The organism is Haliea salexigens DSM 19537 (assembly GCF_000423125.1).
GTDB classification, from domain to species: domain Bacteria; phylum Pseudomonadota; class Gammaproteobacteria; order Pseudomonadales; family Halieaceae; genus Haliea; species Haliea salexigens.
The window spans coordinates 173,015-230,685 of sequence record NZ_AUHJ01000006.1 but is presented as its reverse complement, the minus strand read 5'-3'; the positions used below and the strand labels follow the sequence as shown (position 1 = coordinate 230,685).

The 57,671-nt window shown below is 62.6% G+C and carries 55 protein-coding genes (2 of these 55 running past the window's edge); 7 read left to right on the top strand and 48 right to left on the bottom strand.

What is annotated here, in order from left to right:
• On the bottom strand, positions 1-72 hold the start of the coding sequence (gene rluD, locus G533_RS0109140) for a 23S rRNA pseudouridine(1911/1915/1917) synthase RluD (RefSeq protein WP_027949698.1). 903 nt of this gene lie to the left of the window's left edge; only the first 72 of its 975 coding nucleotides appear in the window; it begins with the start codon at positions 70-72; its stop codon lies beyond the left edge, outside the window.
• A gap of 89 nt (positions 73-161) precedes the next feature.
• Here rluD and G533_RS0109135 point away from each other — a divergent pair, with 89 nt between their 5' ends.
• A complete protein-coding gene (locus tag G533_RS0109135) occupies positions 162-1,046 on the top strand; it encodes an outer membrane protein assembly factor BamD (RefSeq protein ID WP_035527374.1) in 885 nt (294 codons plus the stop codon).
• 9 nt (positions 1,047-1,055) lie between these two features.
• Here the strand turns inward: G533_RS0109135 and G533_RS0109130 are convergent, their stop codons facing one another.
• Positions 1,056-2,687, bottom strand: a complete 1,632-nt coding sequence (locus tag G533_RS0109130) for an NAD+ synthase (RefSeq protein ID WP_027949696.1) — start codon at positions 2,685-2,687, stop codon at positions 1,056-1,058.
• 233 nt (positions 2,688-2,920) lie between these two features.
• On the opposite strand from G533_RS0109130, the gene G533_RS0109125 reads away from it, so the two are divergent.
• Both G533_RS0109125 and G533_RS0109120 read left to right on the top strand, forming a co-directional pair.
• Complete coding sequence (locus tag G533_RS0109125; protein WP_240472407.1) at positions 2,921-4,483, top strand: sensor histidine kinase; 1,563 nt, start codon at positions 2,921-2,923, stop codon at positions 4,481-4,483.
• 4 nt (positions 4,484-4,487) lie between these two features.
• On the top strand, positions 4,488-5,861 hold the full coding sequence (locus tag G533_RS0109120) for a sigma-54-dependent transcriptional regulator (RefSeq protein ID WP_027949694.1): 1,374 nt from the start codon (positions 4,488-4,490) through the stop codon (positions 5,859-5,861).
• Positions 5,862-5,868: 7 nt separating this feature from the next.
• On the opposite strand, the gene G533_RS23465 is transcribed toward G533_RS0109120, so the two are convergent.
• The 21 genes from G533_RS23465 to G533_RS0109015 form a co-directional block, all read right to left on the bottom strand.
• Positions 5,869-6,288: a type IV pilin protein gene (locus tag G533_RS23465; RefSeq protein WP_158413406.1), complete on the bottom strand. Its 420-nt coding sequence runs from the start codon at positions 6,286-6,288 to the stop codon at positions 5,869-5,871.
• Positions 6,289-6,329: 41 nt separating this feature from the next.
• On the bottom strand, positions 6,330-9,032 hold the full coding sequence (locus G533_RS0109110) for a PilC/PilY family type IV pilus protein (RefSeq protein WP_158413405.1): 2,703 nt from the start codon (positions 9,030-9,032) through the stop codon (positions 6,330-6,332).
• A 20-nt stretch (positions 9,033-9,052) separates the two neighbouring features.
• Entirely contained in the window at positions 9,053-9,541 is a 489-nt protein-coding gene (locus G533_RS0109105; RefSeq protein WP_027949692.1) for a pilus assembly PilX N-terminal domain-containing protein, read from the bottom strand.
• 50 nt (positions 9,542-9,591) lie between these two features.
• Complete coding sequence (locus tag G533_RS0109100) at positions 9,592-10,602, bottom strand: PilW family protein (RefSeq protein WP_027949691.1); 1,011 nt, start codon at positions 10,600-10,602, stop codon at positions 9,592-9,594.
• Positions 10,599-11,168 (bottom strand): type IV pilus modification protein PilV, encoded by a 570-nt coding sequence (gene pilV / locus G533_RS0109095; protein ID WP_027949690.1) that lies wholly within the window; start codon positions 11,166-11,168, stop codon positions 10,599-10,601. The genes G533_RS0109100 and pilV overlap by 4 nt, the downstream gene beginning before the upstream one ends.
• Positions 11,165-11,731 (bottom strand): GspH/FimT family protein, encoded by a 567-nt coding sequence (locus tag G533_RS0109090; RefSeq protein ID WP_027949689.1) that lies wholly within the window; start codon positions 11,729-11,731, stop codon positions 11,165-11,167. Before G533_RS0109090 ends, pilV begins: the two co-directional genes overlap by 4 nt.
• 74 nt (positions 11,732-11,805) lie before the next feature.
• Positions 11,806-12,756 carry a 4-hydroxy-3-methylbut-2-enyl diphosphate reductase gene (gene ispH / locus G533_RS0109085; RefSeq protein WP_027949688.1) on the bottom strand — a complete coding sequence of 317 codons (951 nt, stop codon included), beginning with the start codon at positions 12,754-12,756 and terminating at the stop codon, positions 11,806-11,808.
• Complete coding sequence (locus G533_RS0109080; protein WP_027949687.1) at positions 12,756-13,211, bottom strand: FKBP-type peptidyl-prolyl cis-trans isomerase; 456 nt, start codon at positions 13,209-13,211, stop codon at positions 12,756-12,758. Before G533_RS0109080 ends, ispH begins: the two co-directional genes overlap by 1 nt.
• Positions 13,208-13,714 carry a signal peptidase II gene (gene lspA, locus G533_RS0109075; protein ID WP_027949686.1) on the bottom strand — a complete coding sequence of 169 codons (507 nt, stop codon included), beginning with the start codon at positions 13,712-13,714 and terminating at the stop codon, positions 13,208-13,210. Before lspA ends, G533_RS0109080 begins: the two co-directional genes overlap by 4 nt.
• On the bottom strand, positions 13,707-16,511 hold the full coding sequence (gene ileS, locus G533_RS0109070; protein ID WP_027949685.1) for an isoleucine--tRNA ligase: 2,805 nt from the start codon (positions 16,509-16,511) through the stop codon (positions 13,707-13,709). The genes lspA and ileS overlap by 8 nt, the downstream gene beginning before the upstream one ends.
• Before the next feature lie 27 nt (positions 16,512-16,538).
• Positions 16,539-17,501, bottom strand: a complete 963-nt coding sequence (ribF, locus tag G533_RS21295) for a bifunctional riboflavin kinase/FAD synthetase (RefSeq protein WP_051230142.1) — start codon at positions 17,499-17,501, stop codon at positions 16,539-16,541.
• A 91-nt stretch (positions 17,502-17,592) separates the two neighbouring features.
• Positions 17,593-19,116 carry a murein biosynthesis integral membrane protein MurJ gene (murJ, locus tag G533_RS0109060; protein ID WP_084638911.1) on the bottom strand — a complete coding sequence of 508 codons (1,524 nt, stop codon included), beginning with the start codon at positions 19,114-19,116 and terminating at the stop codon, positions 17,593-17,595.
• Positions 19,117-19,207: 91 nt separating this feature from the next.
• Positions 19,208-19,828, bottom strand: coding sequence for an NUDIX domain-containing protein (locus G533_RS0109055; protein WP_027949683.1), 621 nt, complete (start codon positions 19,826-19,828; stop codon positions 19,208-19,210).
• The gene (locus tag G533_RS0109050) at positions 19,818-20,840 is read right to left on the bottom strand and encodes an aspartate carbamoyltransferase (protein ID WP_027949682.1); all 1,023 of its coding nucleotides are present in this window, start codon (positions 20,838-20,840) and stop codon (positions 19,818-19,820) included. The genes G533_RS0109055 and G533_RS0109050 overlap by 11 nt, the downstream gene beginning before the upstream one ends.
• 90 nt (positions 20,841-20,930) lie before the next feature.
• Positions 20,931-22,373, bottom strand: coding sequence for an exodeoxyribonuclease I (gene sbcB, locus G533_RS0109045; RefSeq protein WP_027949681.1), 1,443 nt, complete (start codon positions 22,371-22,373; stop codon positions 20,931-20,933).
• A 19-nt stretch (positions 22,374-22,392) separates the two neighbouring features.
• Positions 22,393-23,916 carry a fumarate hydratase gene (locus G533_RS0109040; RefSeq protein ID WP_027949680.1) on the bottom strand — a complete coding sequence of 508 codons (1,524 nt, stop codon included), beginning with the start codon at positions 23,914-23,916 and terminating at the stop codon, positions 22,393-22,395.
• 22 nt (positions 23,917-23,938) lie between these two features.
• Entirely contained in the window at positions 23,939-24,730 is a 792-nt protein-coding gene (locus G533_RS0109035; RefSeq protein ID WP_027949679.1) for a coiled-coil domain-containing protein, read from the bottom strand.
• Between the two features lie 122 nt (positions 24,731-24,852).
• The gene (locus tag G533_RS0109030; protein ID WP_205622590.1) at positions 24,853-25,482 is read right to left on the bottom strand and encodes a urate hydroxylase PuuD; all 630 of its coding nucleotides are present in this window, start codon (positions 25,480-25,482) and stop codon (positions 24,853-24,855) included.
• 140 nt (positions 25,483-25,622) lie between these two features.
• Entirely contained in the window at positions 25,623-27,275 is a 1,653-nt protein-coding gene (gene groL, locus G533_RS0109025; RefSeq protein ID WP_027949677.1) for a chaperonin GroEL, read from the bottom strand.
• 49 nt (positions 27,276-27,324) lie between these two features.
• Positions 27,325-27,615 carry a co-chaperone GroES gene (locus tag G533_RS0109020; RefSeq protein ID WP_027949676.1) on the bottom strand — a complete coding sequence of 97 codons (291 nt, stop codon included), beginning with the start codon at positions 27,613-27,615 and terminating at the stop codon, positions 27,325-27,327.
• Between the two features lie 228 nt (positions 27,616-27,843).
• Positions 27,844-28,257, bottom strand: coding sequence for an FxsA family protein (locus G533_RS0109015; RefSeq protein WP_051230141.1), 414 nt, complete (start codon positions 28,255-28,257; stop codon positions 27,844-27,846).
• Between the two features lie 160 nt (positions 28,258-28,417).
• On the opposite strand from G533_RS0109015, the gene G533_RS0109010 reads away from it, so the two are divergent.
• Positions 28,418-29,377 (top strand): phytanoyl-CoA dioxygenase family protein, encoded by a 960-nt coding sequence (locus tag G533_RS0109010; protein WP_027949674.1) that lies wholly within the window; start codon positions 28,418-28,420, stop codon positions 29,375-29,377.
• Between the two features lie 102 nt (positions 29,378-29,479).
• Here G533_RS0109010 and G533_RS21290 read toward each other — a convergent pair whose 3' ends face one another.
• A complete protein-coding gene (locus G533_RS21290) occupies positions 29,480-30,400 on the bottom strand; it encodes a phytanoyl-CoA dioxygenase family protein (protein ID WP_051230140.1) in 921 nt (306 codons plus the stop codon).
• A gap of 144 nt (positions 30,401-30,544) precedes the next feature.
• Between G533_RS21290 and G533_RS0109000 the strand changes: the two genes are divergently transcribed.
• The 3 genes from G533_RS0109000 to G533_RS0108990 are packed head-to-tail and all read left to right on the top strand — an operon-like array spanning position 30,545 to position 33,482.
• Positions 30,545-30,883 (top strand): MGMT family protein, encoded by a 339-nt coding sequence (locus G533_RS0109000; protein WP_027949673.1) that lies wholly within the window; start codon positions 30,545-30,547, stop codon positions 30,881-30,883.
• Positions 30,877-32,064: an acyltransferase family protein gene (locus tag G533_RS21285; protein WP_051230139.1), complete on the top strand. Its 1,188-nt coding sequence runs from the start codon at positions 30,877-30,879 to the stop codon at positions 32,062-32,064. Before G533_RS0109000 ends, G533_RS21285 begins: the two co-directional genes overlap by 7 nt.
• 11 nt (positions 32,065-32,075) lie before the next feature.
• Positions 32,076-33,482: a sulfatase family protein gene (locus G533_RS0108990; protein ID WP_027949672.1), complete on the top strand. Its 1,407-nt coding sequence runs from the start codon at positions 32,076-32,078 to the stop codon at positions 33,480-33,482.
• Positions 33,483-33,508: 26 nt separating this feature from the next.
• Here the strand turns inward: G533_RS0108990 and G533_RS21280 are convergent, their stop codons facing one another.
• The 24 genes from G533_RS21280 to G533_RS21245 form a co-directional block, all read right to left on the bottom strand.
• Complete coding sequence (locus tag G533_RS21280; protein ID WP_051230138.1) at positions 33,509-34,402, bottom strand: glycosyltransferase family A protein; 894 nt, start codon at positions 34,400-34,402, stop codon at positions 33,509-33,511.
• A 23-nt stretch (positions 34,403-34,425) separates the two neighbouring features.
• Entirely contained in the window at positions 34,426-35,490 is a 1,065-nt protein-coding gene (locus G533_RS0108980; RefSeq protein WP_027949671.1) for a phytanoyl-CoA dioxygenase family protein, read from the bottom strand.
• A gap of 2 nt (positions 35,491-35,492) precedes the next feature.
• Positions 35,493-36,281: a class I SAM-dependent methyltransferase gene (locus G533_RS21275; RefSeq protein ID WP_144079833.1), complete on the bottom strand. Its 789-nt coding sequence runs from the start codon at positions 36,279-36,281 to the stop codon at positions 35,493-35,495.
• A 9-nt stretch (positions 36,282-36,290) separates the two neighbouring features.
• Positions 36,291-37,283 carry a glycosyltransferase gene (locus tag G533_RS21270; protein ID WP_051230137.1) on the bottom strand — a complete coding sequence of 331 codons (993 nt, stop codon included), beginning with the start codon at positions 37,281-37,283 and terminating at the stop codon, positions 36,291-36,293.
• Positions 37,284-37,375: 92 nt separating this feature from the next.
• The gene (locus G533_RS0108965; RefSeq protein ID WP_027949670.1) at positions 37,376-38,074 is read right to left on the bottom strand and encodes a sulfotransferase family protein; all 699 of its coding nucleotides are present in this window, start codon (positions 38,072-38,074) and stop codon (positions 37,376-37,378) included.
• Complete coding sequence (locus G533_RS0108960; protein WP_144079837.1) at positions 38,071-39,267, bottom strand: AmpG family muropeptide MFS transporter; 1,197 nt, start codon at positions 39,265-39,267, stop codon at positions 38,071-38,073. Before G533_RS0108960 ends, G533_RS0108965 begins: the two co-directional genes overlap by 4 nt.
• Before the next feature lie 59 nt (positions 39,268-39,326).
• Entirely contained in the window at positions 39,327-40,433 is a 1,107-nt protein-coding gene (locus G533_RS0108955) for a hypothetical protein (protein WP_027949668.1), read from the bottom strand.
• Between the two features lie 11 nt (positions 40,434-40,444).
• Entirely contained in the window at positions 40,445-42,631 is a 2,187-nt protein-coding gene (locus tag G533_RS21265) for a glycosyltransferase (protein ID WP_051230136.1), read from the bottom strand.
• A gap of 41 nt (positions 42,632-42,672) precedes the next feature.
• The gene (locus G533_RS0108945; protein ID WP_144079832.1) at positions 42,673-43,866 is read right to left on the bottom strand and encodes a sulfotransferase family protein; all 1,194 of its coding nucleotides are present in this window, start codon (positions 43,864-43,866) and stop codon (positions 42,673-42,675) included.
• 23 nt (positions 43,867-43,889) lie between these two features.
• Positions 43,890-44,798, bottom strand: a complete 909-nt coding sequence (locus tag G533_RS0108940; protein WP_027949666.1) for a peptidylprolyl isomerase — start codon at positions 44,796-44,798, stop codon at positions 43,890-43,892.
• A 95-nt stretch (positions 44,799-44,893) separates the two neighbouring features.
• Entirely contained in the window at positions 44,894-46,474 is a 1,581-nt protein-coding gene (locus G533_RS0108935) for a hypothetical protein (RefSeq protein WP_027949665.1), read from the bottom strand.
• Positions 46,475-46,570: 96 nt separating this feature from the next.
• Positions 46,571-47,008, bottom strand: a complete 438-nt coding sequence (locus G533_RS0108930; protein WP_084638909.1) for a hypothetical protein — start codon at positions 47,006-47,008, stop codon at positions 46,571-46,573.
• An 88-nt stretch (positions 47,009-47,096) separates the two neighbouring features.
• Positions 47,097-47,804, bottom strand: a complete 708-nt coding sequence (locus G533_RS23460; protein WP_051230134.1) for a hypothetical protein — start codon at positions 47,802-47,804, stop codon at positions 47,097-47,099.
• The gene (gene gspD / locus G533_RS21255) at positions 47,794-50,022 is read right to left on the bottom strand and encodes a type II secretion system secretin GspD (protein WP_084638902.1); all 2,229 of its coding nucleotides are present in this window, start codon (positions 50,020-50,022) and stop codon (positions 47,794-47,796) included. Before gspD ends, G533_RS23460 begins: the two co-directional genes overlap by 11 nt.
• Positions 50,023-50,097: 75 nt before the next feature.
• A complete protein-coding gene (locus G533_RS23455; RefSeq protein WP_051230133.1) occupies positions 50,098-50,742 on the bottom strand; it encodes a hypothetical protein in 645 nt (214 codons plus the stop codon).
• The gene (gspM, locus tag G533_RS0108910; protein WP_027949663.1) at positions 50,742-51,308 is read right to left on the bottom strand and encodes a type II secretion system protein GspM; all 567 of its coding nucleotides are present in this window, start codon (positions 51,306-51,308) and stop codon (positions 50,742-50,744) included. The genes G533_RS23455 and gspM overlap by 1 nt, the downstream gene beginning before the upstream one ends.
• The gene (locus G533_RS0108905; protein ID WP_027949662.1) at positions 51,305-52,315 is read right to left on the bottom strand and encodes a type IV pilus biogenesis protein PilM; all 1,011 of its coding nucleotides are present in this window, start codon (positions 52,313-52,315) and stop codon (positions 51,305-51,307) included. Before G533_RS0108905 ends, gspM begins: the two co-directional genes overlap by 4 nt.
• Before the next feature lie 5 nt (positions 52,316-52,320).
• Positions 52,321-53,076 (bottom strand): hypothetical protein, encoded by a 756-nt coding sequence (locus G533_RS0108900; RefSeq protein WP_144079831.1) that lies wholly within the window; start codon positions 53,074-53,076, stop codon positions 52,321-52,323.
• Positions 53,076-53,675, bottom strand: coding sequence for a PulJ/GspJ family protein (locus tag G533_RS0108895; protein WP_027949660.1), 600 nt, complete (start codon positions 53,673-53,675; stop codon positions 53,076-53,078). The genes G533_RS0108900 and G533_RS0108895 overlap by 1 nt, the downstream gene beginning before the upstream one ends.
• Positions 53,672-54,061: a type II secretion system protein gene (locus G533_RS0108890; protein WP_027949659.1), complete on the bottom strand. Its 390-nt coding sequence runs from the start codon at positions 54,059-54,061 to the stop codon at positions 53,672-53,674. Before G533_RS0108890 ends, G533_RS0108895 begins: the two co-directional genes overlap by 4 nt.
• Positions 54,048-54,533: a GspH/FimT family pseudopilin gene (locus G533_RS0108885; RefSeq protein WP_240472406.1), complete on the bottom strand. Its 486-nt coding sequence runs from the start codon at positions 54,531-54,533 to the stop codon at positions 54,048-54,050. The genes G533_RS0108890 and G533_RS0108885 overlap by 14 nt, the downstream gene beginning before the upstream one ends.
• Complete coding sequence (gene gspG / locus G533_RS0108880; protein ID WP_084638901.1) at positions 54,517-54,951, bottom strand: type II secretion system major pseudopilin GspG; 435 nt, start codon at positions 54,949-54,951, stop codon at positions 54,517-54,519. The genes G533_RS0108885 and gspG overlap by 17 nt, the downstream gene beginning before the upstream one ends.
• Positions 54,952-55,006: 55 nt before the next feature.
• Complete coding sequence (locus tag G533_RS0108875) at positions 55,007-56,209, bottom strand: type II secretion system F family protein (RefSeq protein WP_027949656.1); 1,203 nt, start codon at positions 56,207-56,209, stop codon at positions 55,007-55,009.
• Positions 56,210-56,234: 25 nt separating this feature from the next.
• Positions 56,235-57,671 carry the 3' portion of a GspE/PulE family protein gene (locus G533_RS21245; RefSeq protein ID WP_035527260.1) on the bottom strand. 285 nt of this gene lie beyond the right edge of the window, so 1,437 of the gene's 1,722 nt are visible here — the last part of the coding sequence; its start codon lies off the right edge, out of view; its stop codon occupies positions 56,235-56,237.

Here is a 57,671-nt window from a genome sequence, read left to right as displayed (position 1 = left end):
GGCGACCTGATCCAACCGCTCGCCATCCAGCGCGACATCCACTTCGGCGTTGTCCTGGATCCTCTCTGACATCGGAATTCCTGTTTATGCCCCGCGGGCGATGTGGTTAAATAGCGACCATTGTACGTTCCCAGTCTATCACGCCAGCGGTTACCACCTTGTTGAAATCATTGAAAGTCACCCCGTTCCTGCTCCTCCTCGCCCTGCTTGTGGCGGGGTGCGCCGGAAACGACGAACTCGACGACCTGTCCGCCGACAGCGGTGAGCAGCAGATGTACGAAAACGCCCAGCGCTATCTGCGCAGCCGCAACTACGACCTGGCTGTGCGCAGCCTGCAGCTGCTGGAGTCGCGCTACCCGTTCGGCAAATACGCCGAGCAGGCTCAACTGGAACTGATTTACGCCCACTACGGGGCCTATGAGCATGAGGCTGCCGTGGAGGCCGCCGATCGCTTCATTCGCCTCCACCCGCAACACCCCAGCGTCGACTATGCCTACTACATGAAGGGCCTTTCCGCCTATTCAGCGAAATCAGACATTTTCGCGCGTTTCCTGCCCACCGATGAAAGCAGCCGGGATATGAAACACGCCCGGGAGGCCTTCGCCGAGTTCGCCCAACTGGTCGCGCGCTACCCGGCAAGCCCCTATGCCGCCGACGCCAAAGCGCGCATGGTGCACCTGCGCAACCTGCTGGCGCGACACGAAATCCTTGTGGCCAACTACTATTTCCGGCGCGGCGCCTATCTCGCCGCCACCAACCGTGGACGCTACGTCGTTGAGAACTTCCAGCGCACACCCGCGGTAGCCGATGGCCTGGCGGTAATGGCACAGGGCTATATTCTGCTGGGTATGAACGACCTTGCCGAGGATGCCATCGATGTGCTGAAGCTGAACTACCCGGACTATCCCGCGCTGGACAAGAACGGCAACTTCCGCTCGGATTACTCCCTCGACGGGCCAGAGCGCTCCATTGTGAACCGGCTTACGCTAGGCCTGTTCGACCCGCCGGAAGTGCCCGAATTTGATACCCGGGACCTCTACCGCTAGGCGCGCTCCCTAGTCGCCTGGCGTCCACGCCGAGGTAATCGGGTAGCGACGATCTCTGCCAAAACCGCGCCGCGTAATGCGCACACCAATGGGCGCCTGCCGTCTCTTATATTCGTTCAGATCCACGAGCCGCAACACCCGGTGCACCTGTTCGGAGTCCATTCCCGAGGCGATAATGGCCGCCGCACTGAAGTCCTGCTCGACATACAGTTCCAGTATCCGATCCAGCACAGGATAAGGCGGCAGGCTGTCTTCGTCCTTCTGGTCCGGTGCCAACTCGGCAGAAGGCGGGCGGTCGATCACGCGCTGTGGAATGCAGGGTGCGATGCTGTTGCGGTAACGTGAAAGTTCGAATACTAACGTTTTGGGGACGTCCTTGAGCACATCAAAGCCTCCCGCCATGTCGCCATACAGCGTTGAATAACCCACCGCGAGTTCGCTTTTGTTGCCGGTGGTCAGCACCAGCAAGCCTTTTTTGTTGGAAATGGACATCAGCAGCACGCCGCGGCAGCGCGCCTGCAGGTTTTCTTCGGTGGTATCGGCGCGTGTGCCGGCAAACTCATCCTCCAGCGCCGCCATGAACGCTTCGTACATGGGCTCAATGGAGATGACCTTATGCGCTACGCCCAACAGAGCGGACTGCTCTGCGGCATCCTCGACGCTCATCTGTGCGGTATAGCGAAACGGCATCATCACCGCCTCAACACGGTCTGACCCCAATGCCTCTACAGCGACCGCCAACGTCAGCGCTGAGTCGATACCGCCTGACAGACCCAACACCACCCCGCGAAACCGGTTCTTGTTGACGTAGTCGCGCAGCCCGAGCACCAGCGCCTGCCAGGTGGCCTCAAGTTCATCCAGTGCCGGCGCCTGATCCTCACCTGCGAGACACACCCGCTCCCCTTCACGGAAGGCGGTCAGCCAGTACTCGCCGGTGACAAAATTCGGCGCGGTCACTACCCGCTCACCCTCGTCATCGACGGCGAAGGAGCCACCATCAAACACCAGCTCGTCCTGGCCGCCGACCTGGTTCACATAAACGATCGGGCAACGATTGCTACTCGCGCGCTCCGCCACCAGCTCCCAGCGCTCAATGCGTTTGCCGCGGTGATAGGGCGACGCGTTCAAATTCAATACAAGCTCGGCACCAGCCTGTACCGCATCGCGCACCGGCCCGGGTTCCCAGATGTCCTCACACACGGTCAAGCCAACCCGAATACCCTGAATTTGCACGATGCAGGGGCTGTCACCGCGCTGGAAATAGCGCATTTCGTCGAATACCTGGTAGTTGGGCAGGCACTGTTTACGGTACTCGGCAACAATCTCGCCGTGGTGCAGCACAGCGGCGACGTTATAAAGGGCAATGCCCTCCCGGCGCGGGTAGCCGAGAACCAGCCAGGCGTCACCGGTCATCGCCGCCTTGATCGCCTGCAGCGACTGGTTCACACGCAGCTCAATGCTAGGGCGCAGCAACAGGTCTTCCGGGGGATAGCCGCTGAGCGTCAGCTCGGGGAACACCAACACCGGGGCAGCGACTTTCGCCTCCGCGCGCCGCATGGCTTCAATGACCTGGGCGGTATTGCCCTCAAAGTCACCCACGAGGGTGTTCATCTGCACCATGACAATATTGAGGCTGGACATCGAGATTCCGCACTTGCTGAAAAGAGAGCAGTATTTTCCGGGAAAGCGGCGCCGGCTGCCAGACCTGCGCAGGAATTACTCGCACACCACAACGGCACTGCAGCGCCTCGTTCCCTCCGGGCAGGTGCTGTTACACTAGCTGCTCCAACAGAATCAGGCCAGCTTGCCGCGTGACTCGACCCGCGATTTTAACCCGACCGCCCCCACGTGCCGTCTCGCAACAGAGCGTTCTGTTGTTTCGCATTTATGTCGCCTACCGCTCCATGTTGTCGGTGGTATTGCTGATCATGCTTATCAGCCCGAATACACGACCACTGGTGGGTGCACTCAACCCGGTGCTCTATGTCGGTGTCGCTTCGGCGTATCTCGCCTCCAGCGCGCTGTTGCTGGCCGCGCTGGCCTGGCAGTGGCGCTTCAACCAGCGCGCTCTTTTCGCGGTATTTCTGGTCGACATTGTCGCCCTGGTGCTGATGGCAGATGCCAGTGGCGGCATGATCAGCGGCCTGCCCGTGTTACTGGTGATCACAGTGGCCGCATCGTCGGTGATCATTCCCAATCGCACGCTCGCCACCCTGCTCGCGGCCATCAGTTCTCTGGCCATTCTCTCCGACACCGTCTGGCTCATATTGCGCGATAGCCTGGAAATCAACGCACTGTTCCCGGCCGGGCTGCTGGGCTTGCTGATTTTCGGTGTGTCACTGATGGTGCAATTCGTTGCCACGCGCCTGGGGCGAGCCGAAGAACTGGCTCGCAGCCGCGCCAGCGACCTGTACAACCTGCAGCGCCTCAACGAACAGATCGTGCAGCACATGCAAACCGGCATCCTACTGGTTACCGACAGTGGTGCCGTGCGCGTGATGAACAAGGCCGCCAGTGTCATGCTGTCACCCGAGCGTCCGATCACCATGGAGCAAGGGCGGAAGTTGCGCGACTACAGTGAAGAGCTGTCGGAGCAGTTCCAGCACTGGCGGGAAGCGCACCTGCATCGCGCGCAACCATTCCGCGTGGCGGAGGAGGCGCCCACGGTCATTGCCCACTTCCGGGAGCTGCAGTCCGGCTCCGAACGCGAGGCACTGGTGTTCATTGAGGACTACACACCGGTCACCCGCTATGCGCAGTCGCTGAAGCTGAATTCGCTGGGCCGCCTCACCGCGAGCATCGCACACGAAATTCGCAATCCGCTGGGCGCCATCAGTCATGCAGCGCAGTTGTTGCGCGAATCGGCCGGACTGTCGGAAGCCGACCGCCGCCTCACCGACATCATTCAACAACACAGCCGGCGGGTAAACCAGACGGTGGAAAGCGTGCTGCAGATTTCGCGCCGCGAGCCACCGAAGCCCGAGTACATTCTGCTCGCGGAATGGCTGCCCAACTTTGTTGGCAATTACCTGGATTCGGGGCGTGACACTGCCGAGGTCACTGTCGACTGCAGTTACCCCGACCTGCTGGTGGAGTTTGACCAGGAAAACCTGCAGCGTGTGCTCGGCAACCTTCTGGACAACGCTCTGCGTCACAGTAAGATGGCCACAGACAAGGAAACAGCACGCATTGAAGTCAGCCTGGATTTCAGCAAACACCAGTGCCTGATTGACGTTATCGACACCGGGGCCGGCGTACCCGCACAAGAACAGGCTCTGCTGTTTGAGCCGTTTTACACCACCGTCACCGAGGGCAGCGGCATGGGCTTGTTCCTGTGCAAGGAGCTGTGTGAAATGAATAATGCCGACCTGTTTTATCGCACCACGGCACGTGGAGAAAGCTGCTTCCGGGTGGCACTGAACCAGAGGGACCTGTAACGCCATGGTCGCACAAACTGTTCTTGTCGTTGATGATGAACCCGATATTCGGGAGTTGCTGGCCATTACACTCAGTCGCATGGGCCTGGAGTCTTTCAGCGCCGCCACACTGGGCGAGGCCCGCCAGCGCATTGCGGAACTGCAACCCGACCTGTGTTTGACCGACATGCGCTTGCCTGACGGCAATGGCATACACCTGGTTGAGTATATCCAGCAGGAATTCCCAGACATTCCGGTGGCCATGATTACCGCACATGGCAGCGTGGAAACGGCGATTGCCGCACTGAAGGCCGGTGCTTTCGATTTCATCAGCAAGCCGATTGAGCTGGAGCGCTTGCGCAATCTGGTGAGTTCGGCGTTGCGCCTGAAAGACGGCGCCACTGCGGCGGAACCCGAGGCGGATGAGAGTGACCTGCGGCTGGTGGGCAGTGCCCCGCAAATCGTCGCCCTGAGAACGAAGGTCGTCAAGCTCGCCCGCAGCCAGGCGCCCGTGCATATCCAGGGAGAATCCGGCGTGGGCAAGGAAGTTGTGGCCCGGCTGATTCATGCCAACGGGCCGCGGGCAGCAAGGCCGTTTGTCGCCGTGAACTGCGGCGCGATACCGCAGGATCTGATGGAAAGCGAGTTTTTCGGGCACCTGAAAGGTAGCTTCACTGGCGCCAATCGGGACAAATTGGGGCTATTTCAGGCCGCCGAGGGCGGTACCCTGTTTCTCGACGAGGTCGCCGACCTGCCGCTGGCCATGCAGGTAAAACTGCTGCGGGCAATTCAGGAGAAAGCCGTGCGCCCGGTCGGGGCGAGTAGCGAGCAGGCCACCGATGTGCGCCTGCTCAGTGCAACGCACAAAAATCTTGCCACCGAGGTCGCCGCAGGGCACTTCCGTAACGATCTCTACTACCGGATCAATGTCATCGACCTGCACGTCCCCAGCCTTCGTGAGCGCAGCAGCGATATCCCGGAGCTCGCGCATGCCCTGCTGCAACGTATCTGCAGCGAGCTTGATGTCAGCGTTCCGACCATCGACCCCAGCGCCATGACCGCACTACAGCGCTGCAATTTTCCCGGAAACGTGCGCGAGTTGGAGAACATACTCGAACGCGCCATTGCCTTGGCCGACGGCGACACCATCAGCGCAGACGATCTGCAGTTCAACGAGCAGCCGGCTGCGCAACAGAGCCCCGGGCAGCCCGGTGAAGCGCCACTGGAGGTTGCCGCGGCCTACGGCAACCTCGAAGGCTATCTGGAGGATATTGAACGGCGCATTCTGCAAACAGCCCTCGAACAATGCCGGTGGAACAAGACTGCCACGGCCCGCCTGCTGGGCATCAGTTTCCGCAGCCTGCGCTATCGGCTGCAGAAACTGCATATTGAAGACTAAGGACCGCTCACCAGCAGGCGTCAGGTCCGGCTGACCCACTATTGGCAGCCACCCCGGTAGCGTTGAGGGTGTAGGTTCCACAGCGCATATCCCCCGCCTGTGCCCCCACAGGGCGAGCCACAAGGCGATATTGATAGGGATCATCCACCGGCGCGAGGGACAGTTCGTAGAGCGGAGTGCTCTCCACCTCCTGCCCATCCTGGCCCAGCCCCACCCCCTGAGGCTTACTGAACCCCAGTTCGGCAAGATCGGTAGCGTAGCGGCGATGGTAAAGCATGAACTCTTCCTGCCGGCCGGCGATTGCCAATAGCGCGCTACTGGCGACAATACGCCGCCCCCTGAAGACCTGTTCGCTGTAAAGCGGCACCGTCAACATCAGCAGTACCGAAAGCACCACCAACACGATCAGCAGTTCCAGCAAACTCACGCCCACCCCCCCTGGCGGCATCGAGGCTTGCCGCGAACGCTTCACAGCGGGTCAACGCCCGGCTCACGCCAGTAAGTGCGCACCAGGCGCGGTGCCCGGGACGCCTGCACGACAGTGCCCGGAACAAGGCCGCTATCGGGCCCAACAATGACCGGGGGCTCCGCGGGGAGAAGAATGGCATTGCCCACACGCAGCAGCTCCGCGGGCATACCAGGCCCCGCATCCCAACCCGGCGATTGACCGCCCAATGCTGTGCCGTCCGCGAGATTCACCGCGTACGCGCGCCCTCGGCCGGGCGGTGCTTCGCAGGGGTCGCTGCGTGGCAGGAAACTGCTGAACAGGGCACGGCCGCCGTCAATCAGCGGCCGACCCCAGCCCTTCTCACCCGCAGACGCCAACGCCAATCGCCAGCCGGCACCGTGCGCCGCGGAGCAACGCTCGCCCTCTTCTTCCTCGCAGGCTGTAACGGGAACGAGCTGTCCAATCTCCAGGGGAGTGCGATGCCGGGCCAGGGCATCGCCGCTAACGATGAGGCGGTCGCGCAGATAGAATGCATAATCCTCCACACCCGTGGCCAACGGCCTGGCCCGGTTGCCACTGGTGACCAGCAGGCTATCTACCGGCAAACCGCCACGGTCGACGGTGCGCACCAGGGCGGGTGCGTGAAAAAAACGCCGGTCTTGCGGGCCTGCCTCTTCTGCGCCCAGCTGGGCAAACACCGACACAAACCAGTGCTGAGCGCGGTGGTCGGGATTCCCGGCAACACCCGGTGGCAGGTCAATGCGCCAGATGCGGCCGCCCGTGTCACCGACATAGGCTCGATGGATGAGCCCCTCAGCATCGACCATGACCGCGAGATCCGAGGCAACACTGTCGCGCATATCCGGATGTGCAAACCGCGTATTGCCCGCCTCCACGGTGTCGCCCAAGACGGCCTTCCAGACCAGCTCTCCGGTTCTCGCGTCGACTATATAGACCGCATTGCCAACCGGGTCATCTCCCGCAGCGGCGTCTTTGCCCAGGGGCTCTCCGCTGGCCACATCCCGACCACCGTGATAGCCACCGCCGAACAGCAACACATCACGCACCGTACCGCCAAACTGCACGCGACCGACCACAGGCGTCGAGAAGCTGAGCGCGAGGTGGTCAAAATCGCCGCCGCGTGTGCGTGCAAGCGACCACTGCAAGCGGGGCGGCCTGTCCACGTCCGTGACATCGAGAGCGTAGTAGCCAATGCCTCCGCGACGCAGGCCAAAAAACACCAGCGCCTCGTCGCCGTCCTGAGCGCGAATACGCCCATCGCCGTTGCGATCAACACGCAATGCCACCGGGCTGCCATCAACGCCATAGTGGATACTGCCACGCACCTCCCCGGTCCGGCGCTCCAACTGCCGGGGAAGCAATATTCGCGGCAGGAAGCCGTAGACCTCCCGGCCACTTTCACGCCCGACAGCATCCGTGTTTTCCACCACATGCAGAATGCCGTCGGCGCTGCCGAAAAAGATACGTATATTGGGGTTGGAGGTTGTATACCCAGCCCCAGTTGCACCGAAGTCCAGCGCCAGAGGGCGGGAATGAAATACCGGGCCCAGCAGCCACGGCCGCGCCCGCTGCGGCGCTTCGTCCACATCCTCGCCCAACAGCCAGCGCAGGAGTTCAAGCGCCTCGTCGTCATCCACTCGCGGCAGGTTTTCCCGCACGAGCGCCACGCTGGCCCGGTCGGCGCGTAGGGGCAGGAGAGCCTGGGACCCGGCAACCTGGTGTGATTGAGCGGCAACCTCGGTGAACAGGTCCCTGCCAACAGCCGCCGCCGCGGCGCTGGCGGGTGGCACACCGGCGGCAACCCGCTGCCCCGCGCCACCGCGGCGCACAGCATCGCCATCTGCCCCTGTTTGAACGGGCGGCACAAGGCCGCTCAGCACCCGTGCCGGGTCCGTCCAGAAGGTCAGCGCCGTTGCCCGGAGCCTGCCGCCGCCGTAATCCACGGACTCCAGCGCAGGCCGGCCCCTCGCGTCCTCCACCAGGCCGACTGGTGGCATCGCAAGCGACTCAGGCAGTCCCCCTGCCTGCGGTATCAACAATTTCTTGATATTGCCCGCCCAGTGCGCATCGGGGCCCGCATCAAACATCCCAAGCAGCAAAGCCGCAGCGCCCGGTTGTCCATCTGCAACAACTGGAAAAGCGCTGGACACCATACTCCCCGATGTCCGCGCAAAGCCGAGCAAGGCCTCGGCGAGGCGACGTTCCGCCAGTACCGGGTCATCGAATGACAACGCCAGTGCATTCGGGTCGGGCTCATCGCTCAGCGACAGCGCAAACTGGCGCAGACAGCTGCCCGCGACGCTCCGAGGCGCGGCGCTGTCTGCACCGCGGGCGAGATAGACAAGGTGCGAATCGCCTCTTGCGGAAATCGGCGAGCTACGTTGCGCGACCTCGACAGTGAGCTGGGGCGGCAAGCGCTCAATAACGGAACGGACGATCGCCATGACCGCAGCGTTCACACTCACAGGCACATCCTCCGGGTATGCCTGTCGCAGCTTCCTGTAAGCCGATGCAGTGAAGCGTTGACGACAGTCCTGCCCGAGGGTGCACAACGATGGTGCTGCCTCCTCCCCCTGCACCAGCTCAAGGCTCAACACCGTGCGATCCGTAGGCGTCCACCAGGCGTCCAGATCGTCGGCCGACACAGTGCTTGTAGCCTGCCAGAGAAAGACCAGAATCAGCTTTGCCAGATATCTTTGCATAATGACCACCTTCCCTTTCATCAAGCCGGGTCACCCAACCAGCGCAGGAGAACACCCTGCACAACCTGGGCCCGCGGCATGTCGCCCCGCGCATCCCCTACCCTGACGCGCACCTCAAAGCGAATAAATGTGGCCACACCGGACCCGGATGCGTGCGCCTCCTGCAGGCGGGGCACCGATGCGCCCGACCGCAGCGACCCGTGGCGGTGTATCTCGACGTGTGTGTGCAACCGTTGTGCCTCGGGGCCAGCGCCATCCAACAGCGCGTTCAGCCGGCGACTGAGCCCCTCGGCGCAACTGTGCAACATACTGCACCGGTCTCGCCCTGCCCGCTGCATGGCGACAAAGGGCTCCGCGCTACTGCTGATCATGGCGGCAACCCCCAACGCATGCTGCAAGGCCTCTTCACGCTGCAGGAGATTGCCACTCATGCGCAGTTCCAGCGCGCTACTGCGCAGCGTTGCAACGGAGACGACGCTGATCAGGCTTAGCAATACGAGTGTCAGCAAGAGAATAAAGCCTCCGACCCGTGAATCACGAGCTGCCCCATAGGGACGCATCAGGCCGACCCTGCCGCAAGCGACGGGTGCAGGTTGCGCAGGGCCACCGTAGTGCTGAACACGCGGCGCACATACCCGTCGGAATCTGCGGTGAACGGCAGCTGTCCCAGCGTGTGCTGTCGTGGCCCCGAGTACCCGGCTACCGGTGCAACGCTGCGCACAAGTAGCGCAATGCGCGCGGTTACCGCCTGTTGCAGCTGGCCGGCATCAGGCTCTACCGCATAGTAATCCGGTGCACCGTCACCATTGTGGTCCACACCCAGTTCGATATGCAGTCGCTCCACGCCTTCCACCAGGCACTGGCTGAAGACCCCGGAAGGCGCAAGTGCCGCCGCACAGAGTGTTGGAATGCGGTCCGCCGGGGCGATCGAGTACCGGCGCACGTAAAACACACGGGCGAGGAGGCGCCAGTAGTCCACACCACTTCCAGGACGCGCTTCCGCCGCGGCAATACGCCCGGCCTGCCACCATTGTGCCCGGGCACCGCCCGCTGCGAGCCGGAGGTACCAATATCCTCGATCCACTCCTCCGGCTGCGCCCGCGAGCTGCCCATTGCTGAGCGTGGCCTCGCCTGCGGTGCGCCGCACGGCCAGCAGATCACTGCCGCGCTGTAGCATCGACGACGGCAGACAATCGAGGACTGTGCCGTTGACCGTCTCTGGCGCACCGCCGTCGTAATCGACCTGCATGTCCAGGGCGTTGAAAGCGGCGAGCGGCCAGCGTGCCGCCACACCGCAGCCGGGTACGATCGCTGGCAGCGATGGCCGCGCATGCGGTGCAAGCCCGCCCAGGAATCCTGCCAACGTCAGTTCCCTGCGCAGCAGCGCCAGCGCAAAACGCCCGTTCTCGTGCATACGTGCGAGCTCGTCGGCAATCAGGAACTGACGCCTCGCCTCTGCATAAGACCACACCAACATGCCGGCCAGCAGCAAACCCAGGGCCATGGAAATGAGCAGCGCGGGCAGCGATACGCCACGCAGACGGTGGGAGGGTGGCGGATAATGCATCATGGTAAGCGCCCGGCGGGAAACCAGGTGCGCAGCGCGACCACACGGCGCCACTGGTCATCCGGCCCATAGCGGCCCAGCCCGGCACCACAGCGTGAGGGAACCGGAGATGCCGCGGCGCGCGGTCCGCGCCAGGCGATGGCCACGGTTACCCGCTGCTCCTGCGCCACAATACAGGCAACCGGCTCCGGCAGACCGGTGGCTGACTCTGGCCCTCCGGCGAGCAACTCCAGCCACTGTAACAGGTCGTAGGCAGCGAGCGCCTCCGGGTCACAGCGCGGCGTTGCGGCGTCATCAGCTGCCGCCGTGTGACACAGCACAAGGTCGGCTGAGGGCGGGCTATCGGCACGAGGCTCATTGCGCACATAGCGTCGCAGGGCCTCGGGATTGCTGTCGATACGCGCCAGCAGGTCGCGGGCAAGCGCTGTCGCCTGGCTTACCTGTGCGCCCTCGATGCTCGTGCGCCAGGACACCAGCTGTACGGCGAGCAAACCCAACGCGCCCACGCTGAACAGCAGCAGCGCAATCAACAGCTCGATGAACCCCAGCCCTTCCTCGCGGCGCTTCATACCACGGCCTCGCGGGGACACTCGCCCCAGGCCCGCAACAGGCGCGCGCGCCCGACCACGTTCATGATGACACTCCATGACGCCAGGTCGGGCAGGCGGTGCGAACAGACCATGAGGGTTCGGTTGCGTCCCGCCGTACCATCAGGCATGAAGCTGATGGGTGCGACAACGTGTCGGGCGCCCGCTCGATCGAGCAGATGCAGCGTGGGGGACATCGGCGCCCAGGCGCGCAAGAGCACATCCTGCGTCGCCGTTCCCGCGGTGTGGATACCGCGCAAGAGCACCCAGCCCCGGCGATAGTCACCGCCACAGCGCACAACGCCGCTGCGAGCATAGTCGGAGGGGCACAGCGTTACCGGCTGATTGCGACTGACGGCCTCACTGCGGGCGAGATTCAGCGCCATAAACAGGCGACCGGCCTCGGCCCTGATGGCCAGGCGCTGCTGCACCGCCTGAAACCCCGGCACCGCAACCAACAGCAATACGCTGAGCAGCGCCACCACCAGCAGCACTTCCACCAAGGTCAGCCCACGGTGCGGGCCGCGTTGCGACATCTTGTTCATACACAGCCTCCCTGCCAGCACAAAGCTTAGCGGCGAGGCGGGGACGCGCCAGCGTCCGGATGGTTTTGACTAAATCAGACGTTACGGGCCGGTATGCGCAGCTCGCGGGGCAATGAGAAGGTGACATTTTCCGGACGTCCGGCCAGTTCCACCGGGGGATTCGCACCCAGTGCCTGCAGGCCTTGTAGGACCTCGTTGACCAGCACCTCAGGCGCCGAGGCACCGGCCGTCACGCCGACCCGCGTTTGCCCCTGCAACCACTCGGGACGGATATCGTCGGCACTGTCGATGAGGTAGGCCACTGCGCCCATGCGCTCGGCCAGTTCCCGCAGGCGGTTGGAATTGGAACTGTTCGGGGAGCCCACCACCAGCACCAGGTCACACTCTGCCGCCAGTTGTTTCACGGCGTCCTGCCGGTTCTGCGTGGCGTAGCAGATATCGTCCTTGCGTGGGCCTTGTATTGCGGGAAACCGGGCACGCAGGGCATCAATGACCCGGGACGTATCATCCACGGACAGCGTGGTCTGGGTGACGTAATGCAGACGCTCAGGGTTGCGCACAACCAACGACGCCACCTGCGCCTCGTCCTCTACCAGATAGATATCGCCTCCAGCACTGCGGTCGAACTGACCCATGGTGCCTTCGACTTCCGGGTGACCGCAATGTCCGATGAGAACGCACTCGCTGCCATCATCACTGTAGCGCGCCACTTCAATATGCACTTTGGTCACCAGCGGACAGGTGGCGTCGAACACGCGCAAACCACGCACCGTCGCCTCTTTGCGCACCGCCTGCGACACACCGTGGGCACTGAAGATCACGATGCAATCATCGGGCACCTCGTCCAGCTCCTCCACGAAGATCGCGCCACGGGCACGCAGGTCGTCGACTACGAATCGGTTGTGCACCACCTCGTGGCGCACATAAATCGGCGAGCCGAACATCTCCAGCGCCCGATTGACGATATCGATAGCGCGGTCCACACCCGCGCAAAACCCCCGGGGATTGGCGAGACGAATGTCCATCAATGCAACTCGGCCGGCTCGACCCGGTGTACCTGCACGTCAAACAGAATCGTGCGACCTGCCAGCGGATGGTTGAAATCCACCGTCACCTCCTCCTCATCGAAGGCCACAATCAGCCCCGGCAGCTCGCCGCCGGCGGCGTCTGCGAACGAAAACACGAGACCGATCTCCAGCGCCACATCGTCGTCGAAATGATCGCGCGCCACCGTTTGCACGTTGTTGTCGTTGGGCTGACCGAAGGCGTCCTCGGGCGACACGGTAAACACGTGCCGCTGCCCGGGTTCCATGCCCATCAGCACCCGCTCGAAACCGGGCAGCAGGTTGCCATCGCCAACCACGAAACTGACCGGCTCGCCGCCAAAGTTGCTATCCACCTCAGAGCCGTCTTCCAGGCTGACAGAGAAATTCAGGAACACGCGCGTGCCCTCGCCTACCGCTACATCACTGCTTGTCACTGGGGGTCTGTCCCTCCGCTTTGCCCCTGGCGCGGCGCCAGGAAGCTGTCGAGAATCATCAGCCCGGCACCCACCGTAATCGCCGAATCGGCGATATTGAATGCCGGGAAGAATGCACCCGCATAGTGTAGCGAAATAAAGTCCACCACGTGGCCCAGCACCAGACGATCCCAGAGGTTGCCAAGGGCGCCGCCGAGAATCAAGGCCAGCGCTGCCGGCAGCAGGCGCTGGCCTGCGGGAAGTCGATAAAGCCACACGACCAGCACCGCGCTGATCACCACCGCAATGCCGCTAAAGAAATAGCGCTGCCAGCCGCCGGCATCACTCAGGAAGCTGAAGGCCGCACCCGGGTTGTACTGCAGGGTGAGGTTGAACCAGCTGGTGACCGGCAGCGGGCGCGCGTAGGTCAGGTACTGCTCCGCCGCAACCTTGGTTAGCTGGTCGAGCACAATAACCAGCAGCGCCAGCGCATACCACCAGATAACCGGATGCAGTTTACGCAAAGTGGCGTTGCTCCCCGGAGCCATCAACATTGTCAACGCAGCGACCACACAAGGTGGGATGGCCGCTGTGCTGCCCGACATCATCGCGGCGGTGCCAGCAGCGCTCGCACTTCTCTGCCTCGCTGACATGCACCTGCAAACGCAGCTCGCTCAGCTCGGTCTCCGCCGCCGTCTCGGGAGCGTCTTCCAATGCCGCCAGCGAGGCGCCAGACGTGATAAGCACAAACCGCAACTCATCCTGCAGGCTCTCCAGCAGCGCACGCAGGGGCGCGGCAACGTAGAGCGTCACCTCTGTGTCCAGGGAACCGCGCACCAGGCCGGCGGCGCGCTGCACTTCAATCTCGCGGTTCACGGCGGTGCGCACCGCCATGACCTGTTGCCAGTAGGCTGCGCCCATGGCCTCATTGTCATCGAGCTGTTCAAGACCGTTATACCACTCGCTGAGAAGCACCGACTCGGCGCGCTCACCGGGCAGATTCTCCCAGATTTCCTCGGCCGTGAAGCTGAGAATGGGCGCGACCCAGCGCACCAGCGCCTCCGCGATATGATAGAGCGCCGTTTGTGCGGAGCGCCGCGCGCGGCTGTCCGCCTGCGTGGTGTATTGGCGATCCTTGATGACGTCCAGATAAAAGCCGCCCAGGTCATTGCTGCAGAAATTGTGCAGCTTCTGGTAGATCACGTGAAACTGGTAGCTGTCGTAAGCCGCCTCGATTTCCACCTGCAAACGCGCTGCGCGGTCGATTACCCAGCGGTCCAGGGAGATCAACTCCGCGAGCGGCAGTGCATGCTTGGCGGGCTCAAAACCGTTCAGGTTGGAAAGCAGGAAACGCGCGGTATTGCGAATGCGGCGATAGGAATCCGCCGTGCGCTTGAAAATCTCGTCCGACACCGTCAATTCGCCGCGGTAATCGGTGGCGGCAACCCACAGGCGCAGAATATCCGCACCCAGGTCGTTCATGACTGTATTGGGGGCGATAACGTTGCCCAACGACTTGGACATCTTGCGTCCCTGGGCATCTACCGTGAATCCGTGCGTCAGCACCTGACGGTAGGGCGCCTCACCGAACGCGGCGATGCCGGTGAGTAACGAGGACTGGAACCAGCCCCGGTGCTGGTCCGAGCCTTCCAGATACAGATCCGCTGGCGCCCGCAGGCCCTCGCGCCGACGCAGAACACAGGCGTGGGTCACACCGGAATCGAACCAGACGTCAAGGGTGTCGGTCACCTTGTCGTAATCCTGTGCCTCACTGCCGAGCAGTTCCCCGGGCTCAAGATCGAACCACGCCTCAATACCACGCTGTTCAATGCGCTGGGCGACTGCCTCAATCAGCTCCGCGGTGCGCGGGTGCAGGTCGCCGGTTTCCCGGTGTACAAACAGGGTGATGGGCGAGCCCCAGGTGCGCTGGCGCGAAATGCACCAGTCGGGACGCTGCGCCAGCATGGAATCAATACGCGCCTTGCCCCACTCCGGCACCCACTGCACCTGCTCAACCGCCGCCAGGGCACCGCCGAGCAGGCCATTCTGCTGCATGCTGACGAACCACTGGGGCGTGGCGCGGAATATAATCGGCGTTTTGTGTCGCCAGCAGTGCGGGTAGGAGTGATCATAACCCTCACTGTGCAGGAGCACGCCGCGTTCGCGGAGCAAGTCCAGCATGGGCTGGTCGATCTTGAAAACGTGTTGCCCGGCAAAACAGGCCGTATCGGGCAGGTATACACCATTGCCCGCGACCGGGTTGTACACCTCAAGCCCATAGGCCTGACCCACCACAAAATCGTCCTGACCGTGGGCCGGTGCCGTGTGCACAGCCCCCGTGCCCGCCTCGGTTGTTACATGTTCACCCAGCACAACGGGGACATCACGCGACTGGTAACAATGCTGCAGCCGCTGGTGCTCCAGTGCCTGGCCCTTGCAGCGGCCGAGCACGGTCACCCCGTCGAGGCCGTAGCGCGCCGCAACGGTGGCGGCCAGCTCCTCTGCCACCACCAGCGCGCGCCCGTTGCCCGCCAGCAGGACATAATCGAGGTTCGGGTGGAGACAGACCGCCATATTGGCCGGCAGCGTCCAGGGGGTTGTGGTCCAGATCGGGACCGCGATCTCGCCGCTATAGTCGCTGCCGCAGGCCTGCGCGATGGACGCAGGGTCGAGCGCGACGAACGCGACATCAACGGCCGTCGAGCGCTTGTCCTGGTACTCGACCTCCGCCTCCGCGAGCGCGGAGCCGCAATCCAGGCACCAGTGCACCGGCTTGAAGCCCTTGTGCAGGTGGCCGTTGTCGATAATGCGCCCCAGCGTGCGCACAATGTCGGCTTCAAACTGGAAATCCATGGTCAGGTAGGGATTTTCCCAGTCGCCCACCACGCCCATGCGGATGAAATCCTGACGCTGGCGATCCACCTGCCCGGCGGCGTAGGTGCGGCACTTCTGGCGAAACTCCGCCGCCGAGACCTTCACGCCGGGCTTGCCGACTTTCTTTTCCACATTGAGTTCGATAGGCAGGCCATGACAGTCCCAGCCGGGCACGTAGGGGGCATCGAAACCCGCCAGCGACCGCGACTTGACGATGATGTCCTTCAGCACCTTGTTGACCGCGTGCCCCAGGTGCAGGTCACCGTTGGCATAGGGCGGGCCATCGTGAAGAATGAACAGCGGGCGCCCGGCGCGCGCGGCGCGGATCTTGCCGTACAGGCCGTTCTCCTGCCACTGGCGAATGCGCTGTGGTTCACGCTGGGCGAGGCTCGCCTTCATCGGAAACCCGGTCTGCGGCAGGTTCAGCGTGTCCTTGTAGTTACTCATGCAAGCTCTAGTCCCGTATCTGTCGGTTCAGCCCTCGCCATCTGGCGCAGCGCTGCTCATATGTTGTTCCAGCCACGCCCTGGCGGCATCAGCATCCTCTCCAATCTGCTCCCGCAACAGCTCGATTGAGTCGAACTTGCGCTCCTCCCGCAGCTTGTGCAGAAAAGTCACCTCCAGGTGTCGGCCATACAGCTGTGGGCTCCCCTGCAGCACGTGCACCTCGAGGTTGGCCTGGATGCTGTCTCCCACAGTGGGCCGCGTGCCGACATTCGCCACCGCCGGCGCACTCTCCAGGCCAGCGCCGGTGACCGTCACCGCATAGACACCGGAGAGGGGCGAGCGCAAGCGGTGTAACTGCAGGTTTGCCGTTGGGAAGCCCAGCTCGCGCCCCAGTTGGCGGCCGTAGATCACCTTGCCACTCATGCGGTAGGGCCGGCTCAGCAACCGCTCCGCCAACCTGAAGTCGCCGTCCGCAAGCGCCTTGCGGATGCGTGTACTGCTGACTCGCTCGTCACCCAGCTCACAGGTGTCGGTTGCGCTGGCCTCGTAGCCATAGCGTCGCCCCTGGGACTTGATGAACGCGTAATCGCCCTGCCGGTCGTTACCGAAACGAAAGTCATCGCCAAGCACAACATGCTGCACACCCAGCCCCTGCACGAACACCTCGTCGACAAAGGCCTGGGCCGACATTCTGCGCAGGCTGGGCGTGAAGCGAATACGCAACACGCGGTCCACACCGAGGCGCTCCAGTGCACAGAACTTCTCCCGGAAGCTCATGATGCGGGCGGGCGCCTCCAGCGGCGCAAAATACTCGCGCGGCAGCGGTTCGAACACAATGACCGTTGCCGGCAGCCCCAGTTCCTCCGCCTTGGCCTGCAGCTTGCGGATAACGGCCTGGTGGCCGAGATGCACCCCATCAAAAGCGCCGATGGTCGCAACGCAGGGGCGGTGTTGCGGCCCCAGGTTGTGCAGGCCTCTGATCAGCTCCATGAGGTCGGGCTTACTCTGTGAAAGCAAACGCAGGAGTATAGCGAAAAGTGCCGCCCTAGCCTATGCCGGCCAGTGCGGCGCTGCCCGGCGCTCAGCTGTTCGCGGGCGGTGTGCGCAGATGATGCAAACGCGTGCCCAGCAGAAAATGCACCAGAAGATACGTCGCGCCGCCGACACCGCAGACCAGGGCGAGACGCCCCACCCTCACGGGTAAAGCCCACTGCAGCCAGCTCTCCACGGGCGGACTGAGCAGGACAAGCGCGCCCACCATCGCCGCGGTGGCGAGCAGCAGGCGGCCGGCGTAGGCGCCCCAACCGGGCTGTAACTGCATTACCCCGGCGCGCAGCAACCCGCGCAGCAACAGTCCCGCATTCAGGTAGGCCGCGACACTGGTGGCCAGGGCGAGGCCCACGTGCCCGGCATCAAACCAGAACATCAGCGGCAACACGAACAACAGGTTGAGCACCATGTTGGCCGCCATGGCAATGATGCCAAACCGCACCGGCGTGGCGGTGTCCTGGCGTGCAAAATACCCTGGCGCCAGCACCTTGATCAACATGAAGGCCGCGAGGCCCAGGCTATAGGCCGTCAGGCTCATTGCCGACATTGCCACGTCCTGTGGCCTGAACTCGCCATACTGGAACAGTGTCACCAGAATCGGCTGCGCCAGCACCGCCAGCGCCACCGCCGCCGGCACGGCGATCAGCAGCACGGAACGCACCGCCCAATCCAGCGTCAGCCCGAACTCGCGCATCCTCGCCCCGGCGCGGTGCGCCGACAGGCTGGGCAGAATCACCGTGGCAATGGCAATACCGAATACACCCAGCGGCAGTTCCATGAGGCGGTCCGAGTAATACAACCAGGACACACTGCCCGTGGGGAGAAAAGAGGCCAGCACCGTGTCCAGCAGCAGATTGATCTGGCTGACCGACACGCCAAACAGTGCCGGCACCATGAGTTTCAGAATGCGCCGCACCCCCGGGTGGCGCGTGTCCCATCGCGGCCGCGGCACGAGATCTAGCCTGTACAGGAAGGGCAGCTGGAACAGCAGTTGCACAACACCCGCCAGCGCCACACCCCAGGCCAGCGCAAACACCGGCTCGTCCAGCTGCGGGGCCGCGACCAGCGCCGCGCCAATCAGGGACAGGTTGAGAAACACCGGCGTCAAAGCCGGCACCGCGAAGCGGCCGTAGCTGTTGAGGATCGCGCCGCAAAAGCCGGTCATGGAGATGAGCAGCAAATAGGGAAAAGTGATGCGGATCATCTGCGCGGTGAGGTCGAATTTGCCCGGGTCGGCAACAAAACCCGGCGCAAACACCATGGCCACCAGCGGTGCTGCCAGCATGGCCAGTGCGGTGACCACCAGCAAGGTGCCACCCAACACCCCGGCCACGCGGTCTACCAGTGCTCGCACCGCCGCCACGCTGCCGTCCTCGCGGTAGTCGGCGAGCACCGGCACGAAAGCCTGCGCGAAGGCACCCTCGGCAAACAGCCGGCGCAGGAAGTTGGGAATCTTGAAGGCCACAAAGAAAGCGTCGGCGTTGGCACTGGCGCCCACCACGGCCGCCATCACCACATCGCGCAACAAACCGAGCACACGCGAGAGCAGCGTCATGCTGCCCACCACGGCACTGGAACGCAGCAGTCCGGGCGCAGCGGGTTCCGGTGTGCCGGGTGGGGTGGGCGAGGTCACGGCACGCCGGCCATCAGGAAAGCCAGCGTTGCCGCAGCGACTCGCCCTGCAACTGCAGCCACTGCAGGGCAATCAGCGTGTGACCATTGGGCACGCGGTCCGCCGCGAGCAGCGCCAGTGCCTCGCCGCGGGGAATACGGTGCACGAGAATATCCTCACCCTCGTCACGGGCACCGTGCACGGCACCCGCGTCCGCCGCCGTGACGCGGCCACAGAACAGCCGGACGTGCTCGGAACAGGCACCCGCACTGGGATAGTAGCTGGCGATGGGGAGCAGTTCGGCCAGCTCACAGGCCGCCTCTTCCGCGGCTTCGCGATGGGCGACCTGCGCATCCGTTTCGCCAGCCTCAACAACACCGGCGATGACCTCCAGCATCCAGGGGCTGTGCGCATCGCGCAGGGCACCGGGGCGAAACTGCTCGATGAGAATGACGCAGTCAGTTTCCGGTTCATAGGGCAGCACGGCCACGGCATCGCCGCGCTCAAACACCTCGCGCACCAGCGGTTCGCTCCAGCCTCCCGCAAACAGCCGGTGCTGCAGGGTCAGGCGGCGCACGGAAAAATGCCCGCTGAAAGCCGCCTCGCTCTGCAATACACGTGCGGCGGCGCCGGAGAAGGCCAACTCAAAGGCCATCGAAACGCCCGCCGGTGTACCAGTTCACGTCGCGCGCGTGCTTGTGCACCTGCTCCACAACATCCAGCACCAGGGTAAACAGCGCCATACGCACCAACACGCCGTTGTCTGTCTGGCGGAAAATGGCGAGGTTCGGGTTATCGTTCAGGTCATCGTCCAGCTCCCGCGCCGTCACTCGGGAGTCGCGCGGCAGCGGGTGCATGATCACCGTGTTGGGTTCGCAGTGCTCGGTGTAAATGCTCTGGTTGAGACGGAACCGGCCGCGGTAGATGTCCGCCTCCTGCTGGGAGCTGAAACGCTCCTCCTGAATACGGGTGGAATACACGATATCGACATGTCGGATGCTGCTTTCCAGCGCTTCGGACTCCAGCACCTCGTGACCGGAAGCACGCAATTGCTCAACAATCGCTCCCGGCATACGCAACTCGCTGGGGGACACCAGCACCACCTGAACGCCTTTGAACAAGCACAGCAGCTTGCACAGCGAGTGCACGGTACGCCCGTGGCGCAGATCACCGACCATGGCAATACGCAGCCGGTCGACATCACGGCCGCGCGCCGCCAGTTCCTTGCGAATGGTGTACAGGTCGAGCAGAGCCTGCGTAGGGTGCTCGTTACTGCCGTCACCCCCATTGATGACAGGTACACGACTGGCGGCCGCAAACTCGGCGACCGAGCCCTCCTGTGGGTGGCGCATGGCGATGACGTCGGAGTAGCCACTGAGCACGCGCGCGGTATCGTAGAGCGATTCGCCCTTGGCGATGGCCGACTGTTCAAAGCCTGTGGTTTCGCGCACTTCCCCGCCCAGCAAGTTGAACGCGCTACCGAAGCTGACTCGCGTGCGGGTGCTGGGCTCGAAAAACATGGAACCCAGGATAGCCCCATCGAGCACCCGGGTAACGCGTCGGCGGTGGGCGTAAGGCTCCATGCTGTCTGCCACGGCGAACACCCGTTCCACGTCGGGGCGCTCAAACTGGGCGATGGAGAGGATATGACTACCGGCAAACTGCACGCAAACACTCCCGAATCTGGCAAAGCGCGGTATCTCGCACTCGCGCGCAGCTATTATACGGCCTGCGCTGGCCGCTTGCCCATGGCCCGTTCAGGCCAGCAGCGCGTCGCCGTATTCCAGCAGCGCCTCAAGCACCACGCGCTCGCGCGCTGGACGTTCCTCCTGCAGCAGGGCGTCGACAAGTTCCTGATAAGCCTCCATACCGAGCGCGGAGGCGGCATCGGGTTCGGCGATCCGCTGCAGCCGGAACTCGTCCCACTGGGCGCGTTCGCTGGCCGCCAGGCTGTGGGGGAAATTGCGCGCACGATAGCGAAACAGCATCTCTGGCAGGCGGGCATCCTCAAACACAAAGGACTCTCCAGCCAGCGCGTCCGGGCTGGCGGCGCGCACCCGATCCATCGCACGCCGGTCCCCATCGGAGAAAAATCCGCCGCTGTAGAGCATACGATCGGGGTCGGTGACGGGTGCAAACTCACGTCCCGCGTACACGGCCTGCAATTTCTCGATCATGCCCTGCGCATCGGCCTGGTGCCAGTCGCGCAGGGCCGCGAGATGACGCCGGCAGCGCGCACCGTCCAGCCCAATGCGCGCAGCGACCTCGGGGGTCACCATGCTCGCTGGCGCCAGCACCGGGCAGCGGTTGGTGTGTACCGTCTTCAGGCCCGGGCGCTGCTGCCCCTCGGCCAGGGCCTCGCGGCGCGCAAACAGCGTCTGCTGCAGCGCCGGCACCGGCTGCTCGCGCAACACCGCCGGGTCGTCATTCAGGTCGACACAGATCACTTCGTTGCGATTTTTCGGGTGTGTTGCCAGCGGCACAATCAGCGCCGTGTTGAAGCGCTCGGCGCCGAACATGCCGGAAATGTGCACGACGGGTTTCAATGCACCCAGCTGCAACTGCCCCTGCACCCAGCGCTTGTCGCGACTCTGCAGCACCCAGGCATACAGCTTGGGTTGCTGTTCACGCACCAGCCGCGCCATCGCCAGGGTCGCCTCAACGTCGGCCAGGGCATCGTGGGCGGCGCCGTGTGCAATGCCATTGGCTGCCGTCAGTTGCTCCAGCTTGAAACTGACATGACCGTCCTCTCGCCGGGGCCACTCAATGCCTTCCGGGCGCAGCGCCCAGGCCGTGCGCAGCAAATCGATAATGTCCCAGCGTGAGTTGCCGTTCTGCCATTCGCGGGCATAGGGGTCGAAGAAGTTCCGATAGAGCGTATGGCGCGTGATTTCATCGTCGAAACGCAGCGAGTTGTAACCCACCGCGCAGGTGCCGGGCTGAGCCAACTCGGCGTGGATGCGGGCAATAAACTCGCACTCCGCCACGCCCTTTTCCAGTGCAAGTTGCGGGGTAATGCCCGTGATCAAACACGCCATGGGGTGTGGCAGGAAGTCATCCGCGGGGCGGGCATACAGTACCAGCGGGTCGCCGATGACGTTGAGGTCGGCATCGGTACGCAGGCCCGCAAACTGCACGGGCCTGTCCCAGGCCGGGTCAGCCCCGAAGGTTTCGTAATCGTGCCAGTAGAAGGTTGTCATGAGCGTGTGAGCGCGCGGCTCAGATCAGCTCAAGCGCCTGCTCTTCGATCTTCGCCTGCCAGATACGCGGACCGGTTTCATGCACGGAAACGCCGCGCGAATCGACCGCCACGCTGACCGGCATGTCCTGCACCTCGAATTCGTAGATGGCTTCCATGCCCAGCTCGGGGAAGGCCACCACACGCGCCGAGGTAATGGCTTTCGATACCAGGTAGGCCGCACCCCCTACCGCCACAAGATACACCGCCTTGTGCTTCTTGATCGCCTCAATGCCGGTGGGCCCGCGCTCCGCCTTGCCAATCATGCCCAGCAGGCCGGTTTTATCGAGGATAAAGTCGGTGAATTTGTCCATGCGGGTCGATGTCGTGGGGCCTGCAGGCCCAACGACCTCATCTCGCACCGGGTCGACGGGACCCACGTAATAAATGAACCGGCCCTTCAGGTCGACCTCCGCCGGCAGACCTTCCCCGCTGTCGATCAGCTCTTTCATCTTCTTGTGCGCGGCGTCGCGCCCGGTAAGCATCTTGCCCGACAACAGCAGTGTATCGCCGGGCTGCCACAGGGCCGCCTCCTCCGGCGTCACCGTGTCCAGGTTGACACGCCGCACCTGCTCACCCACTTCCCAGGTAATCTCCGGCCAATCGTCGAGGTTGGGGGGCGTTTGCAGCGCGGGGCCACTGCCATCGAGCACAAAATGTGCGTGGCGGGTAGCCGCGCAATTGGGAATCATCGCCACCGGCAACGACGCCGCGTGGGTCGGATAATCCCGAATCTTGACGTCCAGCACGGTGGTGAGGCCGCCCAGGCCCTGGGCGCCAATGCCCAGCCGGTTGACCGCATCCATGATTTCCAGACGCAGTTCCTCGGCGCGGTTGGCGGGGCCGCGTTTACGCAACTCATGGATGTCGACGGGGTCCATCAGGGACTCCTTGGCCATGACGGCCGCCTTTTCAGCCGTGCCACCGATACCGATACCGAGCATGCCGGGCGGACACCAGCCAGCGCCCATGGTCGGCACTGTATTCACCACCCAGTCCACAATGCTGTCGGAGGGGTTGAGCATGGCCAGCTTGGATTTGTTCTCCGAGCCACCGCCCTTGGCCGCCACCTGCACATCCACCGTGTCGCCCGGCACCACCTCCATATGGATCACGGCGGGGGTGTTGTCCTTGGTATTGCGCCGCGCACCGGCGGGGTCTTCGAGGATGGAGGCACGCAGTACGTTATCCGGATGGGTGTAGGCGCGGCGCACACCTTCATTGACCATATCCGCTACCGACAGGGTGGCATCCCAGCGCACGTTCATGCCGATCTTCAGAAACACGGTCACAATACCGGTGTCCTGGCAGATGGGCCGGTGGCCCTGGGCGCACATACGGGAATTAATCAGGATCTGCGCCATCGCATCCTTGGCTGCCGGGTTCTGCTCCATCTCCCAGGCGCGGTGCACGGCCTGTACGAAGTCCAGCGGGTGGTAGTAGGAAATGAACTGCAGGGCGTCGGCAACGCTGTCGATAAAATCATCCTGACGGATAACGGTCATGGCAGGAGTCCTTGCTGTCTGTCTAGGGAGTAGAGGGCGCTGACTGCAGGTTGCGCACGGAAGATTGCAGGTCAGTAATCGAACGGTTGATCTGGCCGCGGAATGTGTTGATAGAGTTCACCCAGTCCTCGTTTTCCTGCACCCGCTTGTTCAGCTTGGCAAGCTCCACGTTCACCCGGTTGACGCTGTCTGCAACACGTTCCACCTCGGCCTGATTGGCCTTGGCGCTGGCCATCAGGCGCTCAAGATCGCCCGCCACGCTTTTCAGGCGCGCGATGTCGCCGGAGGCGCTTTTGATCTGATCGGCATTCGCGGCCAGCGTTTTCTCGGCGGCGGCGACTTTCTTCACCTGGCTGGCGCTGGTTTTCTCCAGCTCCTCGATAGCCGCCTTGTTCCGGCGCCAGGCAGAGGCCCACAGCTTATCGACTTCGGAATACAGCTCCTTGATCTTGACCGCCATGGCCTGCGTGTTCTGGCTGAGGCCCTCATCGGTATCTGAAAGCCGGTCCTCAAGGTCGGAAATACGCTTGGCGTAACGCTCCATCTGAGCCGCGCTGCCATCCAGCGCCTGTTGCAACTGGTAAGCCCAGGCGCAGGCAACGCCAGCCACGGCGAGCGCGATGACCAGCATGAGACGCACCAGGAAGCTGCTGCTACCAGCCGCTGTGCCGCCACCACCGCCCGCAGGCGGCCGCGTGTTACCCGCGCGCCCCTTGTCCGGTTTGCTGCCGCGTGGCTTGGGTGCAACAGGTTCCTGCTCGGTCTCCCGCGAGGGAACAATGGGCGGCATATGGTCGATATCGTCCTGGGACATGGTAGGTCACTGGCGTGAAATGAGACGGACATTATACATGGGCAGCGCAGCGGTTGCAGAGCGGCAAGTGCGGAAGAGGCAGGATTGCGCCGGGCGAGATTGGCGGCCCGGCGCAGAGGGCATTACAGGAAGGCGAGCAGCGCCCAGACGACACCAGTGAGCAGGATGCTCATGTGAATCACCCCGACCACCTTGGTCATGGGGCCCTGCTTGCCGAACAGCGCGTTGGCTTCCAGCGCCAGAATCAGCGCGGCACAGGCAATCAGGCCCGTGGTGCTGGGCGTGAGGAACGGTGCATGCTTGGCGCCGAGCATGCCGAACAGCATAGGCCCTGAAAACAGGGTGTTGGTGCGCGACGCCAGGCCGGCCTTGGCCGCAGCGACCGGGCCATCACCCTGCGCCAGTCCCAGCACGATTTTCTGGTTGGGCCAGATAATCAGCCAGACGTTCAGGAACATCAACGTGCCGGTGAGGGAACCCATGAGGATCAACGCGCTGGCGCCCATATTGCCAAAGGGACGCGCCGCCATAAGCAGAATGAAACCGGTGAGGAAAGTAAACATGGCGCCCCAACGGAACCACCACAGAGCGCGGGGCGCGAGCTTCTTCATGGCGTCCGCCTTGGCACCGGCCTCGGCTTCCTTGAAGTACTCGGTCTGCACGAAGTTGAAGTAATACAGCATGCCTATCCAGGTGATACCGAACAGCACGTGCGCCCAACGAAAAACGAAATCGACGATAAACATGTTCATAGGAGTTTCCTTGTTGTCGTTATAAAACCCGCTTGATTGTACACGCTGCCAGCGTCTTCGTAACTGCTCCCGTGCCGATGTCAGCAGACAAAAAAAACCCCGCACAAGGCGGGGTTTTCAGGGCTATGGGACTGGCCGGCTTACATCATGCCGCCCATGCCGCCCATACCACCCATGCCGCCCATATCGGGCATGCCGCCGCCGGAAGACTTGTCTTCCGGTGAATCGGCGATCATCACCTGGGTGGTGATCATCAGCGCGGCAACGGAGCCCGCGGCCTGCAATGCAGTGCGGGTGACCTTGGCGGGGTCGAGAATACCCATCTCGATCATGTCGCCGTATTCACCGGTCGCTGCGTTGTAGCCGTAGTTGCCCTTGCCCTGGCGCACCTTGTCCAGTACTACCGAAGGTTCACCACCGGCGTTGGCAACGATCTGGCGCAGGGGGTTTTCCATGGCGCGCAGCGCTGCAGCGATACCGTGGTTCTGGTCTTCGTTGTCGCCCTTGAGGTCGCGGATGGCATCCACGGCACGCACCAGCGCAACACCACCACCAGCCACAACGCCTTCTTCAACCGCGGCACGTGTGGCGTGCAGAGCATCTTCAACGCGGGCTTTCTTCTCTTTCATCTCGATCTCGGTGGCAGCGCCTACCTTGATCACGGCAACACCGCCGGCCAGCTTGGCAACACGCTCCTGCAGCTTCTCGCGGTCGTAATCGGAAGAGGTGTTCTCGATCTGTACACGCACTTCCTTGACGCGGGCTTCAATGGCTGCAGCTTCACCAGCACCGTCGATGATGGTCGTGTTGTCCTTGTCCATGGTCACGCGCTTGGCGCTGCCCAGGTGCTCCAGCGTGGTGGACTCGAGGTCCATGCCCACTTCCTCGGAGATCACGGTACCGCCGGTCAGGATGGCGATATCCTGCAGCATCGCCTTGCGACGATCGCCGAAGCCGGGAGCTTTACAGGCCGCAACCTTGACGATGCCGCGCATATTGTTGACCACCAGAGTCGCCAGGGCTTCGCCTTCTACGTCTTCGGCAATGATCACCAGGGGACGCGAAGACTTGGCGACCTGCTCCAGCAGGGGCAGCATTTCGCGGATGTTGGAGATTTTCTTGTCGACCAGCAGAATGAAGGGCGACTCGACGTCGGCACTCATGTTCTCCTGGTTGTTGATGAAGTAGGGAGACAGGTAACCGCGGTCGAACTGCATACCTTCTACCACGTCCAGCTCGTTTTCCAGGCCGGAGCCTTCTTCCACGGTGATCACGCCTTCCTTGCCGACCTTGTCCATCGCTTCCGCGATGATCTGTCCCACAGCGTGGTCGCTATTGGCAGAGATGGTGCCCACCTGGGCAATCGCCTTGCTGTCTTCACAGGGCTTGGCGGCGTCCTGGATCTGCGCTACCGCGGCAGCAATCGCTTTGTCGATGCCGCGCTTCAGGTCCATCGGGTTCATACCGGCGGCCACTGACTTGAGGCCCTCGTTAACAATGGATTGTGCGAGAACGGTGGCGGTGGTGGTGCCATCGCCGGCCTGGTCAGACGCCTGCGAGGCAACTTCCTTGACCATCTGTGCGCCCATGTTCTCGAACTTGTCCTTCAGCTCGATTTCCTTGGCGACGGATACGCCGTCCTTGGTTACGGTAGGGGCACCGAAGGACTTGTCCAGAATGACGTTGCGGCCCTTGGGACCGAGAGTGGCCTTTACTGCGTCGGCCAGTACGTTGATACCTTTCAGCATGCGCTGGCGCGCGTCATCGCCGAAAATTACATCTTTAGCTGCCATGATCAGAATCCTTTAATTCAATACTAGATTGTTGGGAAACGGCTGAAAGTCACTCGACGATTGCGAAGATTTCGCTTTCACCCATGATGATCAGTTTTTCACCATCGACCTCGATAGTGTTGCTGCCGGCGTACTGGCCAAACACCACCTTGTCGCCGACCTTGACGGCCAGGGCACGCAGCTCGCCGTTTTCCAGCACCTTGCCGTCGCCAACCGCAATCACTTCACCCTGGTTCGGCTTTTCCTTGGCGGAACCCGGCAGGACAATGCCACCAGCCGTGGTTTCTTCCTCTTCCTTGCGACGAACGACCACACGGTCGTACAGCGGACGAATTTTCATTGATCACGTTCTCCTGATTACAGTGTTATACAGGCCCGCGTTGGGCAGACCCCTTCGGGGCTTGCTCGGGATATTGGGGCTTGCGGGAAGAATTCAAGGGATTTCTGGCACTCTTTTTCCGAGAGTGCCAGATTTATGGGCGCACCGGCGCCAGGGCCGGGCATCGTCTCGCAAACGCATTCGAGACAGAATCACTTTATTTATATTTTTCAGAGAGTTAGGGGAGACCTACTCATCAACCCGACGGAACTCCCCCTCCAGCGTGGTGGGGCCGGCACTGTCCTGTTCCGGGCGATAGGGTTGCGCCTGCGGGCCACTCAACCAGCGCACCAGGCGCCGCCGCAATGGCCCGATCATCACCACCAGGGCCGCCACGTCCGACAACAGGCCAGGCACCATCAGCAATACGGCTGCCAGGCCCATCGCCATGTCATCCAGCAACAGCTGCGGCCCGGGTACCGCGCCCTGCTGGGCGTCACGCAGGCGCTGGAAAATGTCCATACCCTGGCGGCGCAGCAGCCAGAACCCCAGCAGCAGGGTGAACAGCACATAGGCCAGTGCAGTCAATGCACTGGTCTCAATGCCCAGCTGGATCAGGGTCAGCAGCTCCAGCCAGGGCAATAACAGAATCAACAATCGCATGATGGGAAGCCCCTCCTGAGTACACAGTATGGGGTCTTAATGGTGAAATACAACGTGGCGCAACCGGCCCCGACTTGCCCCTCCTCGCGAAAAGCCTGACCATACCGGGGTGAATGACCACCCCGCGGCCGCCTTCGTACGCGGCAGGAGCCGACCCCCGATGCACTCACCGCCACCCAAGGTGACCGAACTGGAAAACCGCTGCGTAGAGGATGATGCAGAGCGCCTGACGCAGCGGATACGCAACTGGCAACCGGCTGCAGCCACCCCCGCTAGCGGCGCGGCAATGGCCGGGGAGTCGAGCACCACGTGGACTCTGAGCAATGGCCTGCCGGAGATTCGGGCCCCGCAGCTGACCGCAGAAGTGCTGCACGAAGCGGTACGCAGCCACGGGGCGCTACTGGTGCGTAACCTGCTCCCCGAATCGCTGCATCCCGATCTGGTGCGGACCATTGATCGTGTTACCGCCGCCTGTGAAGGCACGAAGCCGTTCACCCGGCATTACTTTGCCCCGCCTGACGCTCTGCGCGAGAAAATGCCGGGGGGTGAGCTGGGGCGCTCACGGGCCTTTCACCGCGACTCCGGTTCTGCCATGTGCGCCGAAGCGCCCAGCGTGGCAGAGTCCCTGCTTGAGCTGTACGCCAGCCTTGGCCTGAAAGCGCTGTTGACCGACTACCTGGGTGAGGCGCCCTGCCTGTCGGTGAAAAAATGGGTGCTGCGCAAGACCCGTTTGCCCGTGCACCAGGCGGGATGGCATCAGGATGGCGCCTTCATGGGCGCAGACATCAACAGCATCAACCTCTGGATACCACTCACACGCTGCGGCGGAGACACCGGAGCGCCCGGCATGGACGTGGTGCCGACGCGCCTGACGGAGATTGTCGCTGCCAATGGCGCACTCTTCGACTGGTCTGTGAGCCCGGAGTCGGTCAACGACCACTTCCGTGAAACACCGCCCGTCGCGCCGGTGTTTAACGCGGGCGATGCACTGCTGTTCGATCACCTTTTCCTGCACCGCACACAATACCGCAGCGACTTCCAGCGCCCACGCTACGCCATTGAAACCTGGTTCTTCGGCCAAAGCGCCGCGCCCCTGAACCAGGTGCCGGTCAGCTGGTAGACAGGACCGCGCTACTCAACCTTCGTCCCGAGGCTGTTCGCGATTGCGAAAACGCCGTTGCCGCAGCCGCTCGTAGATCATGTCTTCACGCAACGCCTGGTCCTAGTGCTCCTCTGGCAGGGCGTGCAGCGATGCATCCCAGGGCACAACCGTGTAGTGCCGTTTGTGCCAGTAATACTGCAGATCAGGCGAGCGCCAGCCGCGATAGATCTCATCCCAGGACTGGCGTGCAAAATGCGGCTGCAGGCATTGTTCCGTCAGCGGCTCTCCGGCCGGTTGGTAGCGGAAATCCACGGACAGGCGCATGCGGCTCGGGTGCCGGTTGGGCAGGGCACGGTGTACCGTGAGTGCCGGGAACAACAGCACATCCCCGGCGCAAAAATCCGCTGTTGCCCAGCGCGCAGTGGCCAGCTCCTCCGGCAGTACTGCCTGTCGGTTGCCGGGGCCGAGGTGAAATGACAAGGGCAGCACCCCGCTGCGGTGTGAACCGGGCAGAATCGCCAGCGGGCCGCTGTCCAGGGGGCAGTCAGCCAGTGGTATCCAGGCTGCGGTCAGGCGCGGGGTGCCCTGGTTGTTACGGAAATCCTGATGAGGCGGGGTGGTGACCTCGGGGTTGTCGGGGAAGACCAGGCGCATGACGCCGAGTGGATGAGGAAATGCGCCCTCCCCCAGTAGCAAGGTCATCAGTTGCAGCAACGCCGGCTCGTGGGCCAGGGAATGGAAGCTCTCCAGCCGCTGGATTCGGTCAATGGCTTCAAAATAGCGGGGCTCGCCCTCGCGACAGGGCAGCACCTGCGCCTGTGCCGCCAACCGGTCTGGCCCGCCGCGTATCCAGCCGATCGCCTGCAATACGCCGGTAACGTCCTCACGCACGGCATGCAGCACATCCGGCGGCAACAAGCCGCGCAGGAACAGGTAGCCGTCTTGCTCCATTTGAGCCCGCAAGGCTGGCGCATCCGGCAGCAGCGCATTGGCAACCTTGAGCGGGAGATACTCGGGCATGTCGGACGTCATGGCGATCATCACTGGACTCAACTGCGTCAATCTTGCGCAGTGCGCGCAGCGAAGTAAAGTGCCGCGCGCCCGCAGGAGAAGGGCTGTGCAGATGGCTTGCCCCCGGCGGCGAAAAATAACACCATACGCGCCAGGCGCAATGTGAGACGGTTCGTGGAAACAGGCACGCGAGGCACTAACCAACGCATCTGGCAGGTCGTGTCCGGTATCCCCCGGGGCCGGGTGTCGACCTACGGCGACATTGCGCGTTTCGCGGGGCTTGGGCGCGCGGCCCGCCGGGTGGGCTGGGCCCTGCGCCAGCTGCCTGGCGATACGCGTGTTCCCTGGCACCGGGTGATCAACAGCGCCGGCAAGTTGGCATTGCCCGCGGACTCCGCCGCAGGCCGTTTGCAGCGCGAGCGGCTTCTGCGTGAGGGCGTTCCCCTGCGCACTGGCGATCGTATCGCACTCGCCACCTACCGCTGGAGACCGGAAACCGGCTCGCCATGCTGAACCCCTCCGGGGCCACTCCCAGCGGAGCAACGGTCACCTCAACACTGGATCTCGCAGAAGGCCTGCGCGACCGTCGCCGCTACCTGCGTGAGCTGGACTGTGCGCGAGGCCTGGCGATTTTGCTGGTGTTCCTGTTCCACGCCTGGGGGCTCAGCAGCCTGCAGTTACCCAGCAGTGCAACGCCGGGGCTTTCATTGATTGCGGGTGGCAACACCGGCGTCACCCTGTTTTTCGTCTTGAGTGGTTTCCTGCTCTCTCTGCCCTGGCTGCGCCACGCTGCAGACGCGACGCAACCGAAGCCGCTACTGGCCGCCTACTTCAAAGCGCGGGCACTGCGCATTGTGCCGCTTTACTACATTGCCCTGCTGCTGACCTGGTTGCTTACCGGCAATACCGCCACCGTCGCCCGGGCAGCCCTGTTCCAGTTCGTTGGCTTTCAGGCCTTTCCCTACAGTGTTGTCTGGTGGACGCTGGTGACGGAGGTGCAATTCTACCTTCTGCTACCGGTCGGCATGGTGCTCTGGACACGGGGCCGCTGGCCACGTCTGCTGTGCATCGCCCTGCTGCTGGCCTGGGCAGCCTGCTATGCAAACCTTGTGCTCTTTGGGGAACTGGCCAGCGATAAATCATTCTTGCTCACCAAATCGGTATTTGCGCGCGCGCCCGCTTTCCTTGCCGGTATAATAGCGGCGGCAATCTGGCTGCGCCTGTTGCAGGCACCGGCCTGGTCACGGCAGCGCCAGCTTGCGCGCTGGGGCGTTTTACTGCTGCTGCTGACAGCCCTCGTACTGCTCGAGCGCCTTCTGCTGGCTGTGACACAGATGGGAACGGGAGCTGCAGAAAGCAGCTGGCACATCCACCACAGCTACGAGGCGGCACTTTGGGCGGTTATCATCCTCTGCCTGCTGCTCGGGAATTTACCCGCGAAAGGCCTGCTGGTGAATCGTGGGCTGGCAATTGTCGGCAAACTCTCCTATTCACTGTACCTGGTACATGTGCCCGTACTGTTCTACCTGATCTATCCCATGCGCGAATCCATGGGCGCCGCAGCGTACCATGCGTCAGGCTGGCTCTATCTCATGCCCGCGGCAGCGCTCGCGCTGTCGCTGGCGCTCTCCCTGGCAAGCTATCAGTGGCTGGAAAAGCCTTTCCTGCGCCGCAAACGCGCGCTACCCGTGTAGAATCAAACCCCATGCCGCAAACACCCAACATCCTCCTGCTGATGACGGATCAGCAGCGCCACGACTCCTTCGGTTACAGTCGTCAGGGAGAGGCAACCGACACGCCGCACCTGGACGCGCTGGCGGCAGGTGGCGTGATCTTCGCGCACGCCTACAGCAGCGACACGGCCTGTATCCCGGCACGCTCCTCCCTGCTCACGGGACTACTCCCTCACCGTGTACCCCGCGGCGGTGGCGACCGACCGCGCGCCAAAACTGCCAGTGGCCTGGCACTGACCGAAGGTTACTGGACGCTGGCGCATGCGCTGAGGGATGCGGGCTACGACACAGCCCTGTTTGGTAAAATGCATTTTTCGCCCATACGTGCCCAGCACGGTTTTGACACCATGGCCATGTGCGAACACCTGCCCGCAGGCTATCCGCGTGATGAAGCCGACGACTACCGCCGCTGGATCAACGCCACCGGCCGCGAAGATGTGCGCTTCCAGCGACCAGGCATGCCGCGCGTTTTCCCCTATGCGCAGGAGTATCACCCCACGCACTGGATCACCCACCACGCCCGGCAATTCCTTGACACCCCGGCCCGGCGCAGCAAACCGTGGTTTGCAGTGGTTTCCTACACCGACCCACACACACCCTACAGCCCCCCCGAGCCCTATGCTTCTCGCTATCGCGCAGCAGACCAGGTGCTGCCGCAATCCGGCATGGAGAGCAACAACGGCCTACCCTGGCCCTTCTCCAACATCACTGTGCGCCACCCGCGTGGCACGTTTTTCGAGCCCGATCGCGTGGACCACCACCCCGCCGAGCACCTGCCCAACGTTCTGGCCGCGATACGCGCGGGAATCAACCATGTCGACGACAAGATCGGTGAGCTGCTTGCAGGTGTAGACCTCAGCAACACACTGGTGATCTTTCTCTCTGATCACGGCGACTACGGCGGCCACCGCGGTTTCCTCGGCAAGATTCCCTGGCTACCCTTCGATGACATCGCCCGCGTGCCCTTCTTCATGACTGGGGCCGGGGTCAGTGGTGCTCGCAGGGTGACCGAGCCGGTGCAGAGTTTTGACTACGTTGCCACCGTCCTCGATCTGGTGGGGCTGCCCGCTCCCTGCAGTGACCTGGACTCCAGAAGCCTGCTGCGCGTGCTCGCGGGGGGCGAGCAACCCTCTGAGCGACCCGTATTCTGCGGCACTCTGGAGGGATTCCCGATGTTGCGGCGTGGACGCTACAAACACATCTGGCACACCGTGGCGAATGTGCACATTCTGTACGATCTGGAAGCAGATCCCGGAGAAGCGCACAACCTTGCTGATCAGTCCCGCTATCGCGCGCTGCTTGAGGCCAACGTGCAGGAGCTGAACGCTATGCTGGCGCGCCCTGTGCCACCGCTCTGGCGGCAACCGGCCGCGGGCTGAGGAAGCACCGCGGGTGGCCTAAGCGGTCACCCCCGGCGCTTGCGCAGGTGTATCTTGGACGCCTGGGTGGGCAAATGGCCGAGGAACTGCAGGGGTTTGTCACTCAATAGCTGGCTGTGGCCACGGAGTGTCTCGTATTGCCGGCGATAGTCTGCCAGTCTCGCCTCGCGCGCCAGACGCTCGCTATTGGTCGTGGTCCCGCCATGCACCTGGTGAAAGCTGCCTTCCCCCACCAGTTGCACCGACACCGCGCCCGCGGCGTCCAGTGCCCGCTTGTACAGATCCAGGTTGAGAAAACCACCGCCCGGCAAGTCAAACCGCTCATCACTGCCGCCCACGGCAAAATAGTGCTCGCGGGTCATGAACAGGCAGTTTGACTCGAACATGCGGTTGAACCAGGTGATATTGGCGGCCCCCCCTGACAGCGGCGTGCCCACTTCAAACAGTCGATACCCGTCGCGTGGCCAGTCAATTTGCTGCAGCAGGGCGTCCTCGGCTGCCTGGTTGTAGCCTTGCAAAACAGTCTCGGGTTGCTCACCTGGCCCCATATAGAAATAGCGGGCCGCCACCACCGGACAGGTAAAGGCGGCAAAGGCGCGCAAGGCCCACTCGAACACACCCGGGGTGAGCAGATGTGCACCATCGATCATCAGGCAAAGTACCTCACCCTGCGCCAGCTCCGCCGCGCGATTCAAGGCCTGGGCTGGAGACGCCGCGGCGCCTTCAATGCGCAGCAGCTGCACCGGCACGGCGTCGGATAGGGCGTCTGTCCGCAGCGGCTCCGGCGAGCCGTTGTCCACCAGGATCACCTCATAGTCGAGATCAGCGCCGATCGTCTGATAGCTGCGCGCAAGCGCCTGCAGGGTGCGCGGGATTTCGCGCTGCATGGCATAGGCAATAACGATAACGGACAGTTGCATGCTGGGCGAGCGCGCTCCGCGGGTCAGATGTAGAGCGGCTGCTGCCGCGCCGGTGCCGTCGATGCGGCAAAAAACCAGGCCTCGATCGCATAGCGCAGGGCGTTGTGGTGATCCTCCAGCGCGGTGCGGTGCAGGCTGAAGTGATCAAACAACAGTGCATCACCGGGTGCGAAACGGGGCTGGCTTATGGGTGCCTCTGTTGCCAGGCGGGCCACTCGCTCGGGCCCCACGGTCCAGTCGAACCAGGCACCATCGGTGCCCGTAGGATGGATTTCCCGACGCCCGTCAACCAGCAGGTCCATGCCCGGCGCCGGCGCCCCGCCACCACAGTCACTCAGCGCCAGCCACAGGTTCACCGAGCGGATGTGCTCGCCAAGGAAGCGACCGTCCTGGTGCCAGCCTGCGTTGCCATTTTTCTTCGGCGCCATTTTACGTAAAACCCACTTCTTTACGGATAACCTGGCCGGTTCCCCGAAATAGTTTTCCAGTAGCGAGGGCAAGCCGAGGCGTTCATACAGCGCCAACAACTCACAGGCCATACGCGGCGAATCGGCAACCCATATGGAACTGCTTTCCACAGCCTGCCCCGGACGACGAAAAAGCTGCGCCGGCGCACCCCGTACCTCAGACGAACGCGTGTACCAGGCCGCTTCCGGTTCCACCGACGGAAAATTCTCGGGATCCTCGCGGGCGCCGGCGACACGCTCAATCTGCTGGCGTAATTCCTCCGCGACAGATGCATCCAGCAAACCGCGCACAATCAAGGCGCCGCTGCCGTGAATGGCCTCATGCAATCGTGCTGCTGTCAGCTCGCCGGGCGGCACTTCGGGTATGGCACTGGCACCCTTGTCAACGCCGGGGGCGTGCGAAGCACGCTCCGGCGCACTGTGGGCCTCCCCCGCCGCCGCTGCGGAAGGACTGCGACCAGCCTCGATACGCCAGTCAACCAGCTGCTGTTGCAGGCTTGCAGAGGGGCGCTGCGCGTTGGCGCGAGTCAGGCAAGCCAACGCCCGTGCCCAGTCCCCTTGTGCCCGAAACGCGAGAGCCTGCGCCAGTGATGTATCGCTCGCCGCCTCGACTTCCGGCATGCTCAGCTCTCCTCGGCCTGCTTGCCCTGCCCTCCCTTGGGGGCGTAGGCACTGTCCTTCGGCTTGAAACGCTTGGCCTGCCGGCGCGCCTCGAGGAAGTGCGCGGCGTGAGAGTAGAACTGGCGCAGGCGTTTTTCAGTTTCCGGCTCACCGGAAAACAGCAGCTCCGTGAGCTCGGTTTGCACCGGTGCACCACCGGGTTTGCGCAGCACCCCAAGGCCAAACCCGTGATTGAACTTGAAAATCTCCCCGTGACTCGCCTCCAGTTCCTCGAAAAACTTCCAGGCACCAAAATCCTTGAGTTTCGCCATTACGTCATGAAACAACACAATGCCGCCTGGGCGCACTTTCGGGTACCAGTTACTGAAGTCCTCTTTGACCGCCTCATAGGTATGCAAGCCATCGATATGCAGCAGATCGATGCTGTTGTCTTCAAAGTGGCGCAGGGCCTCGTTGAAATACATGCGCAGCAGGTAGGTGATACCGCGATAGTGCTCGCGTGCATGCTGTTGTACATCCTGATACACCGAGTCGTCGTAGGCGTCGGTATGTTCATCGCCTTCCCAGCAATCGATGGCATAGGCAACACCGTCGATGTCGTTTTCTACCATGGCCTGGCAGAAGGTGAAAAACGACAGCCCGTTGTATACGCCCAACTCCACCACCAGCCCGGGCCGAATGGCCGTCACAAGGTCGTAGGCAAACGGCAGGTGATCCACCCAGGTACTGAAAACCATGCGCCGGGGTTCAAAGCGCTGCAATGAAGGCGGGAAATAGATCTTGCTACTCACTGGGTATCCTCAGGCCGGGCCATGGGTCAAGGGGGCTTCGCCACGCGCCATCAGCACGCGAGTGGCGGAATAATGTACAAACTTCTGCGCCTGCTCGGGAATCTCCCCGAGGTAGAGGGGCTGGCTGACGGGGCTGACAAACTCTTCCCCGCGCAGCTCGCGGTATTGGGCCTTGCTCTGCTCGATATACGCCTCACGCTTCTCACGGCTCTGCCCGCCCGTGGTTACACCACCGTGGAACTGATGGAAGGTACCCTCACCGAGCGCAATAATGTGCTGCACCCCCGGATACTCACAGACCCGCTTGTACAGGTCGAGGTTGATCAAACCGCCGCCGCGCAGGTTAAAACGCTCATCGTACCCCCCCAGACCCTGCCAGATTTCGCGAGGGATACTGATACAGTTGCTCTCGCTGTTGGGCATGAACAGGCCTGGCGCACTCGAGCCGCTGAAACAGGCGATATCGAAGAGGCGATAACCGGCCTCCGGCCAGGCAATCGAACTGAGCAGGGTACGCTCCTGCTCCAGGCTGTAGCCGCTGTTCACAGCCTCCTGCTGCAACTCGCGCCCGAGATGATAACCCGGAATTGCCACCACCGCGCTGCTGCTCAGCCGGTGCCCCATGAGGATAGTGCGCACCACACCCGGGGTAAGCATGCGCGCACCATCAATGATGACGCAGATGTTTTCACCGCGCGCCTGCTCCGCGCCAAAGTTGATTGCCCGCGCCGGGCTGGATTCGGGGTTCTCACGCAGGAAATAGCGCACGCTGGCGGGCAGGCCCTGCAGGAACTCCGGACGCATGGTGTTGGCAGACGCATTCTCCACCACAATGACCTCGTACTCGTCACCGCTGACGCCCAGCTGGTAGCCGGGCAGAAGTGAGCGCACGGTGTTTTCAGCCTGCAGTGGCATATCATAGACAATCACCACAAAGCTGACAGTGAGCACATCTTTGCCGCGCGCAGAGCGATCATCTTTTTTGAGAAAACGTGCCAGCATTTATTATCCGTTTGGCGGCCTCAGTGGCGTGTGCAGATAGTAACGGACTGGCTGCCTTACCGCCACGCTATCCGCTGCACAGGTTGTCATACTCACAGGCTTGCCCACCGCAAACGGCGATACAGGTAGCGAATTTTCCATGGCAGGCGCAGCGGCGTGCCACCATCGTGAGTTTTCAGCGTGTTGTCGTAAAAGCGGGTCGGGGAGGCCACGGGGCGCAGCTGCAAGCGGCCGATCACCTCGTCCACCTTTCGATTGAACGATTCCTCCCCGTCATCGAAACACAGCAGCGGGAAAGGTTGCCGCCGATATTCCCGGAAAAGCAGGCGGTTGTAGGCATACCAGAGCGACAATGCCTGCTCGCGCGGAATCTGACTGCGGTTCGCGAGTGATGCAGCAACGGCGTCAGGATGGCGAAAGATACCCACACGCTCCAGGCCAGGCACCAGTGCACGCCAGCCCGCCAATAACAACAGGCAGCGCGGGTCCTTGAACCCCAGAGCCTCCGCGCCCGCATACTCCGCGAGCAACGCGCGGGCGCGCTCACGGTGATCATCAGACCATTCGCTGGTGGCTGGCGGGTTGTCCCAGGCACCGCCATTGGCTGCAAGAATTGCGTCGTGCAGGTCGACAAAATCCTGGTTTTCCCGGTTGCCCTTGCGGTTATAGGGGTTCCAGGTGTGATGCTCACCGAGCTCCAGGCCTGCCTCCTGTAGTGAGCCTGTCAGGCAACTGGTACCGCTGCGGTGCATGCCGAGGATGGCGATCACACGCCGGGGTTGCCCTGTCATACCGACGTCTCCCGCCAGGGCGCCACCCACAGCAGCAAGAGCATGCCGGGCACCGCGAGCAGCGTGCAGATCAGGAAGAACGGCTGCCAGCCTACCGACTCGACAATGACGCCGGTACTGGCGTTGGCAAACGTTCTGGGCAATGCGGCAATAGCCGTAAACAGGGCGAACTGTGTGGCCGCATACATGCGGCTGGTCTCACGGGCAATAAACGCGGTAAAGGCCGCCGTGCCCATGCCCACACCCAGGTACTCAAAAGCGATTACCACCGCCAGCAACCAGAGCAGCGGACCGCTGCCAGCCAACACGGCAAAACCGAGGATGCTGAGTAGCTGGACGACACCGAAGACCCACAAAGACCGGTTTATCCCCAAGCGCAACATGGCCACGCCGCCCAGCAAGCCGCCCACTATAGCCGGCCACAGCGCCGCATTCTTGGCCACCACGCCGATCTCCGTCATGGAGAACCCCATATCGATATAGAACGGAGTCGCGAGCGCTGTGGCCATGTTGTCGCCGATTTTGTAGAGCACCATGAACCCGATCACCAGGCAAACGCCCGCCCAGCCACGGCGCTGCAGATACTCCGAAAACGGCGCGACCACCGCCTCCCGCAGCCCCGTGCCGGTGGGCAACTCAGAGTCCGGTTCATCCACCAGCAGGCTCATACACAACGCCACCAGCATGAACGCGGCGGTTATCCAGAACACGGTGCTCCAGGGCAGAAGGTCGGCCAGGATCAGCGACAGGGAGCCCGGAATCAAACTGGATATGCGATACGCCTGCACGTGAATGGCGTTACCCAAACCCAATTCACGATCCGGAAGAATCTCCCGGCGAAAAGCGTCCAGCGCCACATCCTGGCTGGCACTGAAAAACGCCACACCAAACGCAAGCCAGGCAATCACCCAGGTGGACCGCTGTGGGTCAAAGGCGCCCAGCACACCGATGGACGCAATCAGCGCCAGCTGGCACAAAAACATCCAGCCCCGACGCCGACCCAACAGCGGCGGGATCCAGCGATCCATCAACGGTGCCCAGAGAAACTTCCACACATAGGGAATGCCCACCAGGGCAAACAAGCCGATTTCTGCGAGGGAAACGCCCTGGTCACGCAACCAGGCCGGCACCAGTTGCAGGAGCACGTACAATGGCATGCCCGACGCCAGGCCCGTGAACACACAGATAAGCATGCGGCGGTTGAACACCGCGGATTGCCAGCCGCCGTTTGCTGCGCTTATGCCCACCGCATCTACACCCAGGATTCCAGAGTGACTCTATCAGCGCGCGGCACCGCATCCCACAGGCCCTGCTCGGCAATCACCAGCAGGGCGGCGCGGGCGAACAGACCGCGCACCGTCTGCAGATGGCCGGCCTGCCCTACTCGCAGCAGGCTCTGCAGAAACCCGCTGAGTACCACGCGATCGAGCGCGTGCTCGGGCACGGCAGCGGGCTCAGGCACCGGCGCATGGAAGAAGCTTCCGCCGTCACCCACCACAGCGCCGAGGCGCTGGTTAGTGCGGGTCCAGCGCTCGCGAAGACGGCCGTAACAGCCCATATTGACGTAACGCACGGTTTTCAGCGGCGGCTCAGAGCAGAGGTTCAACAGCAGACCGACCACGCGGTCGTTGTCCGCCTTGTCATACCCGATGTGGTTGAGACAGCGCTTGATGTAGAGCTGGTTGGCGCCAAGACCATCGTTGGGCTCCCCCCCCACCGCCCGCAGTGGTGGCAGCCCGGTGACCTGGCAGAAATCCTTGACCATATCACCATCGGGCCATTGTGCCGGCTCGAAAGGGCGCACACGCAGGTTGGTGTGACCAAATGCAGCGCCCCACATATCCACAACCTGGTCGTAGTCGCGCTGGAAAATCTGGTGGGTTTCATAGAACTCATAGGCACTGCCTGGCCACTGGCGGGCGCCTTTCACATCCTGATTGTAAAATGAGGCATACAACTGATCCTGGCGCCGCAGATACATGAGAATGCGCACCTCATGCCCGGCCAGTGCCGTCTGGATATCTCCCAGCATACGCTCTATGTTGATCGACTGACCGAAAAACAGCTCGGAACTGACAATCGCCGTGTGCACGGAAGACCCCGCAGCGGCGAGCTCGGACCGCAGGCGCTGCCAGGCCTCACCGCGCGGGAAGCTGCCATACCAGATGTCCGGCATGGGGTTCGCCTGGTACTTGTCGATGAGGTCCGCGACCAGCACATGGTGGGCGTCGCCGTGGCGGCAGGTCGCCGGGTACAGAATGCCCTGTGCCAGCAGGCTGTCGTGATGCGCCGCCAGCATCGCCTGCAGGCTGGAGGTGGCTGTCTTGGGTGCGCCGATGTGAAGATAAACCGTTGCCATAAACCGTTCCGTCAGCGCACGATATCGTGCATGGGCCGCGCCGAGAAGCGGCGTTTGATCGCCTGCTGCACACGGAAAGGCACCCAGGACACGAGCCGCGCCACGAGGGGGTGCCGGCTCAGGCGCCAGATAAAGCCGAGCAGGCGTTCAGAGCGACTCAACTGCGCAACGCCGGCGTGCAGGTTACCCACCAGGGATGCAATACGCCCCGGGGCAAATGCCGCACTGCGCGGTGTCACGGCGGCGAGATAGGCGCCCTGGTAGAACGCCGCATCGGGCGTCTCTACGGGCCATAGCGGCGCAGTACCGGGTTGCTCGCCTGCGGCAAACGCCTGCCACAGCTCGCGCCACTGCGCGGTGGCGCTGTTCCAGGGCATGATCACGGAAAGCGGACGTCCTGATACGCGTTCAACAAACGCGCCGATATCAGGCACCACCACAGGCAACCCGAGATGCAGGGCCAGGCTCAGTGTGTAGCTGTAGGTCTCGGGCCACTGGGCGGGAAACCACACGACATCCGGGGCAATGCCCTCAATCAGGCGCCAGGCATCGGCATTGGCATAGGGGCCATGCGTGATGACGGACTTACCGAGCGCGCGATAGGCGTAGCCCAGCAAATGGAACTCGACCCGGCCCGAGGCCACCAGCTCATCCGCCACGGCCTCGAGTACGTCGGCGCCCTTTTCCCGACTGATCGCACCCACGACCAGTACCTTCAGCGGGCGCGGCGGCACATGGCGCCACACCGGTTGCGGATAGGGCTGGGAGGCAAGGAAATCCGGGTGCCAGGCAACCACCGCCTCACGCACACTGAAAAACGCCTGGAAGCGGGCAGCGCAGTCAGCCGAGGGGAAAATCACCCGCGCCGCCTGCTCGATCAGCAGGCTTTGGCCAGCCCGCCACTCCTGCGCCGAAACGCCCTCCGGCAGCGGGTAGTGACCGGCGCAACGCGCATCAAAATCGCTGCTGCCATCACCCACGAAGCGTGCGTCGACATCCGTGAGTGTCGGATTGCCGTTGATCAGGTAATAGTCGTGGACCGTCAGGTCGTGGCGGCAGCCCAGCGCTTCGGCCAGCACCCAGAGTCTGGGGTGCAACCCCATGGTGTGATGAAAATGTACGTGGCCGATACCCAGATCGCGCAACAGCGCGACCAGTGCATCAAATTCAGCCTCCACCGAGAAATGCAGCCCATCGGCGAGGCGTACCCCGGCATCGAACACGCTCAGCGTGACCGATTGCCCTTCCAGCGCCGGTGTCAGCTGCACGAACAGGGCTTCGTCTGCATACAGCGCGGCGAGTTCGTCGACATGCTGTTGCGCACCGCCGCCCAGCTTGTGTGACAGACAGACCACCTTGGGCCGTTGCTGCGCGGCAAACAGGGCGAGCAAGGCACCAGTGCGCGCGGTGCGCGCGGGGTCGCTCGCCACATAGGCCTGGATGTCCGCGTGGTAGCGCGGGTAGCGCGCATCCAGCAGCGCCATCGCCTTGGCCACGCGGGGCGTTTGCTCCTCGGCAAAGCTCACCCCGCCTTTATGGTAGACAAAGCAGTTCGCGAGGTGCAGGTTGCGCCAGCCGGCGCGCTTGGCGCGCTGGCACCAATCGTTCTCTTCACCGTAACCGCGGCCGAACGTCTCCACATCAAAGTAACCCACCTCGTGCAGGCAATCGCGGCGCAGGTACATGCAACAGCCCACGCCGGTGGGCACTTCGAAGGCATCGGCGGAGGTGTATTGCTCTGCGAATACGCGGTCGATTGTCGCCAGATCAAGCTTGAACGGCAGCGCGTTGTCTTTACAGAAATTCGGAAAGCTGCAGATAGTGGCGTTGTTGGCGAAGGGCGTGAGACTGCCCGCACGCGGGTGCTGGTAGGCCGCCTCGCGCAGGCGATGCAGCCAGTCGTTGGCCACCTCCACGTCGCTGTTCAGCAGCAGTACATCGCGCTCTACATCGTGCTGCATGCCGCGATTGGCGGTGGCGACAAAACCGAGATTCTCGGGGTTCTCCAGCAACACGACAGCGGCGTGTCGTGCCGAGAAATCGCGCAACAGCTCGGTGATCGCGGGGTCCGGCGAACCGTCATTGACGAGCACAAGCCGCGCCCACTCGGGATCAATCGTCGCCAGTGCGGTTGCCAGGCAACGCCGCGTTTCCTCCACGCCGGTATACACCGGCACTACAACATCAACGCTGCGCACGCCCACTCCTGTTTGACGTTATTAACTGCCTGCTCAAACCGCTACTGCCGGCGATACCGGCGCGCTCCCCGCAGAGCGAGGCCGATAACCGGCACCGCGTAGATCTCGGCAATCTCTCTATCCTTGTCAGCGATCACCTCGAGCGCATGGCTGTGTAACCCGCCTATTTCGGCGAGCCTGCGATCCAGCTCCGCCATTTGCGTGTCGCGCTCAGCTATGGTCGCGAGCGCGCGCTCGAGCCATGCACCCGTGTCCTGCAGACGGCTGTCAAGATCGGTAATCTGCTGGTCCCGCTCGGCAATGGTCGCCAGGGCTTCCCGGTGTTCCGCCGCCAGCGCATTGATATCCTCGTCCTTTGCCGCAATGGTCTCCAGCGAACGGCTATGGGCGTCGCCGACTGCAGTCAGCTGCGCACCGCGCGTCACGAACCCGGTCACACACTCCGCCAGCATGGCGTCAGCCGGGTAATAGCGTTCTATGCAGGCCTCCAGCGTTGGAAAGTCCGCGGCGGATGATACCGGCTGCGCCAATGGCTCGCTCGCAACAGGCGCACTGTGGTGGCGTAAATCACCTCGCACGGCGGTTGCCACTGCATTCTGACCTGTCTCCAGCGGAAGACTTTCGGCAAGCCGCGACATGACCTTGACCGGGTCCTCGACCAGCTCCGGGAAACTCACGGCCAGTGAACCCGGCGGCAATGCAGGCGCGAGCACCTTGCGGTAAGCCAGATCAAGCCGCAAACCGTAACCCAGCGGAAAGCCGTCCCGGCGTTGCAGTGACTGCGCCACCTCCAGTGGCGCTCGCGATGCCGTACACACCTGCGCCTTGATCCCCAGTTCGGCACACGCCTCTAACCACAGTGGCAGCGTGATACAAAACCGTGGGTCCTTTACTGCCTGCACCGTTCCCCCGCCGAAGCCACGCTGCAGGATCGCGCCGGCCTCCTCCCGGAAGCGTACCAGCGCAGCCGCCGGCCAGCCCGCCTCACCACCCGGCAAAACCAGAGAATACCAGTGAGCACCAGCAGCGGACAGTAGCGCCTCGTTGGCGGCCACAACCTCGGCATCTTCCCAGAAGCCTTCGTCGTTGACCCCGGCCATCGGTGCCAGGAGCTGCTCACCAAACGTTACACCACAGGCGCGCAATGCGGCACACAGGGCTGACGTGCCGGAGCGGTGCATGCCGACGACGAACAGAAGCGTGGATGCCTCAGCCGGCTGGCTAACGGATGACATGGGGTTCAGGCGCGCGAGCCCAATCAGGGCTCGGCTTTGTAGGGGGCGAGCAGCTCATCCACGATATCACCGTTGATATACGCCTCATCCGAAATCATGAGACTGGCCTCAAAATCCTGTACCGCAAGCTTCTGGTATTCGGCTTTCAGGCTCTGGAGAATGGCGGGGCGTACCTCGTCAAACGGCAGGTAATGTTCGGGCTGGATGTCGTCCAGGCGGATGATGTGCACGCCGAACTGCGTTTCGACCAAATCGGAATAGCCACCCACTTCGGCAATATCAAAGGCACCGCCCGTGTAGCGTGGCTCTACACCTTTTTCGCCGAGGCTGAACCACTTGTTGAAACGGCCACCTTTGTCGCGCGAGCCAGGGTCCTGCGAATGTTCGGCTACCAACGCTTCAAAGTCAGCGCCGGCGCGTAATTCTGCCAGCACCTCGCGGGCGACGGGACGGACCGTTTCGCGATCACACTGGCCTGGGGGGCAGGCAAACAGAATATGGGAGGTGAGGCGCTTTTCAGGGACAAACGCGAACTTGTCCTTGTCGGTGGCGTAACGCTCCTCGGCCAGAGCGGACATATCGGGCACTTCGATCGACTTGACCAATTGTTCGATGGCGAAACGGCGCTTCAGGCCCTGTAACTGGAAGTGCAGTTTCCAGTAGTCATCCCCGTGTGTCTCGGGGTTCGCCTCATCCGCGGATGCGGCAAGTCGCTTGTTCATCATGGCAATATTGAGCAACTCCATGCGGTCGCCCAGATCGTTGGCCGCCGCCGAGCGCATTTCGGCACTCCAGCGTGAAACCACCTGCTCCAGCTCGGCACGATTGATACGGGTTTCGCCGTCCGCGATGGCAACGGGCTCATCAGCAAAGGCGCTCAGGGCGACGCCCAGCAGCAGCACAGCGGGGCTGAGAATACGGGAAAATAACATGCAAAAACCTCAGACAATAAAAAAAGCCGGCACCTCGCGGTGCCGGCTTTCATTTTACTACAACAGCGTGTTGCGACGCTATTACGGTGAGCTACTTAGCTACCTACACCACCGTAAGAGTGCTCAACGATACGACCGTAGTTGGAGTCGGGGTTAGCCGGGAAGCTACGCTCCCAGGCTACGAAACCAATTTTGGGGATCTCGTCGGCGTTCACGTCGGTAGAGTTACAGCCGTAGGCAGTAACCGCACCAACGATTGCATCAAAGCCTTCACCGATATTGAAGTTTGCACTCTCGGCAGAAGCTTCACACACCGCCTGCACTTTGCTGTTAGAGCTGGTTACGTTCAGCTCGGCCCAGCCGAAGGGGCTGTCGGGCACAGCAACTACGATGTCGGAGTTCTCGCTGCCCAGTACGGGCTCGGCGCCCCACTGTACGACGTTAACTTCGAAAGGCAGCAGGGTTTGCACTACCTGGCCCGGCAGGGCAGGAGATACAACCAGTTCGCCGTCGGGCTGCGAGCGCTGCTGTTCTTCACGGTCGTAGACGTCGAAGGTAGCTACAGCCGGGATGTCGCGGTGGTCGCAAGCACCGGTGAGGCCTGCGAACACACCGTCGGGCAGCGGCAGACCGGCGTTGCAGGGAATCCGGTCGTCCGGGTCAGCTTCACCAGCAGTCAGCAGTGACGCGAAGTAGTGAGGCAGATCCAGCATGGTGTACTGGCCGGGGAAAGTGATAACCCAGTCGGTGCCCACGTTCAGGTCAGCGTTGGCAGACCAGTCGTTGATCACTGAAGCGCCACCCAGAACTGCACGCAGCTCCTTGAAACGATCGCGATCGATACCGGCACCCGTGCCACCGTTCAGGTCAGGATAGTCGAAGCCGAGCAGGTCGCCCGAGAACAGACCAAACTGCTGGTTGGTGATAGAGGGCTCTACCAGGAAGTTGGCAATGTGCGTAGCGCTGTTGCCGAACTCACGGCCGCTGCCAGCGTCACGTACGAAGTAGGACACTTTCAGAGCGTTGTCTGGAGCTTCGTACTCGTTCAGTGCCAGAGTGGTCGCGCCTTCAGTGCCAACCGGAACGCGCTGTACAGACGTTGCACCATCGACTACGCCACGAGTGGTACCAGGCGAGCCATTGGCGAAGAAGTTATCGCGAACAAAGGTACAGCTGGCAGGCACACCTTCAGCACCGTGCTTGGCCGATACTGCAATAGGCGCAGTTTCAGTCAGGGGCTGACCCATGCCGATGATTTCGATGTAGCCTTCATCAGCGTCGGCACGGTAGATGCCGGGCATGGTGAACTTGCCGTTCACGGTTGCAGGCGCGGTGCAAGAGCTGTCGGTGGTGTTGAAGACAACGTTCTCGCCTTCAGCCGCCAGGAAGCCAGTCCATACGTCTTTCGGGGACAGGATCAGGTTAAAGTCCAAGGCGTCCATGGAGTCGGTGCCACGACGCAGGCGTACTTTAACAACCTGGGTGGAATCGCTCGTGTTGGTGAGGTGAACACCAGTAACGTTGCCGTCACGGACAGTGTAGTAAGGGATCAGTGCCAGGTTACCCAGGTCGCTAGATGCAGCCAGCTCCAGCTGGGCATTGGCAACACCATTGTAACCTGCGGTTGCCGCTGCTACTGCAGCAACAAGACCCAGAGGCTTAAACTTTGCATTCATAAGGAGACTCCTAATGTGTTTTTACTTCACAACCAAAGTACAGATTGCTAGCGCTATTATTGCTAACTGCAGCCAGCTGTCAACCAACGTGCCCTCTCAACCACTGGCACTATGCCACCACTCGCCATTGATGCTAACCCATCGCTCGCGAACAGTTGAAGGCATAAACCCGAACTGAGCTGACACCGAGGTTTGTTTGATCGGCTTGGACATGACCCGAACCGCCACACTCGCCACAGCTGCCTCGGCATCATAGGCAAGGACTTCGACAGCTGTCAACTGCCAATCCAGCGAATAGGAAAAATTGCGAATAAACATACTCTTGGAGAAAACAGCTCGGTAATTAGGTGAAGCGTACGCATAGACCGCTTCAAAGTCCCTGTCGATGAGTGCCTGCCAGCGTCCGCGCACGCGTTCCTCAAGTGCGGCAGTCTCAGCGGGGGTGAGCGTATCGGGCTGCGAGGGCGCAGTGCTGCACCCCGCCGCCAGAGAGAGAACCAGCGCGACCAGGAGCACTGCCGAGAGTCGGTACATTGCGTATAACATACTGAATATATTACCTTTTGATGCATTGGGCGGGGATTATACCGCGCCCGTGGAGGGGACGGGAAGTGCCGGCGAATCAGGGCAGAGCCTGCCTGCGCGCCTCACGTTTCTGCAGTGCCCACTGGTAAAGCGCCAGGTCCTGCGCATGAAACTCGCGCACCTGCTGGCGCAGCCGCGGACGCAGTTGCTCGGGCCCCGCGGGCACCTCGGCGGCGTTGGCAAACTGCGGCTCAACATTTATTCCCAGGAATTGTGTGGAAAAATCACGCAAATCTTCTGCGAAATATTCGGTAATTCCCACGAAATCGAGTGCTCGCAGCGGAAAGGCCCACAGAAACTGGCTGTAGACGTTGCGCAATTCGGGGGCCAGGCAGAATTGTTCCAGCGTCCAGGCCTCCTCTACCACCCGGCGGTGCAGGCTGGAGGTGTCGTCCGCTGCCGGGTCGTAGCTACGCTGCCAGTAATAGTAGTGGGACACCAGACGCTGCAAGGGCTCGCGCAACCAGGTGACAAACCGGCACTCCATATAGTCCGCCAGCAGCAAGTACTTGATCGGCAGGAAATGGCCGTGGATGCAGCCAACCTGTCGGTAGGCTGACGGTTCGGCCGCCAGGCTGAACTCCAGCGCAGCGGCATGTCGCTGCGGCAGTGGGCTGGCCAACGGGTAATCCGCGTAATCCGGTGCAAAGCCGGCACCATAATGCTGTTCGAGCGCGGCCCGGAAACTCAGGCCCGCTGTTTTCGGCATGTGGATGGACACCAGCACCGGGGCGCTACTCGGCATCCAGAGGCGTCTTGATCAGTTCCATGTTGCGCACGCGCGAGCGAAGCTCTCGACTGACATCACGCAACTCCTGTTCATTGTTGATCACCCTCGGGGTAATGATCACCAGCAGCTCGGTACGCCGGTTCTCGGTCGAGGTAGTGCCAAACAATGTGCCCAGCACCGGAACGCGGTGCAGGAGGGGCAAACCGGAATCCGTTGCCGAGGCATTCTCCCGAATGAGACCGCCCAGCACCACAGACTCATTGCTGCGCACAGCCACCCGGCTCATGATATTGCGCTCCAGAAACGTGCGCTGGCCCGTGGCTGAATCCACAGTACCGACGTCGGTGACCGATTGCTCCACATCCATGGTCACCAGCTGCCCGGCGTTCACCGAGGGCTGCACCATCAATTTCACACCCGTGTCGCGATAGACAATGTTCTCGGTGACCGTGCCGCCGTCAGTGGATGAGGTGCCCTGCCGCACCGGCACTTGGTCACCCACGTGTATATAAGCAGGATGATTGTCCAGCACCATCACCGACGGGGTGGAAATCACATTGATCAATGAGTCTTCGGAAAGCGCGTTCAGCACAGCGCTGATATCGCCCAGGGAGTTGGTCAACGTATAGGAGAACCCGGGCGAGGTCGCCGCTGGGCCACCGGCGCTGTTGGCCAGCTGACCAAAGCCGTCGTAATCGCTACCGAAACCATTCTTGAATGTCCATTCAAGACCATAGCGGAGTTCATCGGTGAGGGTGACCTCCAGAATGCTCGCTTCGATAATCACCTGCGTCGCGATGACATCCAGCTGACGCAAGGCATCCTTGATCAGCTCGTACTGCTTGCCTGTGGCGTAGATCATCAAGGCATTGTTTTCCTCGTCCGCCACCACGCGCACATCCGCTACACCCCCGTCATCACCACCTCCCAGTGTTGCGGCGCTGGCCCCACCGACCGGCCCACTGCCAAAGTCGCCGCTCAGACCAGCGCTCAAACCGGAACCACCCGAACTGCCGGAACTGTTGGAACCGCTGCCATAACCACTGGAACCCGAGCCACTCCCAGACGCGGTGGAGGACCCAATGGACTCCATGGACAGGCCGGGGGCGACATCACGGTCGCTGCCGTAGCTGCCGGTCACGCTGGAGCCACTGCGTGCATTGCTACTACCACCGCCCGCGTAGATATTGCTGATCAGATCCGCCAAACGCGATGCTGTCGTGTTCTGCACTGGGTAGACGAACAGGCGTTTTTCAAACTTGGAATCCGGCCGCGAGTCCAGCCGCTCGATCCAGGTGCCCAGCGTGTCGAGGTAGTGCGAACGCGGTGTCACCACCAGCAGACTGTTCAAGCGCTCGATGGGGATGATTTTAACCAGTTGCCCGACGTCATCATTGCCGTTTCCGCCACTGTTCAGCATGCCCTGGAGGACATTGGCGGTATCGCCCACACGGCCATGCTCCAGGGTAAACAACCCCACGGACATGCCCTTGAGCAGGTCGACGTCAAAGGTATCAACCATGTCCAGCCAGCCGTCTATCTGCAAGCGCGTGCCCGCCAGCATCAGCAGGTTACGGGTGTTGTCGATACGCAGGAAGGCCGGTTCATCCGCCACCGGCCGCAGGATCTCCGCCATGTTGCTGGCGCTGATGTATTGCAGGGGAATGATCACTGTACTGTAGCCGGCACCCGGGTCGCGTGGGTTTGACAGGCGCGGTGCCTGCCGGCTGGCTTGCTGGGTTCCCGTCACCAGGTAGCGATCCTGGCTGTCCCGGACCATCGCCATCTGGTTGGCGCTGAGCAGTGACTCCAGAATCGTCAGCAACTGGTCGCGTGGAATGGGCGTCCGGGAGCGCAAGGTGATGGTGCCGTTAACCGGGCCGTCGAGAATGTAATCCAAGCCCAGTATGTCGCCGAGTACAGCGTGCACCACTTCGCTCAGGGGTGCATCCTCAAAGTTGAGGCTGACGGCATCACCCACCAACCGCACGGCATCGCGCTTCTCCGGTACGCGAACCTGCCGGTCGTTGCCGCGATAGAGGACTGGCTTGACGCGCTCCTCGGCTGCATCGGCAAGCTCGCCGGCGCTGCGTGAAAGAGCCGGCTCTTGCGCCCCCGGGGCGGCAATACCGGCAGACGGCTCCGACGGCTCGCCGCGGTATTGGTTGTCCAGCAGCGCACAGCTGGTCAGCAGTGGCACCAGCAATAGCAACCTAGAGGACCGTCGCAACATAACCTTTCCTTGATCTTGCCCTGTTCATAATGGCCGGCAGCGCGCTACGCACTGCCCCGATTTCATTCCCGTGAATCAACGCCGGCCGCCGAGTGTCAACTCGTCAGCGCCGTCACCAGGCTGCGGACCAGGCCCTCTACGGGGCGCTTTCGCACCCGGCACTGGCGACTCGGCTCGCACTGACCGCGCTCCATGGACACGTTCAAGCGTGAGCCGCTCCTCGCCACCGGTCGCACTGACCAGCGTGGCGTCAGTACCGTCCATGGATTCCAGGGTCCAGCCCTGCAGCGACTCACCCACCGCCAGACGCTGCTGCTTGCCATCAGCGCGCACAATGATACCGCCTACATCCCCAACCCCAAATATGCCCAGCAGACGCACCCCCTTGAGTTGAGATACCTTTTCCTCAGGCGCCTCGGCAACCGCTGCAGCGCTGATGTCCACGGGCCTGCGACCTGCCCAGAACAGCGGTCGCTCGCGCAGTTCCGCACTGTCGCCGGTATCCAGCAGGCGCCCCGCTATACGGTCGGCCACCGTCAGGGAAGCATCGGTTGGCTCGATGGGCTCGGGGGAAGGCGGCAGCAGGACGCCCAACAAAAACCAGGCCAGCTGCAGTAGCAACACGAGCGCCAACACCAGAACCGCCAGCTCTACCCGGCGCTCCGTGCGCTGCGGTTCATGCTGCACGCTAAAGTGCTCGAGCACCGCATCAAGGCGCATCAGGAACGCACCTTCAGCGCCAACACCTGCACCGTTGCCGTAATCGTCTGTTCCTCGGCTTCATCTTTGCGAGCCCGGTTGCGGTTGGGCCAGACCTCGATAGACTCCAGCAGTAACAGCGGCAAATAGGCATTGAGGTCCGCCAGCGCCGTATCCAGCGCCGGCAAACCACCGGATGCTGTCAGCTTGACGGCTATGTGGTCGAATCCGTCCTTCTCCCGCACCGGCAGTATCTGGCTATTGCTCACCGACAGACCCGCGGCACCCAGTATCTCGCGTACGTTCTTTTGCAAATTCGCCGACACAGTGCCCGCGTCATCGGTGGCAGGATAGACCAGGTCAAGCACATCGGAGCCCACCACCCGCGCCGCTTCGCGCACCTGCTCTTCCCGGTTCAGAAGGCCCTGCAAACGCGCGATACGGGGTTCCAGACGCTCTATCTGCAACTGATAGCCGCTGCGCATACCGAACAGGCTGATTGCCAGGTACAACAGCACCAAAGCAGGCAGCGCCAGTGTGCCCAGCACCATCACCGCGTAGCGCGGGTTGTTGCGTAACCAGCTCACGGCCCACCCTCACGCAGGCGCACGTTGACATTGAACTGCTCGACACCGCTGCTGCCCACTGCCGTAATGCCCTGGTCCGCGACCTCTTCGTAGGCCTCTTCCCGCGTCAGGCTCTGCACCACGCCAGCGGCATCTTCGGCACGGCCCCGCAAGCGCAGGTCGCGGCCACGCTGGGTGTATTGCAGAATATAGGCTTCATCTCCCAACAGAGCGGTCAGCCGCGCCAGCTCACGGTGGGGGTCCGGGTACTCACGCAATACGTCATTCACGGCGAGAATGGTCTGGTTGGCCACAGAGAGGGATTGCCGCTGCCGTGTCACTTCTGCCGCCTCGCTCTCCACCCGCGCGGCAAGCGCCTCGTACTGCTGCAACCTGACATACTTGCCGCCCGCCGCGAGCGCCAGAATGAGCAGCAGCAACAGAAGAGCGCCACCCAGTAGCAGGGCGATCCGCAGCAGGCGACGCTGGTAACGCGCCAGGCGTGCACCCTCAGCAAACCCGCGCAACACAATGGGCCGTACGCCGGCAAGCGCCCAGACCTCGCGCTCATCAATTGCATGCACGTCGTGGTGCTGGCCCAGATGTCGCATGACGGCACTGCGGGAGGCTATCGCCAGCTCTACTTGCAGGCCCTTGTCACCGCGTTCACTGAGGGACCAGCCCGCCGCAGTATCCGCGGCCGGGAACGGGCTGTTGGCCATAATCTCCAGGCGCATGACCGATTCCAGCTCATCCTCGGCGGCAAGCGGCAGGTGCAGGGTCTTGAACAACACCAGGGAATCCGGCAACACAATGGCAGCACAGGTCGGCTCGCCAGCGGCGACCAGGGCACCCGCGTGAAACTTGCCCTGCACGCCGCCGCCTTCTACGTGCACCACTTCATCGAGCCGTGCCCGTACGGGGGACCGGTCACCCCAGAGACATTCTGCCCAGGCAACCTGCCAGTGGTGACCAATACGGCGCATATCGTAGCCGAAGAGGTGCCATTGTCGGGATTGATCGAGCATAGCGCCTAGCGTGCCCCAGCTGTTGTTGTTCTGTCGTCAAGCACTCGTGGCGCCTCGGTTCGTGTTATTCGCCAGGGAAAACCGCTCGCACCCGAACCGCCCTGCAGTGTTATCCAGCGCCTGCGGAGCCAGCGCCGGCCATCATAATCCAACACGGCATCGAGACGGTACGCAGCTTCATCATCCATACGCAGCCAGTTGCGCATGCCATCGAGCAGGGCCCGGTCAAAGCCGGGCAACTGCAACCAGTCCTCTACCGTGTGCGGCCTGAAGCCGACGCCAACGCCGTTCGCCCGGCCACTGCGCAACTGTACCACAGAGGCCGCAAGGCGTCGGGCATCTTCACGCTGCAGACCACCCAGCTCGCTAAACGCCGTCTCCAGTTGCTCCGGGTCAGCGCTGTGCAGGTCCAGCAAGTGTGAAATCGGCGTCATGCGTACCTGTACCGGCTGTTCTCCCAGCATGAAACGCGCCTCCAGCACGGGCTCAAGGCCGTTTTCCCCGGGCCCCGCCTGCGCCTCGCGCAACAACGCCTGCCGGGAAAGCAGCAGACTGATTGCACCGTCTCCCGCGGCCATCGCCTTCGCACGGGCAATATGGGTTTGCGCCATGCGCACATCCACGCGCGCTTCGGACACAATGCCCACCACCAGCACAGACATGGCCGCCACAAACCAGACCACCATGGCCAGCGCAACACCACCCTGACTTCTCGCATGACGTCTCAGAGAGGGGGAATATTCCGCAAACCTGCCCGCCATCAGCGCGGCACCGCCATAATCAGCTCCGGCCAGAAGCGCTCCGCCGCCCGCAGGCGCAGGCGCAACGCGACCGGCACACCGCCGTTCTGCCACGCCGGCACCCAGTCCGCCTGCGGGGCGGGCCGGTAGGCCACCTCAAACAGGTCCACCCGCTTTACCAGTACCCGCGACGGCGCCTGCGACCAGTCGATCGTTCTCGAGTCACCGTTGGACGCCTGCCAGCGCATCACCAGCGCGTCGTCATCGCGGCTGAAACGCAGCACATATTCACCGCCGAAGTTTTCGCCGAAAAGAATGTTTGCCTTGAACATCAAAACACTATCGGAACCGGCGAAATAAGCGGCATCACGCGCTCCACCACCGAGCGTCAGGCCTTCGCCGCCGTCAGCACCCAGGGCGGCACTGTCTACAAGGTCGCGCAACAGGCTGCTGACGGTACGCACTTCATCCACGCGCCCCATCATGCGATCCAGCGACTGCTGTGTATTGGCAAAGGTACGCAGTGCGCTGATGGTCGCCAGCATGATCAGCGAAAGCACGGATAGCGCCACCACCACCTCAACCAGGGTAAAACCGATCTGCTGGCGCCCCGCGCTCATTCGCGCGGCACCCCGGCGGCGACAGAATTCAGTACCACCTCACGTGCCTTGCGCCCATCACTCCAGCGCACCACAACTCCGAGATCCTGCACCGTACCCGGCGGAAGACTGCCGCTGCCCGCCTGGGCCGGTCGCGCCTGTACCCGCCACAGAAAACCACCCGCGGTTTCACCCTGCACACTGAGCCCGCCCGCGGGCACACGCGCATGCTCCGCGACCAGGGAGCGCGCCAGTTCAACGCCGTAGGCATATTTTTCTGCGGAACGTACATTACGCGTGGCGCCACTGGTCGCCTGGTACAGCGCCCCGAGGGAAAGGCCGAGGATGGCCAGCGCTACCAGCATTTCCAGCAGCGAAAAACCCCGTGCCGATCTAGCGCGCCGCATAGGTTTCCTGCGTCACCGAACCGAGCAACCAGTCCACTGTGATACTCACACCCGCGCCGTTTGCCGAGGTGATGTCGACGCCGCCGCCGCTGGCACCGCCCTCGGCATAGAAGCGAATGACCCCCACACCACCACGATTCAATTCACTGGCCGAATGGACCGTCATTGCTACGCTGGCCGGTAGAACCTTCACGGTGTCCGCAAAGCGCACACTGCGCTCCCGGGGGTCAACTTCAACGGCCTGAGCCCGGCCGCTGTGCAGCGCTTCATAACGCGCACTGGCGAACAGTGTGACCACGTCCCGCACCGCCTGACGGTAACGAATATTTTCATACATACGCAGGGTGGACGGCACGGCAAGGGCCATGACCAGCCCCGCGATGGCCAGTGCCGCCATCAGTTCCAGCAAGGAGAACCCGGCGGTTTCGCACCTGCGCCCGCCCGCCATGGCGGCGCTACCAGTTACCCACATCCTGGTCTTCGCCCTCACCACCCGGCGTGCCATTCTGACCGTAGCTGAAGATGTCCACCTCACCGTGCTCCCCCGGCGCCTTGTACTGATACTCGCGTTTCCAGGGGTCCAGCGGCACATCGGATTTCAGGTAGGGGCCATTCCAGCCGGCAGCGCTGGCCGGCTTGTTCACCAGGGCATCCAGCCCTTCGCTGGTGGAGGGAAAACGCCCCACATCCAGCTTGTACATTTCCAGCGACTGCTCAAGATCCTTGATCTGGATAGCGGCTGTCTTGGTCTTGGCACCGCCCAACTGGTTCAGAACCCGCGGCCCCACAAGGCTCATCAACAGGCCCAGGATCGCCAGTACGACGAGCAGTTCCATGAGCGTAAAACCGGTTGAAGTGCGCCGCGCATTGCGACCGCGTTCTGAAATCATGCGTTTTTCCTCGTTACAGATGAATAATCAGTAAAGCCGTAGCAGCTCGCGCCCATTACAGAGCGAGGTCATTCACGGACAGAATGCCCAACAAAATCGAGATAATGATGACAGCAATAATGGCGCCCATACCCAGGATGAGCACCGGCTCAAGCAAGGTCAGGCCGCGTTTTACACCCGCCTGCACATGGCCGTCAAACACGCGCGCGAGCTCCAGCATCATCGCGTCAAGGCGGCCGGACTCCTCGCCCACACGTGTCATTTGTATGACCATGGGTGTGAACAGCCCCGTGTCCTCCAGCGCCACCGACATACGCTTACCCGACTTCACCGCCGGTGGCAGCACCTGCAGCGCCGCCTTGATCACCCGGTTGTCCACGGTATCAATGGCGATCGATATTGCCTTGAGCAGGGAAACACCGTTGCCCAGCAAGGTGCCTACCGTGCGTGCAAACTTGGACACTTCAAACTGGAAGAGTATCCCGCCCACCAGCGGCAATTTCAGCAAGCGGGCATCCTTGCTCGCCTGCCCGGCCTCGGTGGACAGCCAGTTGCGTATCGCCCAGCCCGCTCCCACGCTGACGAGCAACAATAGCCAGCCATAGCTGGCGATAAAATCCGCCGCCCCGACCACCATGGCCGTGAGGGGCGGCAGGGCCTCGCCCATGTCTTCAAACAGGGTTTCAAACTGCGGCACCACGAAGCCGAGCATAAGGATGATCGACAGCACGGCAACCACCAGCAGAATGGCCGGGTAAATCAATGCCGACACCACGTTGTCACGGTTGGCCTTGGCGTTCTGCAGATATTCCACAAGCCGGTCCAGCACCGCGGAAAGCTGCCCGCTGGCCTCCCCGGAGCGCACCATGTTGATGTAGAAGTTGCCGAACACCGGCTGATAGGGCTGCAGCGCCTGGCTCAGCGCCTTACCCGCCTTGACGTCCCGCAACAGGTCCTGCAGCAGCGCTTCCAGCGCAGGCTCCGACGCCATATCGATAAGCACTTTCAGCGCCCGGTCCAGCGGTAAGCCGGCGCGCAGCAGCACCGCGAGCTCGCTGGTGGTGGATAACACGTCCTCGCGCTTCACCGGCTTGCCTCCCGTGCTGCGGCTCACCTTCGCTGCGCCCGGCTCCAGCGCCAGCAACGTCAGCCCCTGGGAACGCAGCAAACGGGATGCGACCTCCAGCCCCTCGGCCTCCAACGTGCCATCCAGCGGCTTGCCATCGCGGCCTATGGCCCTGTAGGTAAAATGCGCCATGCCTAACCCCGCCTACGGCAACCGCTCAAGCGGCGTCCGCACCGGCCTCGGAAGCCCCGGATTCGCTCTGGTCCTGGGTTACGCGCATGACCTCTTCGAGAGATGTTTCGCCGCGCACCACTTTGCGCAGCCCGTCCTCGTAGAGTGTGATCATGCCCTGCTGCCGCGCGGCGGCATGCAGTAATGTGGCATCGGCGCCACTCATGATCACGCGGTGAATGGCCTCATCAAGGCAGAACAGCTCGTGAATCGCCGTGCGCCCGGCGTAACCTGTCTGCAGACAGTGCTCGCAGCCCCTGGCCTGATACACCGTAGGCTGCGCCGTATGAATGAAGGGCGCGAGCCCGTAGCGCTGCACCGCATCGCTGGTCAACTCCAGCGGGGACTTGCAGTGCTTGCACAGCGTACGCACCAGGCGCTGCGCGAGCACCCCGTTGACCGCCGAGGTAATGAGGTAGCGCTCCACTCCCATGTCTTCAAGGCGGGTAATGGCGCCAGCTGCCGTGTTGGTGTGCAGCGTGGACAGTACCAGGTGCCCGGTGAGTGCAGACTGCACACCGATCTGCGCGGTTTCCGTGTCGCGCATCTCACCGATCATGATGATATCGGGGTCCTGGCGCAGAATGGCGCGCAGGGCGCGGGCAAAATTCAACTCGATTTGCGCCTGCACCTGAATCTGGTTCACGCCCTGCAGTTGATATTCCACCGGATCTTCAACGGTGATGATCTTCAGGCGCTCGGAGTCCAGCGAAGCCAGTGAGGCGTAGAGGGTTGTCGTCTTGCCGGAACCGGTGGGGCCGGTGACCAGCAATACGCCGTGAGGACTATCGAGTAACTTGCGGTAACGCGTCAGGGTGTCGTCGCTGAAGCCCATATCACTGAGGCTCAAGCGGATGTTGCCACGGTCCAGCACCCGCATGACGATGCTCTCGCCATGCACCGTGGGAATGGTGGAAACGCGCAGGTCGAGCTCATGCCCCTTTACCCGGATCATAATACGGCCATCCTGGGGCAGTCGCCGCTCGGCAATGTTCATCTGGGCCAGCAACTTGATGCGCGAGGCGATGGCCTGGCCGAGGCCCGCTGTCGGCGTGTCCGCATGCTCCTGCAACACGCCATCGACCCGATAGCGCAGCTGCAGGCCATCCTCGAAGGGTTCGATATGGATATCCGACGCACCCATGTCAACGGCGCGGTGAATGAGCTGGTTGACCAGCCGAATAACCGGCGCCTCGCTGGCGAGGTCGCGCAGGTGCTCAATGAAGTCATCGTCCGACTGCCCGGCAAATTGATCACCGAGGGTGCCGTCGTCGTCACCTTCCTCGCTCTCTTGCAAGCGCAGCTGTTGCGCCCGCGCGATGTCACTTTCCAGCCCGAGCACAATGGTGACTGGGCGGTCCAGCGCCATGGATAGAGCCTTGGCGAGGAACGGATCCTGGGGTATTGCCGCCGCAAAACACAC

What these genes read in the sequence shown, in the direction of transcription:
- G533_RS0108895 (WP_027949660.1), bottom strand. Translation starts at nt 53,675, where the DNA reads ATGAGCGCGGGGCGCCAGCAGATCGGTTTTACCCTGGTTGAGGTGGTG.
- G533_RS21290 (WP_051230140.1), bottom strand. Translation starts at nt 30,400, where the DNA reads ATGATCGCCATGACGTCCGACATGCCCGAGTATCTCCCGCTCAAGGTT.
- G533_RS0108980 (WP_027949671.1), bottom strand. Translation starts at nt 35,490, where the DNA reads ATGCCGGAAGTCGAGGCGGCGAGCGATACATCACTGGCGCAGGCTCTC.
- G533_RS0108935 (WP_027949665.1), bottom strand. Translation starts at nt 46,474, where the DNA reads ATGAATGCAAAGTTTAAGCCTCTGGGTCTTGTTGCTGCAGTAGCAGCG.
- G533_RS0109055 (WP_027949683.1), bottom strand. Translation starts at nt 19,828, where the DNA reads ATGGCCTTTGAGTTGGCCTTCTCCGGCGCCGCCGCACGTGTATTGCAG.
- G533_RS0109030 (WP_205622590.1), bottom strand. Translation starts at nt 25,482, where the DNA reads ATGAACATGTTTATCGTCGATTTCGTTTTTCGTTGGGCGCACGTGCTG.
- murJ (WP_084638911.1), bottom strand. Translation starts at nt 19,116, where the DNA reads ATGACGCTGCTCTCGCGTGTGCTCGGTTTGTTGCGCGATGTGGTGATG.
- G533_RS0109100 (WP_027949691.1), bottom strand. Translation starts at nt 10,602, where the DNA reads ATGATGCATTATCCGCCACCCTCCCACCGTCTGCGTGGCGTATCGCTG.
- G533_RS0108990 (WP_027949672.1), top strand. Translation starts at nt 32,076, where the DNA reads ATGCCGCAAACACCCAACATCCTCCTGCTGATGACGGATCAGCAGCGC.
- gspG (WP_084638901.1), bottom strand. Translation starts at nt 54,951, where the DNA reads ATGATTTCAGAACGCGGTCGCAATGCGCGGCGCACTTCAACCGGTTTT.
- G533_RS0108940 (WP_027949666.1), bottom strand. Translation starts at nt 44,798, where the DNA reads ATGTTATTTTCCCGTATTCTCAGCCCCGCTGTGCTGCTGCTGGGCGTC.
- G533_RS0108905 (WP_027949662.1), bottom strand. Translation starts at nt 52,315, where the DNA reads ATGCTCGATCAATCCCGACAATGGCACCTCTTCGGCTACGATATGCGC.
- groL (WP_027949677.1), bottom strand. Translation starts at nt 27,275, where the DNA reads ATGGCAGCTAAAGATGTAATTTTCGGCGATGACGCGCGCCAGCGCATG.
- G533_RS0108890 (WP_027949659.1), bottom strand. Translation starts at nt 54,061, where the DNA reads ATGCGGCGCGCTAGATCGGCACGGGGTTTTTCGCTGCTGGAAATGCTG.
- G533_RS0108955 (WP_027949668.1), bottom strand. Translation starts at nt 40,433, where the DNA reads ATGGCAACGGTTTATCTTCACATCGGCGCACCCAAGACAGCCACCTCC.
- ispH (WP_027949688.1), bottom strand. Translation starts at nt 12,756, where the DNA reads ATGGACATTCGTCTCGCCAATCCCCGGGGGTTTTGCGCGGGTGTGGAC.
- G533_RS0109110 (WP_158413405.1), bottom strand. Translation starts at nt 9,032, where the DNA reads ATGCAAAGATATCTGGCAAAGCTGATTCTGGTCTTTCTCTGGCAGGCT.
- G533_RS0109090 (WP_027949689.1), bottom strand. Translation starts at nt 11,731, where the DNA reads ATGAACAAGATGTCGCAACGCGGCCCGCACCGTGGGCTGACCTTGGTG.
- pilV (WP_027949690.1), bottom strand. Translation starts at nt 11,168, where the DNA reads ATGAAGCGCCGCGAGGAAGGGCTGGGGTTCATCGAGCTGTTGATTGCG.
- G533_RS0109020 (WP_027949676.1), bottom strand. Translation starts at nt 27,615, where the DNA reads ATGAAAATTCGTCCGCTGTACGACCGTGTGGTCGTTCGTCGCAAGGAA.
- G533_RS0108885 (WP_240472406.1), bottom strand. Translation starts at nt 54,533, where the DNA reads ATGTGGGTAACTGGTAGCGCCGCCATGGCGGGCGGGCGCAGGTGCGAA.
- G533_RS0109015 (WP_051230141.1), bottom strand. Translation starts at nt 28,257, where the DNA reads ATGCGATTGTTGATTCTGTTATTGCCCTGGCTGGAGCTGCTGACCCTG.
- G533_RS0108900 (WP_144079831.1), bottom strand. Translation starts at nt 53,076, where the DNA reads ATGGCGGGCAGGTTTGCGGAATATTCCCCCTCTCTGAGACGTCATGCG.
- G533_RS21280 (WP_051230138.1), bottom strand. Translation starts at nt 34,402, where the DNA reads ATGCAACTGTCCGTTATCGTTATTGCCTATGCCATGCAGCGCGAAATC.
- G533_RS0109035 (WP_027949679.1), bottom strand. Translation starts at nt 24,730, where the DNA reads ATGTCCCAGGACGATATCGACCATATGCCGCCCATTGTTCCCTCGCGG.
- G533_RS0108875 (WP_027949656.1), bottom strand. Translation starts at nt 56,209, where the DNA reads ATGGCGCATTTTACCTACAGGGCCATAGGCCGCGATGGCAAGCCGCTG.
- G533_RS0109040 (WP_027949680.1), bottom strand. Translation starts at nt 23,916, where the DNA reads ATGACCGTTATCCGTCAGGATGATTTTATCGACAGCGTTGCCGACGCC.
- G533_RS0109010 (WP_027949674.1), top strand. Translation starts at nt 28,418, where the DNA reads ATGCACTCACCGCCACCCAAGGTGACCGAACTGGAAAACCGCTGCGTA.
- ileS (WP_027949685.1), bottom strand. Translation starts at nt 16,511, where the DNA reads ATGAGTAACTACAAGGACACGCTGAACCTGCCGCAGACCGGGTTTCCG.
- G533_RS23460 (WP_051230134.1), bottom strand. Translation starts at nt 47,804, where the DNA reads ATGCCGAGTAGCGCCCCGGTGCTGGTGTCCATCCACATGCCGAAAACA.
- gspD (WP_084638902.1), bottom strand. Translation starts at nt 50,022, where the DNA reads ATGTTGCGACGGTCCTCTAGGTTGCTATTGCTGGTGCCACTGCTGACC.
- G533_RS0108965 (WP_027949670.1), bottom strand. Translation starts at nt 38,074, where the DNA reads ATGACAGGGCAACCCCGGCGTGTGATCGCCATCCTCGGCATGCACCGC.
- G533_RS21270 (WP_051230137.1), bottom strand. Translation starts at nt 37,283, where the DNA reads ATGCTGGCACGTTTTCTCAAAAAAGATGATCGCTCTGCGCGCGGCAAA.
- G533_RS0108945 (WP_144079832.1), bottom strand. Translation starts at nt 43,866, where the DNA reads ATGTCATCCGTTAGCCAGCCGGCTGAGGCATCCACGCTTCTGTTCGTC.
- G533_RS0109130 (WP_027949696.1), bottom strand. Translation starts at nt 2,687, where the DNA reads ATGTCCAGCCTCAATATTGTCATGGTGCAGATGAACACCCTCGTGGGT.
- G533_RS21285 (WP_051230139.1), top strand. Translation starts at nt 30,877, where the DNA reads ATGCTGAACCCCTCCGGGGCCACTCCCAGCGGAGCAACGGTCACCTCA.
- ribF (WP_051230142.1), bottom strand. Translation starts at nt 17,501, where the DNA reads ATGGAGCTGATCAGAGGCCTGCACAACCTGGGGCCGCAACACCGCCCC.
- G533_RS0109120 (WP_027949694.1), top strand. Translation starts at nt 4,488, where the DNA reads ATGGTCGCACAAACTGTTCTTGTCGTTGATGATGAACCCGATATTCGG.
- G533_RS23455 (WP_051230133.1), bottom strand. Translation starts at nt 50,742, where the DNA reads ATGCGCCTTGATGCGGTGCTCGAGCACTTTAGCGTGCAGCATGAACCG.
- G533_RS0108930 (WP_084638909.1), bottom strand. Translation starts at nt 47,008, where the DNA reads ATGTACCGACTCTCGGCAGTGCTCCTGGTCGCGCTGGTTCTCTCTCTG.
- sbcB (WP_027949681.1), bottom strand. Translation starts at nt 22,373, where the DNA reads ATGACAACCTTCTACTGGCACGATTACGAAACCTTCGGGGCTGACCCG.
- G533_RS0108960 (WP_144079837.1), bottom strand. Translation starts at nt 39,267, where the DNA reads ATGCTTATCTGTGTGTTCACGGGCCTGGCGTCGGGCATGCCATTGTAC.